Origin of the sequence: uncultured Tenacibaculum sp. (assembly GCF_947504135.1) — a bacterium.
Lineage (GTDB): Bacteria > Bacteroidota > Bacteroidia > Flavobacteriales > Flavobacteriaceae > Polaribacter.
This window is the reverse complement of record NZ_CANNGG010000003.1, coordinates 403,132-460,802: the sequence shown is the minus strand read 5'-3', so window position 1 is coordinate 460,802 and position 57,671 is coordinate 403,132. Positions and strand designations below refer to the sequence as shown.

General features: G+C 32.6%; 48 protein-coding genes. 20 read left to right on the top strand and 28 right to left on the bottom strand.

The features are described from left to right. Nucleotides 1-16: 16 nt before the first annotated feature. Entirely contained in the window at nucleotides 17-640 is a 624-nt protein-coding gene (gene aat, locus Q0663_RS08490) for a leucyl/phenylalanyl-tRNA--protein transferase (protein ID WP_299009383.1), read from the top strand. A 169-nt stretch (nucleotides 641-809) separates the two neighbouring features. Here the strand turns inward: aat and Q0663_RS08485 are convergent, their stop codons facing one another. The 9 genes from Q0663_RS08485 to Q0663_RS08445 form a co-directional block, all read right to left on the bottom strand. Then, nucleotides 810-1,418 (bottom strand): hypothetical protein, encoded by a 609-nt coding sequence (locus Q0663_RS08485; protein ID WP_299009380.1) that lies wholly within the window; start codon nucleotides 1,416-1,418, stop codon nucleotides 810-812. Between the two features lie 247 nt (nucleotides 1,419-1,665). Then, a complete protein-coding gene (locus Q0663_RS08480; RefSeq protein ID WP_299009376.1) occupies nucleotides 1,666-2,718 on the bottom strand; it encodes a hypothetical protein in 1,053 nt (350 codons plus the stop codon). Nucleotides 2,719-2,955: 237 nt separating this feature from the next. Next, nucleotides 2,956-3,387 (bottom strand): YgcG family protein, encoded by a 432-nt coding sequence (locus Q0663_RS08475; protein WP_299009372.1) that lies wholly within the window; start codon nucleotides 3,385-3,387, stop codon nucleotides 2,956-2,958. Between the two features lie 269 nt (nucleotides 3,388-3,656). Continuing rightward, nucleotides 3,657-4,055 (bottom strand): hypothetical protein, encoded by a 399-nt coding sequence (locus Q0663_RS08470; protein ID WP_299009369.1) that lies wholly within the window; start codon nucleotides 4,053-4,055, stop codon nucleotides 3,657-3,659. After that, nucleotides 4,052-4,468: a contact-dependent growth inhibition system immunity protein gene (locus tag Q0663_RS08465; protein WP_299009366.1), complete on the bottom strand. Its 417-nt coding sequence runs from the start codon at nucleotides 4,466-4,468 to the stop codon at nucleotides 4,052-4,054. The genes Q0663_RS08470 and Q0663_RS08465 overlap by 4 nt, the downstream gene beginning before the upstream one ends. A gap of 495 nt (nucleotides 4,469-4,963) precedes the next feature. Further along, complete coding sequence (locus tag Q0663_RS08460) at nucleotides 4,964-5,482, bottom strand: DUF4833 domain-containing protein (RefSeq protein ID WP_299009363.1); 519 nt, start codon at nucleotides 5,480-5,482, stop codon at nucleotides 4,964-4,966. Nucleotides 5,483-5,513: 31 nt separating this feature from the next. After that, nucleotides 5,514-5,786, bottom strand: coding sequence for an SMR family transporter (locus tag Q0663_RS08455; protein ID WP_299009360.1), 273 nt, complete (start codon nucleotides 5,784-5,786; stop codon nucleotides 5,514-5,516). Between the two features lie 163 nt (nucleotides 5,787-5,949). After that, nucleotides 5,950-7,872: a CocE/NonD family hydrolase gene (locus Q0663_RS08450; RefSeq protein WP_299009357.1), complete on the bottom strand. Its 1,923-nt coding sequence runs from the start codon at nucleotides 7,870-7,872 to the stop codon at nucleotides 5,950-5,952. Nucleotides 7,873-7,944: 72 nt separating this feature from the next. Beyond that, a complete protein-coding gene (locus Q0663_RS08445; protein WP_299009352.1) occupies nucleotides 7,945-10,443 on the bottom strand; it encodes a zinc-dependent metalloprotease in 2,499 nt (832 codons plus the stop codon). A 172-nt stretch (nucleotides 10,444-10,615) separates the two neighbouring features. Here Q0663_RS08445 and Q0663_RS08440 point away from each other — a divergent pair, with 172 nt between their 5' ends. Further along, complete coding sequence (locus Q0663_RS08440) at nucleotides 10,616-12,568, top strand: YgiQ family radical SAM protein (RefSeq protein WP_299009349.1); 1,953 nt, start codon at nucleotides 10,616-10,618, stop codon at nucleotides 12,566-12,568. Between the two features lie 35 nt (nucleotides 12,569-12,603). On the opposite strand, the gene Q0663_RS08435 is transcribed toward Q0663_RS08440, so the two are convergent. The 6 genes from Q0663_RS08435 to Q0663_RS08410 form a co-directional block, all read right to left on the bottom strand. Further along, the gene (locus tag Q0663_RS08435; protein ID WP_047788492.1) at nucleotides 12,604-12,858 is read right to left on the bottom strand and encodes a hypothetical protein; all 255 of its coding nucleotides are present in this window, start codon (nucleotides 12,856-12,858) and stop codon (nucleotides 12,604-12,606) included. A gap of 139 nt (nucleotides 12,859-12,997) precedes the next feature. Beyond that, the gene (locus Q0663_RS08430) at nucleotides 12,998-14,470 is read right to left on the bottom strand and encodes a nicotinate phosphoribosyltransferase (RefSeq protein WP_299009343.1); all 1,473 of its coding nucleotides are present in this window, start codon (nucleotides 14,468-14,470) and stop codon (nucleotides 12,998-13,000) included. A 6-nt stretch (nucleotides 14,471-14,476) separates the two neighbouring features. Further along, the gene (gene prs, locus Q0663_RS08425; RefSeq protein ID WP_299009340.1) at nucleotides 14,477-15,307 is read right to left on the bottom strand and encodes a ribose-phosphate diphosphokinase; all 831 of its coding nucleotides are present in this window, start codon (nucleotides 15,305-15,307) and stop codon (nucleotides 14,477-14,479) included. Nucleotides 15,308-15,371: 64 nt separating this feature from the next. Next, entirely contained in the window at nucleotides 15,372-16,061 is a 690-nt protein-coding gene (locus Q0663_RS08420; RefSeq protein WP_299009337.1) for an NUDIX domain-containing protein, read from the bottom strand. 116 nt (nucleotides 16,062-16,177) lie between these two features. Next, complete coding sequence (locus Q0663_RS08415) at nucleotides 16,178-16,717, bottom strand: sigma-70 family RNA polymerase sigma factor (protein WP_299009334.1); 540 nt, start codon at nucleotides 16,715-16,717, stop codon at nucleotides 16,178-16,180. 252 nt (nucleotides 16,718-16,969) lie between these two features. Then, nucleotides 16,970-17,308: a DUF3703 domain-containing protein gene (locus tag Q0663_RS08410; RefSeq protein ID WP_299009331.1), complete on the bottom strand. Its 339-nt coding sequence runs from the start codon at nucleotides 17,306-17,308 to the stop codon at nucleotides 16,970-16,972. A gap of 102 nt (nucleotides 17,309-17,410) precedes the next feature. Between Q0663_RS08410 and Q0663_RS08405 the strand changes: the two genes are divergently transcribed. Continuing rightward, the gene (locus tag Q0663_RS08405) at nucleotides 17,411-17,875 is read left to right on the top strand and encodes a hypothetical protein (RefSeq protein ID WP_299009327.1); all 465 of its coding nucleotides are present in this window, start codon (nucleotides 17,411-17,413) and stop codon (nucleotides 17,873-17,875) included. Between the two features lie 71 nt (nucleotides 17,876-17,946). Here Q0663_RS08405 and Q0663_RS08400 read toward each other — a convergent pair whose 3' ends face one another. The 6 genes from Q0663_RS08400 to Q0663_RS08375 are packed head-to-tail and all read right to left on the bottom strand — an operon-like array spanning nucleotide 17,947 to nucleotide 27,051. Further along, nucleotides 17,947-19,560, bottom strand: a complete 1,614-nt coding sequence (locus Q0663_RS08400; protein ID WP_299009324.1) for an amidohydrolase family protein — start codon at nucleotides 19,558-19,560, stop codon at nucleotides 17,947-17,949. Further along, nucleotides 19,560-19,919, bottom strand: a complete 360-nt coding sequence (locus Q0663_RS08395; RefSeq protein WP_167713248.1) for a MauE/DoxX family redox-associated membrane protein — start codon at nucleotides 19,917-19,919, stop codon at nucleotides 19,560-19,562. Before Q0663_RS08395 ends, Q0663_RS08400 begins: the two co-directional genes overlap by 1 nt. 3 nt (nucleotides 19,920-19,922) lie before the next feature. Further along, entirely contained in the window at nucleotides 19,923-21,362 is a 1,440-nt protein-coding gene (locus Q0663_RS08390; RefSeq protein ID WP_299009315.1) for a M20/M25/M40 family metallo-hydrolase, read from the bottom strand. A gap of 49 nt (nucleotides 21,363-21,411) precedes the next feature. Continuing rightward, nucleotides 21,412-22,206, bottom strand: a complete 795-nt coding sequence (locus tag Q0663_RS08385) for a hypothetical protein (RefSeq protein WP_299009313.1) — start codon at nucleotides 22,204-22,206, stop codon at nucleotides 21,412-21,414. A 3-nt stretch (nucleotides 22,207-22,209) separates the two neighbouring features. Beyond that, nucleotides 22,210-23,991, bottom strand: coding sequence for a hypothetical protein (locus tag Q0663_RS08380; protein WP_299009310.1), 1,782 nt, complete (start codon nucleotides 23,989-23,991; stop codon nucleotides 22,210-22,212). Between the two features lie 39 nt (nucleotides 23,992-24,030). Continuing rightward, nucleotides 24,031-27,051 carry a tetratricopeptide repeat protein gene (locus Q0663_RS08375; RefSeq protein ID WP_299009306.1) on the bottom strand — a complete coding sequence of 1,007 codons (3,021 nt, stop codon included), beginning with the start codon at nucleotides 27,049-27,051 and terminating at the stop codon, nucleotides 24,031-24,033. A gap of 125 nt (nucleotides 27,052-27,176) precedes the next feature. On the opposite strand from Q0663_RS08375, the gene Q0663_RS08370 reads away from it, so the two are divergent. Continuing rightward, entirely contained in the window at nucleotides 27,177-27,860 is a 684-nt protein-coding gene (locus tag Q0663_RS08370) for a cell division ATP-binding protein FtsE (protein ID WP_299009303.1), read from the top strand. Between the two features lie 204 nt (nucleotides 27,861-28,064). Here Q0663_RS08370 and mdh read toward each other — a convergent pair whose 3' ends face one another. The 3 genes from mdh to gyrB all read right to left on the bottom strand — a co-directional run bounded on the left by mdh (nucleotide 28,065) and on the right by gyrB (nucleotide 32,203). Beyond that, entirely contained in the window at nucleotides 28,065-28,991 is a 927-nt protein-coding gene (mdh, locus tag Q0663_RS08365; protein ID WP_299009300.1) for a malate dehydrogenase, read from the bottom strand. A 143-nt stretch (nucleotides 28,992-29,134) separates the two neighbouring features. Beyond that, nucleotides 29,135-30,175 carry a DUF6588 family protein gene (locus Q0663_RS08360; protein WP_299009296.1) on the bottom strand — a complete coding sequence of 347 codons (1,041 nt, stop codon included), beginning with the start codon at nucleotides 30,173-30,175 and terminating at the stop codon, nucleotides 29,135-29,137. 90 nt (nucleotides 30,176-30,265) lie between these two features. Then, nucleotides 30,266-32,203, bottom strand: coding sequence for a DNA topoisomerase (ATP-hydrolyzing) subunit B (gene gyrB, locus Q0663_RS08355; RefSeq protein WP_299009291.1), 1,938 nt, complete (start codon nucleotides 32,201-32,203; stop codon nucleotides 30,266-30,268). Nucleotides 32,204-32,685: 482 nt separating this feature from the next. Between gyrB and epsC the strand changes: the two genes are divergently transcribed. Both epsC and cysK read left to right on the top strand, forming a co-directional pair. Beyond that, nucleotides 32,686-33,516, top strand: coding sequence for a serine O-acetyltransferase EpsC (gene epsC / locus Q0663_RS08350; RefSeq protein ID WP_299009289.1), 831 nt, complete (start codon nucleotides 32,686-32,688; stop codon nucleotides 33,514-33,516). A 2-nt stretch (nucleotides 33,517-33,518) separates the two neighbouring features. Next, nucleotides 33,519-34,442 (top strand): cysteine synthase A, encoded by a 924-nt coding sequence (cysK, locus tag Q0663_RS08345; RefSeq protein ID WP_299009286.1) that lies wholly within the window; start codon nucleotides 33,519-33,521, stop codon nucleotides 34,440-34,442. A 69-nt stretch (nucleotides 34,443-34,511) separates the two neighbouring features. Here the strand turns inward: cysK and asnB are convergent, their stop codons facing one another. Further along, nucleotides 34,512-36,173 (bottom strand): asparagine synthase B, encoded by a 1,662-nt coding sequence (gene asnB / locus Q0663_RS08340; RefSeq protein WP_299009283.1) that lies wholly within the window; start codon nucleotides 36,171-36,173, stop codon nucleotides 34,512-34,514. A gap of 351 nt (nucleotides 36,174-36,524) precedes the next feature. Here asnB and Q0663_RS08335 point away from each other — a divergent pair, with 351 nt between their 5' ends. The 11 genes from Q0663_RS08335 (at nucleotide 36,525) to trpA (ending at nucleotide 46,796) form a co-directional block, all read left to right on the top strand. Further along, on the top strand, nucleotides 36,525-37,403 hold the full coding sequence (locus Q0663_RS08335; RefSeq protein WP_299009280.1) for a DUF559 domain-containing protein: 879 nt from the start codon (nucleotides 36,525-36,527) through the stop codon (nucleotides 37,401-37,403). 222 nt (nucleotides 37,404-37,625) lie between these two features. Further along, nucleotides 37,626-38,591, top strand: a complete 966-nt coding sequence (locus Q0663_RS08330) for a hypothetical protein (protein ID WP_299009275.1) — start codon at nucleotides 37,626-37,628, stop codon at nucleotides 38,589-38,591. Further along, nucleotides 38,582-39,049, top strand: coding sequence for a hypothetical protein (locus Q0663_RS08325; RefSeq protein ID WP_299009272.1), 468 nt, complete (start codon nucleotides 38,582-38,584; stop codon nucleotides 39,047-39,049). The genes Q0663_RS08330 and Q0663_RS08325 overlap by 10 nt, the downstream gene beginning before the upstream one ends. A gap of 1 nt (nucleotide 39,050) precedes the next feature. After that, complete coding sequence (locus Q0663_RS08320; RefSeq protein WP_299009269.1) at nucleotides 39,051-40,100, top strand: hypothetical protein; 1,050 nt, start codon at nucleotides 39,051-39,053, stop codon at nucleotides 40,098-40,100. Nucleotides 40,101-40,286: 186 nt separating this feature from the next. After that, nucleotides 40,287-41,678 carry an anthranilate synthase component I family protein gene (locus Q0663_RS08315; RefSeq protein WP_299009266.1) on the top strand — a complete coding sequence of 464 codons (1,392 nt, stop codon included), beginning with the start codon at nucleotides 40,287-40,289 and terminating at the stop codon, nucleotides 41,676-41,678. A gap of 1 nt (nucleotide 41,679) precedes the next feature. Then, entirely contained in the window at nucleotides 41,680-42,273 is a 594-nt protein-coding gene (locus Q0663_RS08310) for an aminodeoxychorismate/anthranilate synthase component II (RefSeq protein WP_299009263.1), read from the top strand. A gap of 10 nt (nucleotides 42,274-42,283) precedes the next feature. Continuing rightward, complete coding sequence (gene trpD / locus Q0663_RS08305) at nucleotides 42,284-43,270, top strand: anthranilate phosphoribosyltransferase (RefSeq protein ID WP_299009260.1); 987 nt, start codon at nucleotides 42,284-42,286, stop codon at nucleotides 43,268-43,270. Nucleotides 43,271-43,392: 122 nt separating this feature from the next. Then, complete coding sequence (trpC, locus tag Q0663_RS08300) at nucleotides 43,393-44,181, top strand: indole-3-glycerol phosphate synthase TrpC (protein WP_299009257.1); 789 nt, start codon at nucleotides 43,393-43,395, stop codon at nucleotides 44,179-44,181. Nucleotides 44,182-44,203: 22 nt separating this feature from the next. Beyond that, nucleotides 44,204-44,812: a phosphoribosylanthranilate isomerase gene (locus Q0663_RS08295; RefSeq protein ID WP_299009254.1), complete on the top strand. Its 609-nt coding sequence runs from the start codon at nucleotides 44,204-44,206 to the stop codon at nucleotides 44,810-44,812. Nucleotides 44,813-44,822: 10 nt separating this feature from the next. After that, nucleotides 44,823-46,001, top strand: a complete 1,179-nt coding sequence (gene trpB / locus Q0663_RS08290; RefSeq protein ID WP_299009251.1) for a tryptophan synthase subunit beta — start codon at nucleotides 44,823-44,825, stop codon at nucleotides 45,999-46,001. Between the two features lie 30 nt (nucleotides 46,002-46,031). Beyond that, nucleotides 46,032-46,796: a tryptophan synthase subunit alpha gene (gene trpA / locus Q0663_RS08285; RefSeq protein WP_299009248.1), complete on the top strand. Its 765-nt coding sequence runs from the start codon at nucleotides 46,032-46,034 to the stop codon at nucleotides 46,794-46,796. On the opposite strand, the gene Q0663_RS08280 is transcribed toward trpA, so the two are convergent. Then, nucleotides 46,786-47,400 (bottom strand): TonB-dependent receptor plug domain-containing protein, encoded by a 615-nt coding sequence (locus tag Q0663_RS08280; protein WP_299009245.1) that lies wholly within the window; start codon nucleotides 47,398-47,400, stop codon nucleotides 46,786-46,788. The two genes, trpA and Q0663_RS08280, sit on opposite strands and share 11 nt — an antisense overlap. Before the next feature lie 108 nt (nucleotides 47,401-47,508). Between Q0663_RS08280 and Q0663_RS08275 the strand changes: the two genes are divergently transcribed. From Q0663_RS08275 to Q0663_RS08265, 3 genes are all read left to right on the top strand, one after another. Further along, the gene (locus Q0663_RS08275; protein ID WP_299009242.1) at nucleotides 47,509-50,667 is read left to right on the top strand and encodes a S41 family peptidase; all 3,159 of its coding nucleotides are present in this window, start codon (nucleotides 47,509-47,511) and stop codon (nucleotides 50,665-50,667) included. 68 nt (nucleotides 50,668-50,735) lie between these two features. After that, nucleotides 50,736-52,838, top strand: coding sequence for a DNA helicase RecQ (gene recQ, locus Q0663_RS08270; RefSeq protein WP_299009239.1), 2,103 nt, complete (start codon nucleotides 50,736-50,738; stop codon nucleotides 52,836-52,838). Nucleotides 52,839-52,853: 15 nt separating this feature from the next. Beyond that, complete coding sequence (locus Q0663_RS08265; RefSeq protein ID WP_299009236.1) at nucleotides 52,854-53,573, top strand: hypothetical protein; 720 nt, start codon at nucleotides 52,854-52,856, stop codon at nucleotides 53,571-53,573. 54 nt (nucleotides 53,574-53,627) lie between these two features. On the opposite strand, the gene Q0663_RS08260 is transcribed toward Q0663_RS08265, so the two are convergent. After that, entirely contained in the window at nucleotides 53,628-57,068 is a 3,441-nt protein-coding gene (locus Q0663_RS08260; RefSeq protein WP_299009233.1) for a methylmalonyl-CoA mutase family protein, read from the bottom strand. 70 nt (nucleotides 57,069-57,138) lie between these two features. Next, nucleotides 57,139-57,462 carry a hypothetical protein gene (locus Q0663_RS08255; RefSeq protein WP_299009231.1) on the bottom strand — a complete coding sequence of 108 codons (324 nt, stop codon included), beginning with the start codon at nucleotides 57,460-57,462 and terminating at the stop codon, nucleotides 57,139-57,141. Nucleotides 57,463-57,671: the final 209 nt, after the last annotated feature.

The window sequence follows — 57,671 nt, the reverse complement described above, 5'->3', positions numbered from 1 at the left end:
ATCTAATTATCTAAAAATGATTTGGCTTTCTGAAAAAATAGAGTTTCCACCGTATGAATTGGCCACAGAAGATGGTTTACTGGCTTTGGGCGGTGATTTATCGGTTGAGCGATTGGTGTATGCTTACCAACATGGAATTTTTCCGTGGTTTAATGAAGGTGAACCAATTATTTGGTATTCTCCTTGGGAGCGTATGGTATTATTTCCTGAAGAGGTAAAGATTTCCAAATCGATGAAGCAAGTGTTGAAAAAGGGTCGTTTTACGATAACAGAAAACAAAGCTTTTGATGAGGTGATTTTTAATTGCCGACACATCAATCGTTTTGATCAATTAGGTACTTGGATTACCGATGAAATGGAAGATGCATATATAAACTTACACAACAAAGGCTATGCAAAATCTATTGAAGTATGGATAGATGACAAACTAGTTGCAGGTTTGTACGGAGTAGATTTAGGAAATGGGGTGTTTTGTGGCGAAAGCATGTTTAGCAAAGTAAGTAATATGAGTAAAGTAGCGTTTATCCATTTAGCTCAAAAAGGAGGTTACAAACTCATCGATTGCCAAGTATATAACGACCATCTAGCAAGTTTAGGCGCGAGAGAAATTCCTAGAGAGGAGTTTTTGAAGTGGTTGTAACGGTCGAGTATATGAAAAGTAGCGCTGAAAAAGGGCGCAAACCATTCGGTTGTACTCAAGCCGAATTTTTAAATTTTTCTATTTATCTTTCTTTTCTCAAATAGCCAAATTTAAAAATTTGGCGACCTCGAAAAAATTGCTTGAACCTTTGTAATTGCAACTGCTCGCGCTATTTTTTATATACATTGTTAGCAATAGTACTTTTTAACGATTTGTTTAAACTCTCAATATATTCTTTCCGCTTAAGTAATTGACTCACATTAGCCTCAAATGTTTTAGTCTTGTTCAATTTCGGAAATGATAATTTTTTTTTAGCTATTGAATTTGAAATCAAAATATTGCAATAGTTACAAATTAGAATTATTTTCTGCAAAATGTCAGTTTCAACAATTTCAAAGCCAATTTTTTCCGCTGTTTTTTTATTTATTATGTAGCTTGTCCCTCGAATTTTCATTTTCTTATCATTCTTATATTCTTCCATTAGGTGCAAAAGTCCATCTAAATACTTTTGTATTATAAAGTTGGTTCTTTGTTTCCCATTCATTTTTTTGTCAATTACAAAATAGTAATCAAATAAAGTTCCACCGTGAATTTTGATTAGTCCATCTTTAGGTTTTTCGGTTATAAATAAAGAAGAATAATAAATCATTTTTCCACTTTTTTTCAAGGAAGGCATATCGAAAAAAGGTGCAATTACGGATAAGGTTATTGCAAATGTCAAAATACCAATTATGTATATTCCTGAGTAAATTGATATAATAACTGATGATAAAATCATTATAAGAGAGCAAATTGCTAACACAATTAAGATTCTATTTTGCTCTTTTTTATTCTTATTATAAAATCTATGGTTCAATTTTCCGAAAAAGTGTTTTTTGTATTATTGCTAACGTGTTTGTGTATGGTTTGTTGCGTGAAAATCCGCTAGGATTTTCAGATTAAGAAACGAAGATAGTAAAATTGCGAGGAATTTCCGATAGGAAATTCAGAAGCAATGAACTATACACGTTGTTAGGCAACGTTTTTTAATTCGATTCGTTCAATTCAGTGTTAATGAGTACTAATTCGTATTCGTTTTCTTTGACTTTTATTAAATCATATAAATTTGTTATTAAATATCCGTTTCCATTATTTTCAGACCTTAAAAAGTAACCAGTTGTAAATTGATTATCTTCATCTATTGATAAGCCAAAACCTTTTCTAATAGAAAGACTGTCAGGAATGACATAGTTACTTTTCTTAATATTCACTTGATTTAGTTTGACGTTATCGATGTCAAATGAATATAATTTACCGTCTGAATGTCCGTAAGTGTGCGATGAATGAACAAAAATAAATGGTTCATTTTTCAATTCGATTAATTTCACATCATCTATGTAGAAGTCTGCAATTGGGACAGTTGCTAAATCAATTTTTGAATTGTTTTTCGTAGCATAGATATTTATTCCTCCGGTTATTGAAGTTCTACAATCTACACAATCATAAAAAAGTTCAAAATCTTTAATTCTTCCGAAAGGGTTTTTTATTCTCGAAATTACATTATTTTCTATTTTATATGAAACTTTATCTAATAGCTTAAAATCAAAATTTGATGTATAGTGATAAATGGAAATGATTGAATCTGTATTAAAGGAATTTGAATCTGGGTCTTCTTCTCTATATAAACTTGTCGATAAGAAAGTTGTTTGGTTTACAAATTCAGTTGATACTGATTGAGAAAAAGAATCTCCACCTTTCATTGAGAGAGTTATGTCAAAAACCGTATCTTTTCGTTTAACTCGCAGTATCTTTTCTAGTTGGTCTCCATACTGGTGTTTGTAATAAATTGTAAATGATATTGAGTCAATTTTCTTTTTTAAGAATTTTTGATTTGTCAGAAAGTAGTATTCGCTTAAATCTATTTTGGTTGTATCAAGATTTAGTACAGAAACTTCTTTTTCAGTAAATCTTTTAGAAAGGTCAAATGTATAAACTAAACTATCTGTAAAGTTTGTTGGACTTTCTTCTTTATTAATTATTAAGTCAAAAATAGTTTTAGTTGATTGTTGTTTAGGTTTTTCAGTTTTAATTTCAGGCAACGACTCGATTTCATTTTTCGGTTGGTTTTTACAGCCGAAAATAAATATTAAAAAAAGAAGTTTTATCGTTGTTCTCAATGTTCGTTTAAAATGTTGCCTAACGGTCTAGTATAACCGTCAGTTACGGGATTAAAGTTAATGATTTTCGGTTAAGAACTGGCGTTAGCAATTCCGAGTGGATTCGGACGTAGTCGAATCCGCCGTAATTGCGGTTATACATTGTTGTACACAGTACTTTTATTTCCATTTTTCTATTAATTCAACCACTCCGTTTTTAATTCCGTCATAGAAATTACCTTTTTTAAATTCGGGAATTATAGTTTGGTCAATTACATTTTTGCAGATTTCGTCAGTCAAAATCAATTCAGTTCCCAATCCAGTTGCAATTGTGATTTGTCGACAAGGATTACACACAACGATTGTCAGTCCATTGTTTTTTTCGTCGTTTCCAATTCCCCATTCGTTTCCTAAATCAGTTGCGTATTTTTGGATATTCTGATATGGTTTTATACTGTCAATTGTTACCACAACAATTTGTCTTGTAGTTTCAATATCATAGTCATAAAGAACTTTTGATAAATCAGTTCGCTGTGATTCAGTAAATATTCTTCCGTAATCGTTAATTATTCCAATTGGTTTTGGAAAAGTACTTTTTACAGTTTCCGACAATTGAACTTCAGTTGTGGATTTTTTGATTTCGGTTTCCTGCGCTGAACCTTTGCAAGAAAGCAAATTCAAGGTCAGAAATAGGATTAATATTTTAGTTCCAATTTTCATTTCAGGTATTGTGTACAACGGTTTTGTATAAGATTAGTTGCGTGGTTTAAGCACTAAATTTAGCAAATAAATCACAGATAGAAAGTCCGCGAGGACTTTCGTAAGTAGGCTAGAAGCAAGCAATTAATTTTATACGTTGTTGGCAACTGGCTTTTTTTCTATTAACAGTTTCCACAAATTTCGTTGAGTTCAGAGTTTAGCAATTCAGCTCCACATTTTTCACAATTCCGTTTTTCGTCAGTCCAATATCCTGTTCGAGCAAATAACTCGATTGATTTCGTCCAGTTTTTATATTCAGCACTGTCAAAATCCACATCTCCATTCGAGTCAGTTGGTGGTTCTGGTTGATTCCCATTCAAATATCCGTTTATCCAATATTTTGAAAATTCCGACATCTTTTCAATTTCAGATAATGAAACGAAAAAACTTTTTCCTTTTTTAGGACACCAAGCGTAAATTCGTCCACGAAAAGTATGAGGATTTCCAATCAGATAATGTTTTCCCTCGCAACCTTTGTGATTAAACCACAAATTTTCATCAAATTCTATTTCGCTCGTCATTTTTTAATGTGTTGCCAATTGGTTTTTATTTTTTCATTTATTCGGTCAAATTTTTTCTCTCCGAGTTCATTCTTTATTAATTCCGAATTCCGTTCCACAATATTATTAAAAGTCAGAAATTCAGTTTGGTTTTCATTCCAAAATTCAGTTGGTAAACTGGAAACAGCAACAAGTAAATCGCCTTCGTAAAAATCACATTCAGTCAAAATATTCAGTTCGAGTTTTTCGAGTGCTATTCCGATTAGATACTCAACTCCGATTTGTTGAGAAATCAGAAGTCTTATTTGTTCGTTAGTCAATTCAGCAATGCTGATTTTCCGATATCGATAACATTTCTCAACCAAATCAGTAGGAAATTCGGAAGGATTTTTCCAAATATTTTTTTCTAATTGTTCGATTGATTTATTTTCCATTCTCGGTTTTTTCAGCTTGTTGCCAACTTGTTTATATAAGTACTTTTAGTGTTTTTATACTAACGATATGGAGGTATAATAGTACTTTTTTCCAAATATAAACAAATAAAAAGAGTACTAACAGTTTAATTTAATAGGGTTAGTTAAATAAGCGTCCTTAAAACAGACGCTTATTTGTTATTATAGGTTTTAAACCCAACTAACAGGACCAGTAAGTGGAGTTTGAGCAGGTTTGGCTATTCCGTAAACAACTACGACACCAGAGCCACCACCTCAAGTAGAATAAGCAGGGGCAGGTTTTGCTTCCATCACCGTTTGAGGTAGGTTCCAGTTATACATCAGTCAACATTTGTATACTACCCGAATGGATGGTGTGAATTACCTCTCCTTTAGTAGCGTTAAAAAGTTCTAATAGGAGGGATTATCACCTAGTATTTTAAATTAAACTCAAAGATCAATTTTTGTGTCTAGATTTATATAAGATTGTTTTATCGTTTAAAAGTCTTCAACTTTAATTTCAATTTTTTTATTGGTATTGTAGTCTTTTCCGTAAAGAATAACCGATTTTATTTCAGTACTTAAACCAGTTCCATTAATATTTAAGAGCATTCTGTCTAGGTATATTTTTGTTGTATTATGGTATACAAAAATTTTGTAACGATTGTTTTTTTTCTCTAAATTAAAAACAAGTTTTGAAGAAGCAGCTAGCCTAAATTTAAAAGAATTATCATCTGCATTAAGCAATACCATACCATAAGCAAGCCTTTTTTGTGTTGGAGTTAGAGGCTTAACTTCAGCATTTTTGGTATATAGTATTCTGTATTCTTTGATAGGCTTTTTGGTGTTTAACTGAGAGTTTTTAAGATTAACATCGTATACATATGTGTTAAAATTATTGCTGTGTTGTATGTAAAAAAGGCTATTAGAGTTTTTAGGGGGAACAGGGTAATTCTCTTGTCCGTATGTTATAAAATGAAAGTTTAAAAAAAGAAGGAAAAAATATTTTTTAGGCACAGTTAGTTTTTTTTGAGAATAAAATAATAATTTAATTGGCTAGTTTTAGTCCTACTATTCCAAATACAATTAATGATGCAGAAATAAGACGCCAAATGTTGGCTGAGTCTCCTAAAAATATAATACCAACAAGTAAAGTGCCTACAGCGCCTATACCTGTCCAAACAGCATAAGCTGTTCCCATAGGAATTGTTTTTTGAGCTAACCATAAAAAATATCCACTGGTAGCCATACAAATAATAGCCATACAAATACCTAAGAATTTATATTGAACGTTTTGAGAAAGCTTTAAGCCTAAGGCCATCCTATTTCAAAAATACCAGCTATAATTAAATAAATCCAGTTCATAAAATACATTATTATTTAAAGATAAAGGTACGTATTGTTATTTAGAGTTATATATTCTAAAATAAAAAAACTCACAATACTTAAGTGTTGTGAGTTTTTAAATAGAAAAAAGTTTGTTGTTATTTTAACACAGTAAATTCTATACTAGAATCGGTAAATACCGAATGCGTTTGTGTTTTAAAGTCTTCTTCGTCTGCCTTGTAAATATTGTCTACATAGGTTTGCGGATTCAAATCGATTAAAGGAAACCAAGTACTTTGTACTTGTATTTGCACTTTGTGTCCTTTTTTAAACGTATGGAAAACATCTTGTAGTTTAATGTTTACGGCTGTTTTCTTATTTGGTGTAAAAGGTTCTGGATTTGAAAAACTATTTCTAAAACGTCCACGCATTACTTCGCTACGTACCATTAAGTGGTAGTTGCTTAGTTTTAAATGTGATTGCATTTCTTTGTTGTCGTTTTTTAAATCAGCAGGATGCACATCAACAACCTTCACAATCCAATCGGCTGCTGAACCTGTGGTAGCTACCTGTAGTTTTGCTAAAATATCACCAGCAAGGGTAAAATCTTCTGTTAATTCCTCTGTTTCAAATACCAATACATCAGGTCTACGCGCAGCAAAACGCTGATCGTCTGTCATATATTTACGAGGGGTAAATACCGTTTTTATGTCTTCTGAATAAGGTACAGGACGTTTAATATCACTAATAAAACTAATTTTATTGTTTCCTTTTTGCTCTGCTGTTAACTCTTGGTCATCAGATAAGAAGAAGGTTTGTTTTTGAGCATTTTCAGGAGGCCATACATCGTATGATTTCCAAGTTTTTTTACCTGTGTCAAAAACATAAGCTTCTGGTAATCCAGAGTTTTTAGTGCCATCACCTTTTAAGAAGTGGTTAAAGAATTTTGTTTCTACTTCTTTTTGAAATTTCAAAGAAATAGAGTCTCCAAAGTAGTAATTTCCTACTTTGTTAGCTACTTTATTTCTAGACCATCCGCCGTGATCCCAAGGCCCAAAAACAACAGTATTGTAGTTATTTGGTTGATTTTTTTCAATCCCTTTGTAAGTTTCTAACGGTCCATATAGATCTTCAGCATCAAACCAACCACCTACAATCATTGTTGCTACGGTAGAGGGTACTTTATCTAAATGTTGGATAATTCCTTTGCTTTGCCATACCGAGTCGTAATTAGGGTGTTCTACAATTTCCTTCCAAAAGAAATCATCAATACGCTCCTTATTGTCGGTAACTTTGGTGTCTAGCTTATCGTACTGAAAATATTCGTTTAAGTTTTTTAATGGTCCTTTATCTAAGAAAAACTGATATTGGTCTTGAGTTTTCATATCAGGGAATGAGTACCAAGCAGAATCAGTTGGTTGATCTTTGTAAGTTCCGAATAAAGAAATAGCTTTGAAATAACTTAATAAAAAAGCTCCGTTATGATGAAAATCGTCAAAAAAGAAATCTCCAATACACGCTTGTGGTGAAGCAGCTTTTAAAGCAGGGTGTGCATCAATAGTTGAAACAGTAGCGTAGTGACCAGGGTATGAAATTCCCCATGTACCTACATTACCGTTATTGTTAGCTACATTGTTCACTAGCCAATCGATAGTGTCATAGGTATCGGTAGTTTCATCGGTTTGTTTTTCTGTTTTATTAGGAATGTAAGCACGCATGTTGTCATACACGCCTTCACTCATCCAACGTCCGCGAACATCTTGGTAAACAATAATGTTTCCTTCTTTCATTAAAATTGGGTTTGGACCAATTTTTTTTCTGAATTCATCTTCTCCATAAGGTTGACAGCTATACGGAGTACGTTGTAGTAAAATAGGGTAGGTTTTACTGGTGTCTTTTGGAGAGTAAATGGTAGCGTGTAGCTTAACACCATCCCTCATCGTAATTTTTACTTCTTTTTTGTTGTAATTATCTTTAACGTAAGTGTTTTCTTTCTTTTCAGCTTTCTTTACTGTTGTTTTTTTAGTACAACTAGCAAATGAAATTGCAACTATAAAGAATAGAATTAAGTTTTTTTTCATTTGGTTTTGTTGATGTATAATAAAAGTATAAAAATAACAGCAATCTAGTAGATTGCTGTTATGTAAGAAAAATTAGTTGTTTGGGTTTAGAATAGTGTCTATTCTATCTGCTGCATCTTGTAAATGATAACGAGTTATCGTGTTACGAGCAGAAGGAATACTTCGTTTAATATCTCTTTGTAAACGTTTTAATTCTCCTCTTACTACAGGTTTAATATCTGATTGATTGATAGTAACCGCTGTTTGTTTAAAATAGCCTCTATCACTTCTTGGTGCTTTTTGGTCTTTTGCTTTGTTTAGTAAAAAGTCCAATCTGTCTAAATGTGCACGTTGTAAGTTTCTACGATACGGATCAATGGTTTTGTTAGCGTATACTTCGCTCCAAATACCTTTACGTAAATCACCCATCATTTCAATAAGAGAATATGCTTTAATTCCGTTTAAAGTTTCATTCTCAATCATACGAGTTAACCTTCCAGTTTTTAAAACTCTGTTTAAAGTTTGTACTTGTAGGCTTCTGATACGTTCAATAATTCCTGAATGTTGTGTTTTACTGATGATGTTTTCATCAATTAACCAAGTAGGAGTTTTAAACAATTCGTTATTTACAAATTTTAACGCTCTTTTTTGATGCTCTTTAGGTACATGTACATAAACAGCCCCATCTTGATCGGCAGTTTTAAAATACTCATATACACCACCAATATTAGAACTTACGTGTCCCATATATCTATTAAATTGCCCAACTACTTGTCCGTACATAGTTTTTAACTCTTCGTAAGTTTCACCATCTTCAGTAGTCCACTCTTCTAAACGAGGTAAAATACGTTGTAAGTTTTTAATACCATAAGCACTTGCTTTCATGGCATCGTCACCTAAATCTTCTGTTTGTGAGCTAGGGTCAATAATATTACGAACTTGTTGGTGTCCGAATCTATACACAGGATTTCCTGCTTTTTCTTTAATCCACTGATTTAAGATTGTTTTTTCATCTTTAGCAGATTTATCTAAGATTGGTCTGTATCCCCAGTTGATAGCATATTTATCGTAAGGTCCAATATTAGGCATTAATGCAACACCTTTATCTTCTGGTTGTGCTATATAGTTAAAACGAGCATAATCCATGATAGAAGGAGCTGTTCCGTTCTTTTTAGTAAATTCAGCAGAACGTAAAGAATCTACAGGATACGCAACAGAACTTCCCATGTTGTGAGGCAATCCTAAAGTATGTCCAACTTCATGAGAAGAAACAAAACGGATTAAGCGCCCCATAACTTCATCTTTAAATTGATTTCCTCTTGCATCTGGATTGATTGCAGCTGTTTGTACAAAAAACCAGTTGTGTAATAAAGTCATTACATTATGATACCAGTTAATGTCAGACTCTAAAATTTCTCCTGATCGAGGGTCACTAACGTGAGGTCCATTTGCATTTGGGATTGGAGATGCTAAATAACGAACTACAGAGTAACGTACATCTTCAGGGCTCCAATCAGGATCTTCTTCTTTAGTAGGAGCATCTTTAGCGATGATGGCGTTTTTAAATCCAGCTGCTTCAAAAGCAATTTGCCAATCTTCAATACCTTGTTTGATGTACTTACGCCATTTTTTTGGAGTAGCCCTGTCAATGTAGTATACAATTTGCTTTTTAGGATCTACTAATTCACCTCTTTTAAACTTTTCTAAATCTTCGTCATTTACTTCTAAACGCCATCTGTCTAAATAGGTAACTGATTTACTTTTTTGAACATCTAAACCGTAATCTGTTTGAGAACTCGTAAACCATCCTACACGCTCATCAAAATAACGTCTTTTCATAGGTGTTTTAGGAAGTAAAATCATAGAGTTACTCAATTCCATAGTTACAGAACCTACACTTGAATTTGATGGAGGATTTCCAGCAATGTAAGTTTTTACATTTCTAACTTCTATGTTTTGAGGATAACTGCTAATTCTGTCAATATAAGATCTTGTTTTATCCATTTTAGAAATCTTATAACGCTTTCTGCTTCTTTGAGGGAAAGTGATGGCTTTCACATCACCTTCAAAAAGAGGGCTAGCATCAATTACAGTAGCTGTAGAGTCTTTGCTAAATGCTTTGATTGGAAAAGCATATAAAATAGGCTCAAAATTAGAGTTTACAACGGCTTCGTGTACCGGTAAAATGGTGTCTGCTACAACATTGTGAGAAACTACTTTTAGTAAAATTTGCTTCTTGTTTTTTACCCAGCGTAGCACTTGTGTATTTTGTTTTCCACCACCAAAGCCAATACCGCTAGTTGTTTTAGCAATTCTAGTCACCATAAGCATTTCACGGTTCAGAAGAGAGTCTGGAATCTCAAATAAATAGTTAGCATCTTTTGAGTGCACCTTAAACAAACCTTCGTCTGTTTTGTGTTTTTTGGTAACAACTTTTTCGTAAGGTTGTATACCGCCCTTTTTAGGTTTGTCTTTATTAGTGGTAGTCTCTTTTTTTGCGTTTTTTTTCTTCTTTCGTTGTGCTTCTGCATTCAAAGAAACTCCTAAAGCAAGAAATACCACTAAAATAGTTGAAAGTATTTTTTTAGTCATTGTAAAAATTAATTGAATAAATAAGTGCGGAATTTAGCAAAACTACTACCAGAATTATCTTAATTAATTGTTAAAGAGATGTTTTAATGTATAGTTTTTTCTTTATTTATGGCTAGTTTTCAGTTTTTTACTGTATTGTAGTGTAAATAAAACCCCGTACCTTTGCAGCGGCATGAGAATTAGACGACTTTCAGATTGGTTACCGACTACGAAAAAGGAGGTGAAGTTAAGAGGATGGGATGAATTAGACGTAATCCTATTCAGTGGAGATGCATATGTAGATCATCCATCATTTGGTCCTGCAGTAATTGGACGTATTTTAGAGAGTTATGGCTTGCGTGTGGCAATTGTTCCGCAACCAAGTGTACACGATAATTTACAAGATTTTGAAAAGCTAGGAACTCCAAGGTTATTCTTTGCAGTAACTGGTGGTTGTATGGATCCGATGGTAAGTAATTACACGGCTAGTAAACGTCGCCGTGATAAAGATGCTTACACTCCTAATGGAGATAAAGGGTTCAGACCTGATTATGCGACTTCAGTATATTCAAAAATTTTAAAAGAAAAGTTCCCAGATGTTCCTGTATTAATTGGAGGAATTGAGGCTTCGTTACGTCGTGTTACGCATTACGATTATTGGTCTGATAAATTATTACCAACGATTTTAGAAACTTCTAAAGCAGATATGTTGGTATACGGAATGGGAGAGCAGCCACTAAGAGAAATTGTTGAGTTGTTGCAAAAAGGTGTACCATTTTCGAGCTTAAAAACAATTAAGCAGACAGCCGTTTTATTAGATGGTAATGAAAAAACTCCGAAAAATAAGAACTGGGATGATGTAGAAATTAGTTCGCATGAAACTTGTTTGAAGGATAAGAAAGCCTATGCTTCTAACTTTAAAGTGATAGAGCAGGAGTCAAACAAATTATATGCACGTCGTATTTTTCAAAAGGTTGGGAATAAAAAGTTGATGATTAATCCGCCGTTTCCAACAATGACAGAGGAAGAAATTGATGCTTCGTTTGATTTGCCTTTTACACGATTACCGCATCCAAAGTATAACAAACGTGGACCGATACCTGCGTTTGAAATGATTAAGTTTTCCATAAATATTCACCGTGGATGTTTTGGAGGGTGTAGTTTTTGTACTATTTCAGCACATCAAGGAAAGTTTATTGCAAGTAGGAGTCAGGAATCTGTTTTAAAAGAAGTAGATCAAGTCGCCCAAATGGATGATTTTAAAGGGTATTTATCTGATATTGGTGGGCCTTCTGCGAATATGTATAAAATGAAAGGTAAAGTACAATCGATTTGCGACAAATGTGTTGCTCCGTCGTGTATTTCACCTGTAATTTGTAGTAATTTAGATACTTCGCATAAACCGTTAACAAAATTGTACCAAGCTGTTGATGCACATCCGAAGGTGAAGAAATCATTTATTGGAAGTGGTATTAGACACGATATGTTAGTACCTGAATTCAATAAAAATGCAGATCCTAAAGAGTTAGATGCATATACAGAAGAGGTGATGACAAAACACGTTTCTGGGCGATTAAAAGTAGCACCAGAACACACTTCTGATCCTGTACTAAAGTTAATGCGTAAACCGTCGTTTAAATATTTCCACTTATTTAAAGAACGTTTTGATCGTATCAACATCAAAAAGAAATTAAAACTTCAATTAATTCCTTATTTTATATCAAGTCACCCAGCTTGTGAGGCAGAAGATATGGCAAACTTAGCTGCGGAGACTAAAGATATGGGCTTTCAGCTAGAACAGGTACAAGGATTTACACCAACACCTATGACGGTTGCTACGGTAATTTATTACAGTGGATACCATCCGTATACTTTAAAAGAGGTGAAAACTCCGAAAACCAAAAAGGAGAAGGAAGATCAGCACAAGTTTTTCTTTTGGTATAAAAAGGAAAATAAGCAATGGATTAAAGATACGTTAAACAAAGTTGGACGTACTGATTTATTGAAAAAGTTACTTCCTGAAGACACTTCGTGGCGTAAAAATAAAGCAGGGAAAGCTAAAAATACATTTGATGATACTGTGACGTATAAACCATCAAAGCCTTCTAGAAGAAAGAATAAAGGTTTTAAAAAGAAGAGACGATAAAAAATAAAAAATCCGCTGTTAGGCGGATTTTTTATTTATGCTTCGTTTTCTAAACGGTTTCGTTTCATTTCAAAAGCTTCGGTAGCTTGTTTTATAATATTTAAGGTGTCAGAAGCTCTTACCATTACTTTTTCGAGTTCTTTGTCTAAGTCTTTTGACTGGATATCGAATAGTTGAACTTCAACCACACCAATTTTTTCAATTAAACTTTTTTGCGTGTTTTTAATGTCTTCCATTTTAACTAAAACGGAATTCATTGTATCGAGTCTTTTCTGTTCTTGATCTGTCATAAGTTTCTTTTTTAGTTGCAATTAAGATATGAAAAAATCAAGAGTTAAACAAATTAAGTGGTTTGTAAGGTGTTGGTGTTTAATGTTTTTGGTGAGTTGTTGAATAAAAAAGCAGGAATTTTATTCCTGCTTTTTTATATTATTCTGTAAGCTCTAACACACTGTTTTTTGTACGAAGTCTTATTTCACTTAGTTTCTCATCAACTAACAATTTTCCGTCTTTAAAAATTTCTCTCAACTCACCTTTTTGTTCTTCTTCCCAGCTTACTTGATCGTGTAATGTATACTCTCCATCTTCTAGCGTTATTTTTAATAGACCTTTAGCAGATTTTTTTGTTCCATCATCGGTAATTGGATCTTTAAAAATTTCTCTTCCTTCTCCATCTACTTCTCCGTAAGTAGCTTTCATGGCAAATCCAAAAATATCTCTGGTGTTGTATTGATAAGTGAAAGAACCAATTCCTAGCACTACATTAGTAGAAGCAAACCCTTTTTGTTTTAAGCGTTCACAAATTTGTGTTGCTCTTTCAAGGGTAATGCTATCGCCATAAATAGCTCCGATATGACTATCTAGTTCTTTATATCCTTTTGTATTGGTTGTTCCTCCAAAAACTTCCCAAAGTAGTTGTATGACTCCTTTTTGTTCTTCTACTGTTTTACCATTTGGATTTCCGCAAATAATATCCACAGGATCACCGCTGTCAGGTCTAATTACTACTTTCCCATCTCTAGCCAATACTTCTTCTTTTAGATTCGGTAAATATTCGGTAAGTACTTTCCATAAATCCCACGTATCAGAAACAATAGAAACGATACCGTTTGGATATACCTCAGTAATTAATCTTTTAAAAGTATCTTCTTCACCGCTATTGGTTCCCATACACATTACAGAGTGTTCAGTTGCTGCAACAGAACCACCAATCAATTCATTATCAGAATCTGCGTTGTAATATTTTTCTAAAAAGTCTACTGCAGGAATGGTATCTGTCCCTGTAAAACTCAATAAGTGACCAGCAGCACTCATTTCAGCAGCTTCTAAACCAGCCATTCCTCTCATAGAAAAATCGTGCCCTTGCCAATCTACCATATCAGGAACAGATGAGGTTTCTTGTGCGTATTTGTCTAATATTTTTCTGTACTGTTTTGCGATGGTTGCAGAATTACATGGTAACCAAACTGTGGTAGATAATAAGGTTTCAAAGTAATTGGTTAACCAAAAGAACTCTGGCAATGTATTATACATGGTAAACATTGGTACTCTGATAGGAACCTCGACACCTTCAGGTAATGCTTTAAAAGTCATAGGAATGTACCCTAAATCGTGTAACGCAGCAATATGCTCAATACCTACTGAGTTTTCACCTAAATAGTTATTGATTCTTCTGCTGTATTGTTTGCAAATTTCTTCTTTTGGTTTGTTAAAGAAGTTGGTTTGAAATTCTTCAATTATATATTTTTTGATGAAGTATTGCAGTCCGAAAAAAACTACCTTTTCAACTCCTTGAATTCTACTTTTTCTTGGTGTCCAGTTTGAATATACTAACGTTGTATTGTTAGGGTATTGTCTTCTGTGGTCTACTTTATAACCGTCTGTATATAATAATGGATTCATAACTTTTTATAAATTTAATTTTATTTGTGTGCAACTTTTATGTTCAATAGTTTTAAAACTATCTGTGGTGAAAATTTTAGTGAAGTGTTTTTCAAGTTCATCAAAACCTTTACTAAATATTCCGTGACTTATCGCTAGGTATAAGTTTCCTGCGTTTTTAGCTTTTAGCTCTTTTGCTAATCCTAAAAAAGTACCTCCTCCATCACAAATATCATCCACAATTAAACAATCTTTTCCTTGTAGGTCATCAGCATATACTTTGAAACCTGTTAGTTGACCAGTCTTTACATTTCGGCTTTTAGAACATTCAACTACTTCATAATTTTTAAGGTGAGCAGCAACTTTATGAATCTTTTTTAAAGCACCACCATCAGGTGAAATTAGTAGTAAATCGTCTGGTAGTTGCTGTGCTATTTGTTCTATGAATATGTGGTTGTCGATTACTTTACAGTTATTCAATAGGGCAGGAGTTACTTCAGAATGTGGATCGAAAACAGTTACCGACTCAAAGTTTTGTGTATTTATAATATCTGCATATACTTTTACCGATAAAGGTTCGCCTGATACCATCAATCTGTCTTGACGAGCAGCAGGGAAATAGGGAAGTACAACGCGTAACTTTTTAATTCCCATGTTTTTTAATGCATTAGTAGCCAATAAAAGCATGCCTATATCATTAAAAGACTGAATACGATGTGTAATGGTAACTTCTGACACACTTTCAAGTTCAGAAATGATTTTAATATGTGGTTCCCCTCCTGAAAAAGTAAAGAAATTATAGTCTATATTGTTTTCTGTTCCGTAAGGAGTAAAATTTTTGTCTAAGTTTAAAATCATATTGCGTAATTTTTACACAAATATAATGCGGTTTTTTAAAATAAAAAATCTTTTAGTGTTTTTTTTACGCAAACTTAATTTCGAAGTGGAATCCTTTTTTTTCTAGTTCTTTATACTTCTTAGCATTAAACTTAAAAAGTTTTGCAGGTCTACCACTAGAAGGCTGGTGTATTTTGTCGGTTTCGGTAAGTATTCCAAAGCTCATAATTTTTTTTCTGAAATTACGTCTATCAATTTTTTGATTAAGGATTGTTTGATATAAATTTTCTAAATCAGAAAAAGGAAACTCTTTTTTTAGTAATTCAAAACCAATAGGTTGGTAATTTATTTTGTTTTGAAGTCTTTGTAAAGCTGTGGTTAAAATACGAGTGTGATCAAATGCTAGTTTGGGGAGTTCATGAATAGGAAACCATTGTACTTCAGCAGCGTCTGTATTCGCACTGATTTTAAAATGATTGGGACTTACCAAACCAAAATAGGTAACAGAAATAACTCTGTTTCTTGGGTCTCTTTTGGGAGTTCCGAATGTATATAGTTGTTCAAGATAATCGATAGTAACTCCTGTTTCTTCTAATAATTCTCTTTCAACTGCATGTTCTAGTGATTCGTTTTCTAAAACCAATCCACCAGGCAATGCCCAAGCTCCCTTAAAAGGTTCGATGCCTCTTTTTATTAATAAGACAGAAAGTTCTTTTTGTTGGTAGCCAAAAACAACAGCATCTACAGCAACTTTTATATTTTGTGATATCTTCATTTAGTGTTGAATTTACACAAAGTTACGAAAGTTTTAAAAAATTATAGATTCATATTTTAAACAAGGTACTTTTTAATTGTTTTTTTATGTAGCTTGTGCAATTTGAATAATAAAACCTACTTACAAACTTTACAATCTTCTTTGTCCTGAATTTCGCCTACTAGTTTTCCTTCTTCGTTAAGTGAAAATCCACAACAATCCATAAAACCTTGAGCAATTAATTTACGAGCACGTTGAATTTGAGATTTTGTTGTAGGTAAATTTTGCTGTAAAGTGTCAGCAACTTCTTGCTGTTTTAAGCCCTTTATGTCTGATAAAAATAGCGGGTCTCTATACTTTTTAGGCAAGCTTTGTAAGATTCCGCGTAAGCAATCTTTTTCTGTATGTTCGTGTTCTTTTGTATCTGTTTGAACTTCAAAATTTTTTAATTCAACTGTTTGATTAGTGTTCTTGAAGTAATCCATCATTGTATTGCGAGCAATCGTAAAAATCCAAGATTTTAGTTTGGTAATATCCTTTAAGGTGTGAAGTTTCGTGTGAACTTTTATAAATGTTTCTTGTAAGATATCATCAGTCACAGTAGGCTCTTTCACTTTGCTTAAAATAAAGTGTTTTACATCATCTGCGTATTTTTTCCAAACCTGTTGTGTTGTCATAGTATAAATTTACGAAAAATGTCACGCTGAATAAAATGAACGTTTTACTTTCACTATATTCAGAATGACAAAATATTAAAAAGCTAATTTAATTAACAGTTACAATTGTTGCATGTGCAGTTTTCACAAGTACAATTTGAGCAGTCACCTGTTTTGCATCCTTCGCAAGTGCAGGTACATTGATTGTTATTTTTCATGATATATATTTTAGGTTCGTATAGTAGACTGAAAACAGCGCAAAAAGATGCATGATTACGAAAAATATTTTTGAAGCTCCTTTCTAACAGGAATGGGTTTAATTGCTGAAATATTTGAACCTCCTGTGTTTCCTACTGGAACCCAAATTAAGGTAAATAAAATTGAAGCAATAATTCGAAAGAACTGACCAATAATTTCTTTAATACTGTTTGTTTTTATTCCGTAAATCAACATCCAATAATGAGATAAAGTATGCCTATATACATGTTTTTGTCCCAATATATGAGCATTTTCTAAATGATAAAATGACACTTGAAAGCGATTGCTTTTAAGTGCCTTTTTAGCTAAGATTAATTGATTATAAAATTCTTGCTTTCGTTGTAGTCTTGTCATGATATATTGATTTTATATATCAGACTATATCAAGTAAAAAAAGATGTTTTTTTGTAAAAAACTTTAAATTAGTGTTTTAACTAATTTTAAAATTTATTTATTATGAAAAAAAGAAAGATTATTTTAGGATTATTAATTATGGTATTAGGTCTAGTATCTTGTAATGATAACGAATCTCTTGATACTTTGACGGATACAAAAATGAGACCAGATGAGTTTTTTTCTAAAGTAGCTGCTATGGATATACAAACATCAAATGATGAAAATGTCATATACATAGATGTTGAGTATGATAAAAAGAATAATACGATTAAGTACCTTGGTTCTGTTGAAGCTGAAGCGGATTTTTTTATTTTAGATAGTGAAGAAGAGATACAAAGAAGAGTAGAAGAGAGTGCATACGAAGTAACTTGTAAAGGAGGTACAAGTGAATTTACCAAAGGCTGTGATGGAAAAATTTCTTGTGGTAGATTAATTTATAAATGTTTGCAGTCTGGAGGCTGTGCTACTATTTGTCAAAATAAAATAGTGTATGTCCCGCAAAATAGAACATTTTATATAGAATAAATTTCTGTATTAAATAAAAGCGCCTTAGAGAATATTTTCTAAGGCGCTTTTGTTTAGTAAAATCTTTGTTTTTAATTCACTTTTTCTCCATTTACATAGGTTGCTATCACTTTTGTATTCGGAATTTCTTTTCCGTCAATAGTCATTATATCCTTATCAAGAATGATAAAATCAGCGACTTTACCTATTTCGATGCTTCCCTTTTCGTTTTCCTCAAAATTAGCATAGGCATTCCAAATAGTCATTCCTTTTAAGGCATTTTCTCTTGATAATGCATTTTCCATTTGGTAGCCATTTTCAGGATACCCTTTTAAATCTTTTCTGATAGTAGCTGCGTAAAAAGTATATAACGGACTTACATGCTCAATAGGGAAATCGGTTCCTAAAGCAACTTTTCCGTATTCTTTTAATAAGTCATTATAAGCATAAGCACCTTTAACTCTATCTGATCCTACTCGGTCTTCTGCCCAATACATATCAGAAGTGGCATGTGTTGGTTGTATAGATGGAAGTACATTTTTGAATAGATTAAAATCTTTCACATCTACAATTTGAGCGTGTTCAATACGCCAACGTCTGTCAGTTTTATTTTTTAATACTTCGTTGTATGTTTTTAACATCACATAATTGGCAGAGTCACCAATTGCATGTGTGTTCATTTGATAGTCGGAAGCAGCGATTTTCTTAGCTACTTTTTGTAAGTTCTCATACGAGTTAACCAAAGCTCCAAAATGCCCTTTTTTGTCAGAATATTCATCTTTAAGGGCAGCTCCTCGTGATCCTAAAGCACCATCGGCATAGACTTTTACAGAACGAACATTTAGTCTGTCAGTTTTTATAACTCCTTTGTTGAGGAAGTAATTAAGGTTTTTTTGATTGTTAGAAATCATTGCATATACACGCATCTTTAAATCACCCGATTGTTGTAAGCTGTCAATTAATTCAATAACTTCTTTATCTAAACCAGCATCGTCAACGGTAGTTAATCCTAAATCAAAACAGATTTTTTCAGCATCTTTTAAAGCTTGAATCTGTTCTTTTTTAGATGGTTTTGGATTGTTAACAAAGCTCATAGCGTTATCAATAAGCACTCCTGTTAGTTTACCGTCTTTTTTTATAAACTCTCCACCATCTACTTTAGAATCGGTAGTAATACCAGCTAAATTAATAGCAGCTTGATTTACTAACATTGCATGACCATCAATTCTACGAATAGCAACTGGAGTATTAGGGAAAATACTGTCTAATTTTTCTTTGGTAGGAAATTCTTTTACTTCCCAATCATTTTGATCCCAACCACGGCCTGTGATGTAGGTTGTATTCTTTTCTTTTTGAAAATCAATTAATCTTTGTAGTACTTCATCATAACTCTCAGTTCCAACTAAGTCTACTTTCTGTTGTTGTAAACCTAATCCGTAAAAATGACAATGTGCATCGATAAACCCGGGGTAAACAGGTTTGTTTTTAGCATCGATAAGATTAGTTGCTGTGTATTTTTTTTGTATTTGTTTATTGTTTCCTATGGCTATAAATTTTCCATCTTTAATAGCGAAACTTTCAGCGGTGTCAAAATTAGAGTTTACCGTATATGTATAGGAATTAATAACAATAGTATCTACTTTTTCTTTTTGTTTGCAAGAAAGTAGGAAACTAAAAACGAGTAGAGGGAGTAGTGTTTTTTTCATTAGTGTGTGTAAATTAAATAGGCGATATATAATAGTAAAAACTGAAGAGGCACTCTTATGATGGCTATTTTCCTAGATCCAATTGCAGGTTTTTCTCTAAAAACATCCCAAATGTGAATAGGTAAGAAAATTAACATTAATAAAAACATTGCTAAGGCTGCTTGTTTGGTAGTTTGATTAATTAGTAATCCAATACCAATAAGCAGTTCTAATAAACCAGCTATGTAGTTTACAACTAATTTGGGAAGGAAATTAGGAATAAAGCGATTGAAAATCTTAGGTTTCACAATGTGCATAATACCCGCAAAGGCGAAAAATATTCCGAAAATAATTTTTAATACTACGATAAAAGTATCCATGAATTAAGGTTTTAAAGCTTCTTCGTTATATAAATATTTATCCATTAAATATACAATACTAGCCATAGAAGCACTTCCTAACTCAAGTTCACGTTTATTTACTTTATCAAATGTATCAGTAGCCGCATGATGATAATCAAAATAGCGTTGTGAATCTGGTCGGTAGCCTACTAAGGTAACATGGTCGTCTTTTAAAGGTCCGATGTCAGCACCGCCACCTCCAGCAGTAATATCATGTAATCCGTAAGGTGCTAAAAGCTTTTTCCAGCTTTGAACTAATTGCAAGTTTCTTTCATTAGCATCGATAGAGAAACCTCTTGGGGTATGCCCACCGGCATCAGATTCTAAAGCTCCAATATGTAATTCGTTATTTTCTTTTGCTAAACGAGCATATTCAGTAGCGCCACGTAAACCATTTTCCTCATTCATAAAAAATACAATACGGATTGTGTTTTTAGGTTTAATATTGTTCTTTTTAAACAAATAAGCAACTTCTAACGATTGTACAATTCCGGTTCCGTCATCATGTGCGCCTTCCCCTAAATCCCAAGAATCTAAATGTCCTCCAACAACCATAATTTTATCAGGATATTCACTTCCTTTAATTTCTCCTACGACATTGTGTGAAGGGGCATCAGGTAAGTTTTCGCAACTTTGTTTAAAATAAAACTGTAAGTTAGGGTTTTCTTTTAAATGCTTGCTTAAGTTTTCAGCAGCACGAGAACTAATAGCAGCTGCAGGAATGTATTCTTCTTTTGGAATATCACCGTAGCCCATAGAACCTGTGTGTGGATAATCATCAATTCCGTTGGTCATAGAACGAACAATGACTGCTTTTGCTCCAAATTTTCCAACTATAGCAGCTCCTCCATAGCGTTGTCCTACACACCCTCCATAAGCTTGAAAGGTATTGATGAGAGTGTTGTCAAAAGCACCATTGAAAAATACAATTTTACCATTGGCTTTATCACCTAAGTTTTTAGCTTCTTCAATATTTTTAACTTCTATAACTTGTGCAGTAATTCCGTTAGTTGGTGTTGCAATAGAACCTCCTAAAGCACAAATAGGAACATTAATTTTTTCCCCGTTAAATTCATAATTAGCTACTTCTTTTTCTCCACGAACCCAATGAGGCACCATAATGGGTTGTAGCCAAACAGAATCTAAACCAACTTCTTTCATGAGTTTTTCTCCCCAAATAACTGATTTAGCTGCACCTTCTGAACCAGATAAACGGCTTCCAATATTTTGTGTTAAATCACGTAGCCATTCATATGATTTACCTTGGGTAAGTGCAGTGTTGAATAGTTTTTTTACTTGTGTTGAATCTTGTTTGTAGTTTGCTTCTGTGTAGGTGTTTGAAGCTGTTTTAGGTTGTTTTTGTTCTGTTTTACAAGCAAGGCAGAAGATACTTGCTGTAAGTAGAAAGGTTAGTTTTTTCATGTTTTAGTGTAAATTAGGGAGATAAATCTACACAAAAAAGAATAAAAACTTAGTTAATTTGAAGATGAATGTGATCGTCGTGTCTCACCGCTTTACATCCTTGAAATCTAATTTTAGAACTTTTTAGATGTAAACGTGTTTTAAGGTGTGGTTCAATAAACACTTTTTGAGTTTGCTGTAGGTTGGTAATTATTTCTAAGAAATCTTTGTTTACCTTATTAGAAAAGGAGAGGTTTTTATTGTTAGTTCCCAGTGTTAGGTATTTAGGATAATCGTACTGCCAGTATCCTTTTTCTTTACAAATAGCTGTAGTATTTGTTTCGTTTTGTGTAGGGGTTTCAAAAACACCATAACCGCTATTGGAAGGCTTATTGTTTGTTATTTTTCCAAAAGAATCTTTATAAATAAAAGAAATATTAACTTTTTTTCCATCATTATGACTTAAATGAGGGAAAAGCGGGAAGCCGTCAAAAAAAGGGAAGTTAGCATCTAAATAAATTACTTTAGTATTTGGGTGTTTTTTATTGAGTTGATATCCAATTTCTTTAAGCGCATTGTTTAATTCTGGTTTTACATAGTTTCTATTACACAAAAGAGTTAGTACATTATGATAACTAACCAATTGATTGTTTTCAATTTTAACCCTTTCAAATACCTTTGAAGAAACCCAAGGAACTATTGTGAAAATAGTGACTAAATAAATTGAAGAAAACAAAAGAAAACTACCTAAAACTGGGAGTCTTTTTAGTTTAGCAATGACTATAACCAAAAGATAAACAAGACCACCAATTTGCGTAAGGATGGTTAGTACTATAAAAAGTATTAAATGTACTAAAAGCTTCACTTTTTAAAACAGTGTATCAAACTTCCAGGTTAATCCTCCCATTGCTTGAAAACCTTGTACGTTAAAATTATTAAATCGTTGATAACTGTTGTTTAGTACGTTGTTAAGGTTTAAAAACACAGAAAATGAATCGTCAAAATGATACCCTCCGTTAAAGTTTACATCAAAATAGCTTTTTAAATCTGTTGATGTAAAAGTATCGGCAGGTAAAGCGTCATACACACGACCTTTTCTGTTTCCTACAAAGTATAGGTTTGCGCCTGCATACCATTTATCGGTCTTATAAGTTCCGAAAATCTCTCCTTTTATTTTAGGAGCGTTCCAAGCTTCTGTTTCGTTGGTTAACGTGAATTTATTAAACTGTGCATTAGCTCCAATAGTAAGGTTTTTGATACCATCAAAAGCGATTTCACCAAAGAAAGATAACAGTTTAATATCGTCATAAACTACTTTAAAAGAGTTTCCATATTCATATCCGTAGAAAGTAAATCCGTTAGTTCCAGCAATGTTGTCGCCATCAGACTTTGATTGGTTCAAAGCAAAAAACGGATTATTTTCAATATCAGCATAACTTACTTTTGTGTTATAGCTAAATTGATGATTTAGCTTTCCTCTAATTCCTCCAAAAGCATCAAATTTTTTGTTTGTTTGACGCATATCAAGGGTAGGAGATACGTAAGGGTTATCATCTGTGTAAGATTGGAACATGTTCGTGGTTAAATCACCTGATGCGCCAACAAATACATTTGCAAAATCTTTTACGATAGGATATGAGATTTCGACATCAGGATAAATGAAAAAGTTAGATTCACTATTTTCCGTATCCATTGAAAAATAACTTTTAGCACCTAGTTTAATAGCTAAATCTTGTAGGTTAAACTTGTATGTTGGGTGTACTCCTAAAGTAATAAAACTATAATCGATAGCGGTAACAGCATTGTAAGCATAAGCGTAACTTCCTCCTAAATAACTAGCAGTAGTATTTACGTATAAGTCATTTAGTTGACGATGAAAATTATCTAAAGGAAAACGAAACTGAGCATTTCCATCTATCAAAAATTCAGAGCTTTCAAAAGAATCAGAAAAATAAGAAATAGCTCCGTTAGCTTCATCTAAATAAGAGTCATCTGGCTTTATTTGCCCGAAGATTTTAAAGTGATTATAGCTTTGTGATTCTTCAATAGTACTTAAGGCAAACTCGGTAAACGTAATATTGGTTGGTAAACCATACCAGTTATATTTGTCTTTTTCAGCATCTAAACCTGCAGACCATTGAAAATAACGTTCTTGTTGTGTGTAATTTAAGTTTAAATCAATGTTGAAAAAAGTACTACTTAGCTCAGTGTCTGCAACTGGATCAGAGGATAGTAAAAATTTCACATGAGCTCCTAATTCACTGTTGTAACTTTGGCTACGTCTCATATAGGCTTCTAAGAAAGGAGACAGTACGTTTCCAAAACCAACAGACACGTAGTTATCGTATAACTTTTCTCTTTTTCCAAGATCTACCTTTTTCATAGTACCACTTTTAGGAATAAAAGTAGAGGCTACAGGAACTGAAAATATTTGATATTCTAACGCTTTTTTCTGAGTTTCTTTAGTGTGTTCAATTACTGGTTTTTGCTTTATTTTAAAGGCATCAGTAATTTTAGGAACATACGAAGTTACTACGTTTACAACTTCTGTTTTTATAATAGTGTCTTTTGCTTTGTTTGTGGCGTTTTTTTCTTGTGCATTTGCATAGGCTATCACAAATAAAGCAAGTAAACTTAGGTGCTTTTTCATCGATCTAATCATTTAACTTTCGTTTGTTATTAACAAATTTTAGTTTTGGGTAGTTACTGATTCGTTTGTTTTGGCTTCTTTGTTTTTAATGGTACGAAGTTCATTTTTAGCCTCTTCAATTACATCTTTATACTGAGTAAAGTTTTTAATAATATTCTCTAAGATGTAAGTTGCTTGGTACGCATCTTTTAAAGCATAATAGTTCTTCGCCATGATTATATAGCTTTTTACTCCCCAATATTTGTAAGAAGAATAATTAGCAATTAAGTCTTGAACAGCTTTGGTAGAAGCTTCGTATTCTTTGTTCTCATGTAAAAAGAAGGCATTGTAATATAAACACTCAGCTTTTAGCTCACCTGTAGCTTTTTTACTAGCTTCATTAAAGTATTCTTCGGCAGTTAAAAAGTCATTCTTTTTAAAAGAAGAGCGTGCTAAAATTATTTTTGCGTCTTCAGCAATATTAGTGTCAACCTTACCTGTAGTTAATACTTTTTCAGCATAGACGATTGCGTTAGCATAATCATTTTTGTTGTAATACCCTTTCATTAAATTACTTTGGGCAAAAATGATGTTTTGCGGATAGTTTGCGTCTTTCTCTAATTGTTGAAGTACTAAAATACCATTATTCCAATCTTGTTTTTCTAAATAGATATTAGCAAGTTTTGTTAATGATTCCTCTGTAAATTCATTCTTGTTTTGTTTTGAAACATGAGAGTAATGAGGAATTGCTTTATCAAACTGCTTAGTGTTGTTATAAGCTTGCGCTAAATAAAAGTGAGCTTTTAATACATTTATTCCGTTAGGGAATGATTGTAAATACTTGTTGAATCCTTCAATAGCTTTTGGATTGTTGTTTTCTAAGAATTTGTTCTCAGCAGATTGGTAAGTAGCATTATCTAATTCGGCGTTGGTAACATTAGCAAAAGGTATGTTTTTAACCCAAGCAGCATATTCATCAACTTTTCCTAAATCGATATATACATTTTTGATGTTCGTAACCGCTTGTCTTGCTTCGTTAGAGGTTGGATGTTTTGCAACTACTTCCTTATATTTTTCAATAGCTTTTCTATTGTTATTACTACCGTAGTATAACAGACCTTGACGTAATAATACATTAGGAACGTAATTACTTGTAGGGTAATTCGCTAATAAACGCTCATAGGTTTTTTGAGCTTTTGAGGTATTGTTTGTAGTAGTATATGTAGTAGCTAATTGGAATAAAGCATCATCTTTAAGCTGAGATTCGCTATACTCATTAATCAGTGTTTCTAGATATTGAATTTTAACATCGTTTTTACCTAAGAAACCATTACTCATTGCTGTTTGATATTGTGCATAATCGGCACCAACACCACCTTCTTGAATTACTTTGTTGTACGCTTTTATAGCATTTGAATAACTTTTTGAAGCATAATATGCATCTCCTAAACGGTTAGAAGCATCATCATTCAAATCGTTATCATCTATATTTTGATCTAGGAATTGCTGAAAGTATTTCGCTGCATTCGGATAACTTTTTAACTTGAAGTTTGTGTATCCAATTTGGTAGTTAAGCATTTTAGCTTCTTCTATGTCTTTATTGGTAACAGAAAGGAAGCTGTCTAAAGCTTTTTGATAGTTACCCAAAGAGTATTCAGTTTCAGCTAACCAATAAGCCCCTTTGTTACTTACAGTTGGGTTTTCTGACTGTGTAGCACTAGTAAAATACGATTTAGCCTCGGCAATTTTATTTTCATTAAATAACTGAATACCTCTGTATAACGACACTTCATTAATAATACTTTTACTTTCAGGAGTTTCAGAAGTGCTTAAAAAGTCTAAAGCACCTTGATAGTCTTGTTGATGTAAGTATGAAGTAACTAATAAATTACTAATTTCAGCTGTATTGGGTGACGTAGGATATTTAGTTAAAAATCCTTTTAAAACATCAGGAACACTTTCGTACGGGTTACCTTCTTCGTAACTCAATTTAGCATAGTTTAACGAAGCACTTTCTGTTATTTTAGCATCAAAATCCATTTCACTAGCATTTTTAAATGCATTTAAAGCCTCTAGTTTTTTATCTAACTCTAAATAACATTCCGCTAAATGATAGTAAGCATTTTGCGCTACTTTGTTGTTTCCTCCAATAATTTTGTTAAAGTTGCTAATAGCAGTTTCGTAATCTTTTTGTTGATAATAAGCATATCCTAAGTAATAATAGTCTGTATTCGTCCAACGACCATTTTTACCTTTGTATTTTGTTAAGTACGGAATTGCTTTGTCATATTTTTTAAGGTTGAAATAACTTTCACCTACTATTTTAGAAATTTCAGAAACCTCTTTTTGATCTTTTGTAGTTTTTAATAATTGTTCTCCAATTTGAATTGATTTATCAAACCTTCCAGCTTTAAAACTGATGTCTAATATATAGTAATTCGCTTTTGCTTGGTAAGTAGCATCGTTGGCTAATTGACTTAAATTGTCTTCTGCTTCTCCAAAGTTTTCTTGCTTGTAAGCAATAAAACCATAGTAATAACGAGCATCATTACCATAAATAGGATTTCCTAATAGCGTTTGAAAACGAGACTTAGCATCCTTTAAATAATTAGAAACTAAAAGTGCATATCCCATTTTATAGTTCAACTCGTTTTTTTCTTCTGGACTTAGTAATTTTTCATTTACTTTTTGATACCATTTTAAAGAATGCGCAGCCTTTCTGTTAGCAAAATAATAATTACCAACATTTAAAAATGCCTTTTCTTTTTTATTGTTGTAAGGATAGTTTTCAACAAATTTAATAACTCTATTGTCGGCATCATCTTGCTGTAGCTTTATGGCACACATAGCATCATAATAGTCAGCATCAGCCTTTAAGTTATGATGTTCTTCTGAATTATGTGAAATCTTTCGGAAAATTTCTTGAGATGCAGCGTATGCTTTATTATTATACAAACGCATTGCTTTATGAAAATCGGCATTTGAATGACTATTTATAGCCGATTCTTGTGCCGTTATTATCGTTGTAAAGGTTAAAAAAAGAAATAAGTAGCAGCTTTTTTTGAAACAATTAACTCTCATATTTTTTAGTTATCTAGAAACTATAACGTTAGTTTTTTATTTTTGTTGGGAGACATTTTATCAAAAGTAAGAAATGTTACAGAATTACGTTATAAAATTTTAGATTTGTAAAAAAACTACATTCCATGGAAAATCCTGTTTTACACCTTGAAAACGCAGATATTTATCAACAAGACAATTTAGTGTTGTCAAAAGTAAATTTTACCCTGAATAAAGGTGATTTTTATTATTTAATAGGAAAAACAGGAAGCGGTAAAAGTAGTTTGTTAAAAACCTTGTACGGTGATTTACGTTTGCAACGTGGTTTGGGTAGTATAGTTGATTTCGACTTAAAGCAAATAAAGGAGAAGGATATTCCTTTTTTACGAAGAAAACTTGGAATTGTTTTTCAGGATTTTAAATTATTAAACGATAGAAATGTTTACGAGAATTTAGAATTTGTGTTAAAAGCTACTGGTTGGAAAGATAAAAATGAAATGAAAGATAAAATTCATGAAGTTTTAGATAAGGTGGGGATGAAGGAAAAATACTATAAAAAAACTTTTGAATTGTCAGGAGGGGAGCAGCAACGTGTAGCAATTGCTAGAGCATTGTTAAATGATCCTGAATTAATTTTAGCAGACGAACCTACGGGAAACTTAGACCCGAAAACTTCACTAGAGGTGATGGAGTTATTGAATGAAATTCACCAAAGCGGAAAGACAATTTTAATGGCAACTCACGATTATCAATTAATTGTAAAGTTTAAACAAAAAGTAATTAAATGTGAAGGAGGAGAATTGTTTGAAGTAGTTCAGCAAGCGGTATAGTATAAAAAAACAACCCCACTTCAAGGATGAAGTGGGAAAATTGCTATGAAAAACTATGAAAAGAAACACTACTAATGCTTCTCTACTATAAAGACGTTTAGATTCTGAAAATCTTACATTAGCATAATAACTTTAACATTTTTTTATAAAAAAATCCTGAACAAAAACTGCTCAGGACTTTTAAAATTAGGTGCCTTTAACTTCTTAGAAAGTTAATGCAGCGTTGTTGTTTTTAACCGCTTCTGCTGAAGAAGTTAAAGCTTCTTTTTCTTCAGTGCTTAAGTTAATTTCAACGATTTTTTCAATTCCGTTTTTACCTAATACAGCTGGTACACCAATACATAAACCAGATAAACCGTATTCACCTTCTAATAAAGCTGAACAAGGGAAAATCTTTTTTGTATCACAAGCAATTGCTTGTACCATTCCAGATACAGCAGCACCAGGAGCATACCAAGCAGAAGTACCTAATAAACCTGTTAAAGTAGCACCACCAACTTTAGTATCTTGTTTTACTTGTTCTAATCTTTCTTCTGATAAGAATTCAGATACAGGAACAGAGTTACGAGTAGCTAAACGAGTTAACGGTACCATTCCTTTGTCAGAGTGACCACCAATAACCATTCCGTCAACATCAGAAATAGGAGCTTCTAAAGCTTCAGCTAAACGATACTTGAAACGAGCTGAATCTAAAGCACCACCCATACCAATGATTCTATTTTTAGGTAATCCAGTTGCTTTGTGTACTAAATACGTCATTGTATCCATTGGGTTAGATACTACGATAATGATTGTATTAGGAGATTGCTCAACTAAACTAGCAGCTACTGATTTTACGATACCAGCATTAATTCCTAACAACTCATCACGAGACATTCCTGGTTTACGAGCAATTCCTGAAGTAATTACACAGATATCAGAACCAGCAGTTTTGCTGTAGTCCCCTGTTGTTCCAGTAATTTTGGTGTCAAAACCATTTAAAGAAGCAGTTTGCATTAAGTCCATCGCTTTACCTTCAGCAAAACCTTCTTTAATATCAACTAAAACAACTTCTGAAGCGAAATTTTTAATAGCAATGTACTCAGCACAACTAGCACCTACAGCACCTGCTCCTACAACCGTTACTTTCATTTTATATATGTTTTTTGTAATTAATTATGTTTATAAGTGCGGAATCCGCACAAGATGCACAAAAATAGCGATTTGGCTATGGATATAAAAGAAAAACCATTGATATTTCAATGGGTTTTTTGTAGCATTTATTTTGATGAAAATTACCTAAAGCTAAAAGCAATACCTGCATTAACAGAGTTGTACTCTTGCAACGTATAACTTCCGAAGATTTTAAAGAAACCTAAACTTAAACGAGCACCTAATGTGGTGTTAAAACTACCAGAGCTAGAGCTTAATGATAGTGGATTTGTTCCTAGGTTTTCTCTTTCTGTGCCTAAAGGTGTAGAATAGTTAGCGTAAAAACTATCTCCTCTCATATCTAAGCTTGTGTTACCTCCGTTATATCCAATACCTCCATAAATGTTGATAACAGGGAAGTTTAAAGAGGCTATAGCTTGAACGGTATATGAATTTAAATTAAATTCAGTAATAGCATTTGTAGCTTCAATGTCTCCATTTACGTCACCAATAGTGTAATCTACATTCATATTTGTGTAGGCAGCTAATAAAGAAACATGTAAAGGAGTTTTGTCCATTGGTCCAAACCAATCAGTAATTTCTTTTTTAACACCAATACCAAATAATCCACCTTTTACATCATCTGAACCTACTTTAGGAGAGTATCTAAGCATTGCTTCAAATTTAAAAGGAAGCCCTAATCCTACTTGAACAGATGGAGCAGGTACGGCGTTGACAGGTAAGTCTTCTTTTACTCCACCAGGCATGGTAAAATTAGCAGTACCTATTTCGTTCCCTTGATCATCACGTAAAGTGTATTCAAATTCAGCTGTAGTAACATTATCACTACTTGAGCCTAGTACAGTAGGAGTATCAAAAGCGTTGTTTATTACTTTTGTGTTTTGTGATAAACCTAACTTAGATATATTAAACATTTCGTCTTTAGAAGGAGCGAAAGAAGCATTAGCTCCAATGGTAATGTCAAAACCAAATTTCTTATGAACTTTAGCGGTGTGATACCAACCATTGTTCATGCTATAAATAAAACCTTTCATAGCAGGGTCTAAATAAGCGTTTGTTAATTTGCTAGCATCTTCTTTTGCTAATAAAATAGTTTCTAACTCCTGAGCTTTAACACTAAAGCTTACCATTAAAGTTAAAAGTGGTAAAAGAATTTTTTTCATAATTATGAGGGTGTTGTTTAATTGGTAAAAATATAAAATAAAAAAAAGCTCAATAATATTATTGAGCTTTTTTAAAGTTAAGAAAATATTTTATGCATCAATATTCGCGTATTTTGCATTCTTTTCTATGAAATCCCTACGTGGAGGAACTTCATCACCCATTAGCATAGAGAATATTCTATCGGCTTCAGTTAAGTTATCAATGGTAACTTGTCGTAATGTTCTAAACTCAGGGTTCATTGTGGTGTCCCATAATTGTTCTGCGTTCATCTCCCCAAGACCCTTATAACGTTGAATATTAACAGAACCACCCATTTTCTGAGCAATTAAATCACGTTGATTGTCATCCCATGCATACTCACGTTTTTGTCCTTTTTTAACTAAATATAAAGGAGGGGTAGCAATATAAATATATCCTTGTTCAACCATTTCACGCATGTAACGGAAGAAAAATGTTAGAATTAAAGTAGCAATGTGAGATCCATCTACATCGGCATCACACATAATAACTACTTTATGATAACGTAATTTTGATAAGTTTAACTCACGCGGGTCGTCTTCTGTACCGATAGAAACACCAAGTGCTGTAAACATATTTTTGATTTCTTCATTTTCAAAAACCTTGTGTTGCATTGCTTTTTCTACATTTAAGATTTTACCTCTTAAAGGAAGAATTGCTTGGAAGTTACGATCACGTCCTTGTTTTGCAGTACCACCTGCTGAGTCTCCCTCAACAAGGAAGATTTCACATTGAGCAGGATCAGTTTCAGAGCAGTCAGATAATTTACCAGGTAAACCACCAATACTCATTACTGTTTTACGCTGTACCATTTCACGAGCTTTACGTGCTGCGTGACGTGCTTGTGCAGCTAAAATAACCTTTTGAACAATAGTTTTAGCGTCATTTGGGTTTTCCTCTAGGTAATCCGTTAACATTTCAGATACAGCTTGTGATACAGCAGCACTTACTTCACGGTTACCTAATTTTGTCTTTGTTTGACCTTCAAACTGAGGTTCTGCTACTTTAACAGATACAATTGCTGTAAGTCCTTCACGGAAATCATCACCAGCAATTTCGAATTTTACATTTTTAAGTAAACCAGATTCATCGGCGTACTTTTTCAAGGTGTGCGTTAAACCACGACGGAAACCTGATAGGTGAGTACCACCTTCGTGCGTGTTAATGTTATTTACGTATGAGTGTAAATTTTCAGCATAAGAATCATTATACACCATAGCAACTTCTACAGGAATGCCATTTTTTTCGCCTTCCATAGAAATAACATCTTGAATAATTTGAGTTCTTGTTCCGTCTAAGAACTTCACAAATTCAGATAAACCTTCTTCTGAATGAAATACCTCAGAAATGTCGTTTCCTTCATCGTCTTGGTTACGTTTATCTGTTAATGTAATAGTGATACCTTTGTTTAGGTATGCTAATTCACGCATACGAGTAGCTAAGGTATCGTAGTTGTATTCTGTTGTTTGTTGAAAGATAGACTTATCTGGTAAAAAGGTAACAATAGTTCCAGTAAAATCTGTATCTCCGATAGTTTTTACAGGGTACAAAGTTTTACCTCTTTCATATTCTTGTTGCCAAATTTTACCTTCTTTATGTACAGTTGCAGTTAAATGATCGGAAAGTGCGTTAACACAAGAAACTCCAACACCATGTAGTCCTCCAGATACTTTATATGAATCTTTATCAAACTTACCTCCAGCACCAATCTTGGTCATTACTACTTGTAAAGCAGAAACGCCTTCTTTTTTATGGATACCTACAGGAATACCACGACCGTTATCTCTAACGGTGATAGAATTATCTTCATTAATGTCTACCGAAATAGTATCACAATGACCTGCTAAAGCCTCATCAATAGAGTTGTCTACAACCTCATATACTAAATGGTGTAAACCACGTACTCCAACATCACCAATATACATAGACGGACGCATACGTACGTGCTCCATTCCCTCTAGCGCCTGAATACTATCGGCCGAATAATTATGTTTTTTTTCTTCGCTCATTTTATAAGTGAATTTATAATTTCATATCAAAAAAAATAATCGCTGGCTAAGAGCGATTGCTAATCTTACAAATTTACACTTTTAAAGCTTTGAAATAAAGTTTTTAAGCCATTTATATTGAAAATTATCAACAATTTTTAAAAACAAAAAAGCGTCTTAAATCGCTTAAAAATAACTTTAAAATAAAAATCAGTATAAAAATGCTAGTTGGTAAAATTGCAACTTAACAAAAAAGGCTTAAAACGTAAATTTTGAAAGATGTTAAGACTATATCTTTATATAGTTTTAGGTTTTTTCTTCCAAAAAATAACTTTACATTTGTTAAGTATGTTAGTGAAAAAATTAAATAAAGTATGTACTTGTCAGTGTTGTTTCTTAAAAAAGAAGCAGATGTTGGCAATGTAGTGTATTTTTATTTTATAATAATATGAATCAACCACTTCTGTTTTCGAATAGAAGTGGTTTTTTGTTTTTTGATAAATATGAAAAAAAATAATTTTAAAGCACAATTTTTAACATCAATAAGTGAGTGTAAATGTTTTGTAGGTAAAGCAAAAGCAGAAAAATTTATTCAGAGTTTATATGATGTATTGTTTCAAATAGGTGAGAAGCAAATAACATCCGAAGAAGATTTTAATGCGTATTTCAGGGAGCTAGAAAGTAATTTTACAGATGTTTTAGATGATGTCTTAACAGATAAAGAGGAATTGTTAAGTATTAAAGAAAAACTTTTTGATGCTATTCCATCTATTTATGATATTTTAATTGAAGATGCTGAATTTATATTGCAAAACGATCCGGCAGCAAAATCCATAAGAGAAATTCAAATAGCCTATCCCGGATTTTTCGCTACTGCTGTGTATCGATTTTCACATGTATTATATAAATTAAATGTGCCTATTCTTCCTCGAGTTTTATCGGAATATGCGCATAGTAAAACTGGAATTGATATTCACCCAGGCGCTTCAATCGGAAAACAATTTATGATAGATCATGGTACAGGAGTGGTAATTGGTGAAACTACGATAATTGGCAATCAAGTAAAAATTTACCAAGGAGTAACGTTGGGAGCTATCTCGGTTTCAAGAGAAATTAAAGATACTAAAAGGCATCCTACTATAAAAGACAACGTAGTTATATACTCTGGGGCGACCATTTTAGGAGGAGATACTGTTATTGGAGCAAATAGCGTCATTGGTGGTAATGTTTGGTTAACCTCAAGTATTGAGGCTGAAACCAAAGTATTTCACAAAAGTCAAGTTATTGTTAAAGGAGAAAAGATTAAGAAAGAACCTATAAATTTTGTTATTTAGTTATGAAACATACTACTATTTTAAGCACAATCGGAAATACCCCCGAGGTTAAAATTAATAACTTATTTTCAAACGATTTTGAAGTTTGGATGAAGTTAGAAAGAGCTAACCCGGGAGGTAGCATTAAAGATCGTATAGCATTGTCAATGATTGAAGATGCAGAAGCAAAAGGACTGCTTAACCAAAACACTGTAATTATTGAGCCAACATCAGGTAATACAGGCGTTGGTTTAGCAATGGTAGCAGCGGTAAAAGGCTACAAGATTTTGTTAGTAATGCCAGAATCTATGAGTATAGAACGTAGACGAATTATGGCAGCATACGGAGCAGAATTCTATTTAACTCCTAAAGAATTAGGAATGAAAGGGGCAATTGAAAAAGCACAAGAATTAGTCGATAATCATAAAGATGCGTGGATGCCTCAGCAGTTTAAAAATATGGCAAACCCTGAAATTCACAAAAAGACAACAGCGCAAGAAATTTTAAAAGCGTTTCCTGATGGAATTGATTATTTAATTACAGGTGTTGGTACTGGTGGACATATTTCAGGGGTTTCAGAAATTTTAAAACAACATTTCCCGAAGTTGAAAACCTACGCAGTAGAACCAGCAATGTCACCTGTGTTAAGTGGAGGTGAACCAGGAGGGCATCCGTTACAAGGAATCGGAGCAGGTTTTATTCCGGATACGTACGATGGAAAAGTAGTAGACGGAGCGATTACGGTTGAAAAAGAAGATGCTTTTAAATTTGCCAAAGCTTTAGCAAAGAAAGAAGGTATTTTAACCGGAATCTCAACTGGAGCCTCTTTAGCAGCTATTGATAAGTTTAAAAAAGAAATTCCGAAAGGAGCCAAAGTATTGACGTTTAATTACGATACAGGAGAACGTTATTGGTCAGTTGACGGATTATTTTCTGAAGAAGGATAAATAAAAAAATCCCGAGCCATTGGCTCGGGATTTTTTACACAACTAAAAATTTAAAAATTACGAACAGGCTTAATAAGCATCTTCGTGAACTGTTTTTATAGCTCTACCACTTGGTTCGTTTTGGTTTTGAAAGCTTTTGTCCCATGCTAATGCTGTAGGAGTGCTACAGGCAATAGAAGGTACAGATGGAACCGTTAAAGCAGCAGCTTCGCTAGGGAAATGCTCCTCGAAAATTGAACGGTAGTAATATTCTTCTTTCGCTCTAGGTGTTTGTGTAGGGAAACGGTGTGCAGCGTTTTCCATCATTTCATCGGTAACGGCGGTTTCAACTACTTGTTTTAAGGTATCAATCCAGTTATAGCCAACTCCGTCAGAGAATTGTTCTTTTTGTCTCCAAGCTACTTCTTTTGGTAAATAACTTTCAAAGGCTTTACGTAATACCCATTTTTCCATACGTTCTCCGTTGATCATTTTGTCTTCTGGGTTAATACGCATTGCAACATCCATAAATTCTTTATCTAAGAATGGAACACGTCCTTCAATTCCCCAAGCCATTAAACTTTTGTTTGCACGCAAACAATCGTACTGATATAACTTATCTAATTTTCGTACTGTTTCTTTATGGAACTCTTCAGCATTTGGCGCTTTATGGAAGTATAAATAACCTCCAAAAAGTTCGTCAGCGCCTTCACCAGATAAGACCATTTTTATTCCCATCGATTTAATTACACGAGCCATTAAATACATAGGTGTAGAGGCACGAATTGTTGTAATATCGTAGGTTTCTAAGTTATAGATTACATCTTTTATAGCATCCAACCCTTCTTGAATGGTAAAGGTAATTTCATGATGAATAGTGCCTATATGTTCTGATACCTTTTTTGCTGCAGCTAAATCAGGAGATCCATCTAACCCTACAGAAAATGAATGTAATTGCGGATACCATGCAGCATCTTTATCATCAGACTCTATACGTTTTGCTGCGTATTTTTTAGCAATTGCTGAAGTGATAGAAGAATCCAATCCACCCGATAATAATACTCCGTAAGGTACATCACTCATTAACTGACGGTGTACTGCGGCTTCTAAAGCATCGCGTAACTCATCTATAGAAGTTTGGTTGTCTTTAACGGCTTCATACTCCATCCAATCACGAGTGTACCATTTTTGCAAACCATCTTCACGAGTGTAATAATGTCCAGGAGGAAATACTTCAATTTTGTTACAAACTCCCTCTAAGGCTTTTAATTCAGAAGCAACATAAAAAGTTCCGTGTTTATCCCATCCCATGTATAAAGGGATAATTCCCATATGGTCACGAGCTACTAAATACTCGTCGGTCATAGAGTCATATACTGCAAAACCGAAAATTCCGTTTAGGTCATCTAAAAACTCAACACCTTTTTCTTTGTATAAAGCTAAGATAACTTCACAATCAGATTGTGTTAAGAATTCATGTTGTTGTTTCAGTTGTTTTCTAATCTCTTTGTGGTTGTATATTTCACCATTGGCAGCTAGCACGAATCTACGGTCGTAACTAAATAGAGGTTGCTGTCCTGATGTAGGATCAACAATAGCTAATCGTTCATGAGCCATTATTGCTTTTTTATCATTATAAATACCACTCCAGTCTGGACCTCTATGACGAACTTTTTTAGCCATTTCTAAAATTTGAGGTCTTAATATATCTGAAGGTTGTTTTAAATCAAACGCACATACAATTCCACACATAATTTCTGTTTTTAATTAATTATTGCAATGCAAATAAACTAATAATGTTTTTTATGTAAATAAAAATAGTAAAAATGATTATAAAATATAGTTTTTTTATCCATTTTTTATTTAAAATGAAATGTTATGTTTGAAGAATACAGTTAAAACTTATAATTTTTTAGGTTTAAGAGAAAAATATTACTTTAGGCAAAAAGTTGAACGAAAAAGTATCGTAGTTAAAAATTGTTAAAGCATAGCATATCACAAAACTTTTTTAACTAAAGTGTATGGCAAAATTTAGTTTATGAAACCTGTTTTTTCGTTGATATTACTATGAGTTAATTTAAAATCTATAAATATTAAATATAAATGAGAGAACAAGAGTATAAGGATTGGTTGCTTTTAAGAGGGTTAAGCGAAAAAAGTATAGGAAATAAAATTTCATATTTAAAGAGAATAGAAAGTTATTATGGAAGTTTAGAAGAGTGTTTTAAGAAAGATGAATGTGCAAGTATTTTAACGGAGTTAACATACTCTGTTCAAGATGAAATAGAAAATAATTTGCCAAAACATAAACTAGAAATAGCTAAAGAAGCCAATATTAGAACAGCTACAGCAAGCTATAAGACTTCCTTGAACAGTTACATTTCTTTTTTAAGAGAGTTTTTAACTGAAAATGATAATTTTGTTATTGCTGATAGCAGATTACTTAAAGTTAAAGAAAATCTTAAAACTGTTGGGAAGGCTACATTTGTAAAGTATTACTCTTCTTTTAAGGAAGAAAATAGAGATAACATAATTACAAAATTTTCAGAAAACAAAGAAAAGTGGAAGAAAGCCTCTAAAGCTACAAAAGCAAGTGCAGGGATAAGGATTTTTAATGAAAATAATCATAAATTAGCTTTAAATATGATTATTTCGAGTTGTGGGGTTGATGAAGAAGTTGTTTTACAGGCTAATAAAATATTTAACGAAGAATTTGAGAATGAAGAGATGTTAAATTATCGTTTTATTAAGGCAGAGTTCAGTTTTGGAGAAGATATAATTAGAAAACTATTTTCTAATTATAGAATAGAAAGTCAATATCCTGTTTTAAATTACAAAATAGATTGGTACATACCAGAATTAAAATTAGCAATAGAGTTTGATGAAAAGCATCATAAAAAAAATGAAAAATTAGATTATAAAAGACAAAAGGAGATAGAGAAAAAATTAGGTTGTAAGTTCTTAAGATATGATTATACTTAATCGAAAATAAGTGATCAAAAAATCATTTTTTTCTGAGAATCGCGTATTTGGAAAATAAAAATAAAAATTTTCAAATACGCGATTTTCGGTTTTTTAAACTGGTGTGTTTTTTTTATGTTAAAAAATGTTAAATTAAGTTAAAATTAAGTTGTTGGTAGAGAAAATGGTTAATTCTTGACTTTTTTCTGGATGTATAGTATTTGTAATTTAAAAACAAATATTATGAACAAGTATCCTATTTTTTATGTTATGCATGCGCAGTTTTATGAAAATTCTGATGAAAAAAACAAAAAAGTAAAAAAAATTACAGAGGTTTTTGAAAATGAAAAATCTAAAATACTGAGAGACAAATCGTTAGTTTTTTCACGAAAAATTGCTAGCATGATTTTGGCTAAAAATGATGCAGAATTGCCAGAGTATTATCTTAATTATTTTTTTAAGAAAAAAGACATACATGAAACCTCTATTGAAGATGTATTGTTTTTTGAAACTCGTTCAAGAGTAAATTTATCTTTGACATTGTCATTTGGTATAAAAAATGAATCAACAACAATCTCCAAAAAGAAAATCAGTGAGCCATCGTTACCAAGTGTTTTTCCAATTTTGGCAATTGGAAAGTCATTAGGTCTTGTAGAGAATTCGTTAAAGTTAGGGTTGGTTCTTGAGAAGATGTATTACGAATACTATAATCAAGAAGCCCCCAAAACACATACCTTTGGAAGAGCTGGTTTTCTTCCTAAAAAGTTTATAGAGGATACTTTGGTGCGTTATATTCACGATTTTGAAAATAACTTATCGTTAAAACTTATAAAAAAGTCTTTGTACGGTTTTCATTTTAATATCTTTCCAACACTTCAGTTTTATCAAGTTTCTAGTGTAAAATCAGAAAACATACACTGTAAAAATACTTTCTTTGAAAACTTATCTCTCAGAGAAGAAAACAAGTATAGAGAAAAAGTTAAAACTTATACCAAACAGCTAAAAATAATATCAAAATTATTAGGTGTAGATTTATTAAACTTAAGTGAAGAAAAGTTACAAAAATATCTTTATGATGAATCTTTGAAGCAACTACCTCTTTTTTTAGTAAAAGAACAGTTTAAAGTGCTTGATGAAATTAAAAGTGAAATTAAGTATAGGAATTCATCAAATCAAAAAATAAACAATTTAATAAAAGAATGGCTTTAGTTTATATAGTAAGTGGATGTTTATATAGAAATTCAAACTTTAAAGAAGAAGAGTTAATAAATATTTACAAAGAGTTTAGGAATAAAAATGTAGTACAGGCTAGAAACGATGCTTTTAGTTATTTTAAAAGTGTTATAGAAGTTTTACTTGAAAGTAAAGGAGTGAAATATGAAAATGAGTTTCAAGCTGAAGAATGTTTACAAGAGTTTTACACGTCCAAGATTGTAGAGAAGCACCCTAAGTTGTCTTTTGTTTCTTATAATAACGATGATGATAAATTATTAAGTGTATCATTTACCAATGATGATACTCCTTTTATAACAAAAAGTGGTTTAAAAATTTATAAAGAAGAATACATTATAAAAACAATTGGATATCAATCTGAATTAGTGACTAAACGGATAAAAGATAATTTAATAATTGAAAAACAAATGATAAATAAAATAAATTATGAATAGAATGAGTGAATTTTTATTAAAAGAAGAATTTGAATTATGGCTTATTTTAAACGCAAAAATAAGCCCCTCTTCCGCAAAATCTTATTTAAGTTATGTTTTGGGTATAAACAATATAATTAATTTTGAAAAGAATGGTACGACTAAGTCAGTGTTTTGTCTTTTTAAAGAAAATTATGAAAAAGGTGATGTAGACGAAATAAAAAACATAGAAGAAATAATTGTACAGAATTTGTCTATTAAAAAAGCAGATCTAGTGTTTTATCGCTCTTTAAAAACATTACAAAACTATAAGAGTGGACTTTTTCGATATACTGAGTTTTTAGTTGATAAGCTAAGTTATAATAATGGTAGTAATTTTAATAATAATGAGTTAGAAAAAAGTGAGTTTTTAAATATAACAAATAAACAAGGAGAACTGATTTCAAATGAGTATAAAGATCAATTATATTTAAAAAGCGAATTGTTTAAAGTTTTTGAATCACGTATTAAAACTCAAGATAGAACATATGAAGATATTTTTTTTCCTATTCGATTTATTACACGTGTTTTTAGGGCTAATGAAAAACATGATGTTTTCAAAAAATGGGTGACAAAATTAATTAATTCAATAATTATTCATACAGAAAATGGAGAGGTAGGTTTTTCTCAAATAAAAAAGATGAGTATTATAAATAAAAGGGTTTATATTAATCATGGAGGAAAAGAATATTTAACATATACTAAACTTGATGATGATAGAACTTTGGAGTTGTTTGATGTAGATAGTTTAAAGCAAATATCAATAGATGATATTAAGCCTCTGTATAAAGTTATGAATGAAAATAAAAATAATTTACAAATTATTGTCAAAATAACAGAAAAGCTAAAAACCTATATGTCGGAAGAGGTAAGTTATAAAAAATTAACAGAGGTAAGTAGGCTGAAGGAATTAGATTCTTTTGTCAAATCTATCGATACTAACGAGCTTTTAAAGGAGCTAGAGTTAATATCTTCAGAAACTAATTTACAGTTAATGGATAGGTCTTATAATACTAGTAAAGGAAAAAATTAACTTTTAAAAAATTTGTCAATTCAAAATCACTTTATACATTTGCATCATAATGATGAATCAACAATTAAATAACTGGTGGTGGAAAACTCATAACTTACGTTAGTGAGACCATCTTGTTATATCTATAATACAACGAAAAGGCTTATCTCATGATAAGCCTTTTTTGTTTTTATACATCAAACTAAAATGAAAAAAATAAAATTTAAAACAATAGCAAAAAAACAATTGGCAGATATGGTTACGCCAGTAAGTTTGTACTTAAGAACAAGAGATAAGTATGCAAATAGTTTGCTGTTAGAAAGTTCAGATTATCATAGTAAAGAAAATAGTTATTCGTTTTTATGTATAGAACCGTTGGTGACCATCAAAGCAGAAAACGATGAGTTGTTATTGTCTTATCAAAAAGAAGAGTTAGAAAGAGAATCTATTCAAAGAAATTTTTACGAGAAATTTGATACATATAGCAATGTTATTTCGGTAGACTGTTCGGAGGAAATAAAATCATTTAATGGACTGTATGGTTATACTACTTTTGATGCAGTTCAGTATTTTGAAACAATTCAGTTAAAATCAGATAAAGCACCTTCTGAAATTCCAGTATTACAATATAGCTTTTTCCGATTTATCGTAGCAATCAATCATTTTAAAAATGAAATGATTTTGATAGAAAATATACCAGAAGGAGAAGAGCCTCGATTATCAGAAATTGAAAACTTAGTAAACTCTCAATCTTTTGCTAAATATGACTTCGCTTTTGAAGGAGAAGAAACATCTAATATTACAGATGAAGAGTTTAAAAAAAGTGTAACAAAAGCAAAAGAACACTGTAAAAGAGGAGATGTTTTTCAGTTGGTTTTATCACGTCAATTTCAACAAAAATTTAAAGGAGATGAATTTAATGTGTACAGAGCATTACGCTCTATAAATCCTTCTCCATATTTATTTTATTTTGACTACGGAAGCTTTAAATTGATGGGGTCTTCACCCGAAGCACAAATTAAAATAACAGATGGACAAGCAATTATAAACCCAATTGCAGGAACCTTTAGAAGAACAGGTGATGATGAGAAAGATAGAAAGCTAGCAAAAGAGTTGGCAAATGACCCGAAAGAAAATGCAGAACATGTAATGTTGGTTGATTTAGCAAGAAATGATTTAAGTAAACATGCAACCAATGTAACAGTTGAAACCTACAAAGAGGTTCAATATTTTAGTCATGTAATTCATTTGGTATCAACAGTGACAGGTAAAATTACAGGGAACCCGATAGAAATTGTTGGAGATACATTTCCTGCAGGAACATTAAGTGGAGCACCAAAATACAAAGCTATGGAATTGATAGATACATACGAAAATCAAACTCGTGGGTTTTATGGTGGATGTGTTGGTTTTATTGGTTTAAACGGAAATGTAAATCAAGCCATAGCAATTCGTTCTTTTGTAAGTAAAAATAATACGTTGTATTATCAGGCAGGAGCGGGAATTGTAATCAATTCAAAAGAAGAAAACGAATTACAAGAAGTAAATAACAAATTAGCAGCATTAAAAAAAGCATTAGTGTTAGCAGAAAACATATAAGATGGATATACTGATTTTAGATAACTACGACTCATTTACCTACAATCTGGTACATTATGTAGAAGATATCACAGGAAAGTTACCTGATGTATATCGTAACGACGAAATTTCTGTAGAAGAAATTAAAAACTACGATGCTATTATCCTGTCACCAGGACCAGGAATTCCTGATGAAGCAGGTATTTTAAAGGAAACTATAAAAACCTATGCAGGTAAAATTCCAATTTTTGGAGTGTGTTTGGGTTTGCAAGCCATTACTGAAGTTTTTGGAGGGGAATTAGAAAACTTAAACGATGTGTTTCATGGAGTTGCTACTGAAATGAAAGTAACCAAGAGTGATACAGTCACTTTTAAAGATATTCCAGAAACATTTGAAGCAGCTCGTTACCATTCGTGGATTGCTTCTCATATTAATTTTCCAGAGGAATTAGAAGTAACAGTAATTGATGAAGATGGTAGCATTATGGCACTACGTCATAAAGAATTTCCCATTGAAGCGGTACAGTTTCATCCAGAAAGTATTTTAACTCCAGACGGAAAAAAAATGATTCAGAATTTTATTGCTTTTGCCGAAAGCCAAAAGCTTAAAGCTTAAAGCTATTGATATGAAAAAAATACTAAACACCTTATTTGAACAAAAACGATTGACCAAGGAACAATCGAAAGAAGTTTTGATAAATATTGCACAAGAAAAATACAATGCTTCACAAATAGCTGCATTCATTACCGTGTTTTTAATGCGACCAGTTTCGGTTGATGAATTATCAGGGTTTAGAGAAGCTTTATTAGAATTAGCGATAAAGGTAGATTTATCAGACTTTAATACGATTGATTTATGCGGAACAGGGGGAGATGGAAAAAATACGTTCAACATTTCAACATTAACCTCATTTATTGTGGCGGGAACAGGACATAAAGTTGCAAAACATGGAAACTATGGTGTGTCTTCAGCGTCAGGTTCTTCTAATATGTTAGAGTTTTTAGGATATAATTTTACAAATGATGAGACTACGTTAAAGCGTCAGTTAGATGAAGCTAATATTTGTTTTTTACACGCACCGTTATTTCATCCGGCGATGAAAGTTGTAGCACCTATTCGAAGAGAATTAGGAGTAAAAACATTTTTTAACATGTTGGGGCCATTGGTAAATCCAAGTCGTCCACAAAATCAATTGGTGGGCGTATTTAATTTAGAGGTTGCCAGAGTGTACAATTATATGTTGCAACAATCTGAAGTAAATTATGGTGTGGTACATGCATTAGATGGGTACGACGAAATATCGTTAACAGGAGATTTTAAATTATTTACAAAAGAGGCTGAGCAACAAGTTTCTCCATCTGATTTAGGACAAAAACAAATTGCTCCATCGGCTATTTTTGGAGGCAATACCGTTAAAGAGGCTGCAGATATATTTGTAGATATTATTAATGGAAAAGGAACAGAAGCTCAAAATAATGTGGTATTAACCAACGCGGCATTTGCCTTAAAAACTTTTAATAAAAATAAGCGTTTTGAAACCGCATTTGAAGAAGCAAAAGATTCGTTATTAGGGTTAAAAGCAAAACAATCGTTAGAAAAATTAGTAAATTAAAATAAAAAAACGTCATTCCGAACGGACACTGAGCGTAGTCGAAGTGGTAGTGAAGGAATCTTTCTGTAAAGAAAATAATTTAGATTACTTCATTTTGTTCGCAATAACAAAAAGAATATAAGATGACTATTTTAGATAAAATAATAGCCTTTAAAAAACAGGAAGTAGCAAAAATAAAAGCTGAAGTAGCTGTTAAAAAATTGGTAGAAAGCCCGAATTTTAAAAGACAACCAATTTCTTTGAAAAAATCATTATTGGAGCCTTATTCAACAGGAATTATAGCAGAGTTTAAACGTCAATCGCCTTCTAAAGGAATTATCAATGACAAGGCAACGATTACTGAAGTAACGAATGGATATTTAGATGCTAATGTAGCAGCACAATCAATCTTAACCGATACTTCTTTTTTTGGAGGTACCATGGCAGATTTGATGGAAGCACGAGTAATTAATCAACAAAAACCCATTTTAAGAAAAGATTTTATTGTTGATGGATTTCAAATAGTAGAAGCTAAAGCAATTGGTGCCGATGTGGTATTGTTAATAGCTACTTGTTTGACAGCTGAACAATTGAAGAATTACGGTCAATTAGCAACTGATTTAGGACTGGAGGTTTTGTATGAAGTTCATACTCAGGAAGATTTAGATAAAATTGGAGATTTGGATAATAAAATTATAGGAATCAATAACAGAAACTTAAAAACGTTTGAAGTTGATTTAGAACACTCAATAAATCTAGCAAGTCAAATTCCAGATACAGTTGTAAAAGTTTCAGAAAGTGGAATTTCAGATCCAAGAATTATAACAGGGTTAAAAGAACATGGTTTTCATGGTTTTTTAATAGGGGAAAACTTTATGAAAACAGAAAACCCAGGTCAAGCATGTCAAGAATTTATCGATCAAATCAGATAATATGAAACTAAAAGTTTGTGGAATGAAGTTTATAGAAAATATTCAGCAAGTAGCTGAATTACAACCTGATTATTTAGGGTTTATTTTCTATGAAAAATCATCAAGAAATTTTGAAGGCATCATTCCGAAACTACCTAAAGGAATCAAAAAAGTAGGTGTTTTTGTAAATGAGTATTTGGAGATTGTAGTTTCTTTAGTTGAAGAATATCAGCTGGATTCGGTTCAGTTGCATGGAGATGAACCTGTTGAATATATTCAAAAATTAAAGGGGTATTTACCAAAACTAGAAATTATTAAGGTGTTTGGAATTAAAGGAGAATTCAATTTTGACCTTTTAAAACCGTACGAAGAAGTAGTTGATTACTTTTTGTTTGATACCAAGGGGAAAGAGCGAGGAGGAAACGGAGTAACTTTTAACTGGCAGGTTTTGAGAGATTACAATTCAACAAAACCTTTCTTTTTAAGCGGAGGAATAGGTTTAGAAGAGGTAGGAGAATTACAATCCTTTCTTAAAAGAAAAGAATCACAATACTGCTTTGCCATTGATGTGAATAGCAAGTTTGAAACCAAGCCAGGAGTAAAATCAGTAGAAAAAATAAAAAAGTTTAAAAAGCTAACGGCTAACAGCTAAAACAAATTATATGAAATTTCAACCAGATAATAACGGGTATTACGGACAATTTGGAGGAGCATTTATACCAGAATTGTTATACCCAAACGTAAAAGAATTAGAAGATAATTATATAAAAATTATAGAATCTGAAGAGTTTCAAGAGGAATATAAAGATTTATTAAAACACTATGTTGGTCGTCCAAGTCCTCTGTATTTAGCAAAAAGGTTATCAGAAAAGTATGGAGCAACTATTTATTTAAAAAGAGAAGATTTAAATCATACAGGCGCGCATAAAGTAAACAATACCATTGGTCAAATTCTAATCGCAAAACATTTAGGAAAAACTAAAATTTTAGCAGAAACAGGTGCAGGGCAACATGGAGTGGCTACAGCTACAGTATGTGCCTTAATGGGGTTAGAATGCGTTGTTTTTATGGGAGAAACTGATATTCAACGACAAGCGCCGAATGTTGCCCGTATGAAAATGTTGGGAGCAAAAGTAGTACCAGCAACCAGTGGAAGCAAAACCCTGAAAGATGCTACGAATGAAGCTATCCGCTATTGGATTCAGTATCCAGATACGTATTACTTAATAGGCTCTGTGGTAGGTCCACATCCGTATCCAGATATGGTAGCGCGATTACAAGCAGTGATTTCAGAAGAAATGAAAGTACAGCTAAAAGAACAAACAGGGAAAGAAAATCCTGATACTATTATAGCTTGTGTAGGTGGAGGAAGTAATGCAGCAGGTGCTTTTTATCATTATTTAGAAGATAAAGAAGTGGAACTAATCGCAGTTGAAGCAGCAGGATTAGGAGTGAGTTCCGGAGAAAGTGCAGCAACGTCACAATTAGGGGAAGTAGGAGTTATTCATGGGAGTAAAACCATCTTAATGCAAGATGAATACGGACAAATTGTAGAACCATATTCTATTTCTGCAGGATTAGATTATCCAGGAGTGGGACCGTTACATGCTTATTTACATGAAACAAAACGAGCAACATTTATGAATGCTACGGATAAAGAAGCTCTAGATGCTGCTTATGAATTGACAAAAATAGAAGGAATTATTCCAGCATTAGAGAGTGCGCATGCATTAGCAGTATTACCAAAAATGGATTTACAAAAAGATCAAGTGATTGTGGTGAATTTATCAGGTAGAGGTGATAAAGATTTAGAAACGTATATAAAACATTTAAGCCAATAGCCTCTGGCTAATGGCTAAAAGCTATTAGAAATGAACTCAATTCAACATATATTCAATAAAAAGGAAAACAATTTATTATCAATTTTTTTTACCGCAGGTTTTCCAAAATTAGAAGATACTACAAAAGTTATTGCTAAGTTAAGTAATAGTGGAGTAGATTTTATAGAAGTAGGTTTGCCATATTCTGACCCACTTGCAGATGGACCAACTATTCAGCATAGTAGTGGTGTAGCGTTGAGAAACGGTATGAATCTCGACGTGGTTTTTGAACAGTTGTCTTCTATAAAAGAAACGAATAAAACGCCATTAGTAGTGATGGGATACTTGAATCAGATTATTAAATATGGAGAAGATAAATTCTGTCAAAAAGTAAAGGACTGTGGCATTGATACGGTAATTATTCCAGATTTACCAATGGTTGAATACGAAAATCACTATCAGCAGTTATTTGAAAAATACGGAATTACAAACGTGTTTTTAATTACACCACATACTTCTGAAGAGCGTATTCGTAAGGTTGATAGCTTAACCAAAGCATTTATTTATGTAGTCGCTTCAGCTTCTATCACAGGTGTAAAAGGAGAAGTTTCCGAAGAACAAATAGCCTATTTTAAAAGAATTCAAGCCATGAATTTACAAAGTAAACTTATTGTTGGTTTTGGTATTTCAGATAATAAAACTTTTACTACAGCTTGCGAGTACATGAATGGAGCGATTATAGGATCTGCATTTATAAATAGCTTGCAAAAAGGAAAAGAAATAAAAACTTTTATAAACTCAGTTGTTAATAAGTAGTAACTTTAATTACACCATTAGCACCTCTAAGTCCGTAATAAGCAGCGTCTGAACCTTTTAAAACAGTTATTTTTTTTATGCTTTCTGGGGTTATGTTTTCAAAAGTTGGTAACCCAACAGGAGCATTGTTTACTACATATAACGGTTCTGATGAACTGTTTAAACTGTTGACGCCTCGAATAATTATTTGATTATTACTTGAGATTGTAACTCCAGGAATTTGCTTAGCTCTAATGTAATCGTAGATGTTTCTATATTGAAAATTACCAAAAGGCTTTTGCTCTTCCGAAGATGCAATTGTTTTAGAATTAGGTAATTTAATTCTATTGTATTTTTTTCCATGATAACTAATAGTGTTAATACCGTGCTTAATAGAAAAAGCTGTGATATTTTTTGGTTTAATCTTGGTGCTTATTTTGAAAATACCTTTTGAATCCGTTTTTATAGGTTGTTCAATATTATCAAAAAGTATAGTAGCATTTTGGATAGGGATGTTCTTTTGATCTTTAACTATTATATAGATCTCTTGTGTTTTTTGTGAGAAAATATTACCAGTAAAAATTATTAGGGTAAAGATTAAAAGAAGATGTTTATTTAGTTTCATATAAGTTTTTTGCTAATTTATTAAAAATAAAAGCAGTGTAGTTAATAAAATCTTAAATTTTTTAAGGTTTCTTTGTAAATAGTTACTTTGCAGGTTTAAACGAATAACATGACAAAAAAAGTATTTTTAGGACTTGCACTTTTAGCAGGGAATTTCTTGTCAGCTCAAACTACATTAATACGTAAACCAGCGATTAGCCCTGACGCTTCTCAAATGGCATTTAGTTATTACGGTGATATTTGGCTGTACAATTTTACTGACCAACAAGCAAAGAGATTAACAATTCATAAGGGATATGAAAGCGATCCTATATGGAATGAAGAAGGAACCGAAATTGCGTTTTCATCCAATAGAAAGGGAAATGATAATGTATTTGTAACTTCTATAAAAGGAGGAGTTCCTAAACAGTTAACATACTATCCAACAGCCAATGTTCCTACAGATTGGACAAAAGAAGGAGATATTGTTTTTACGACTGGTCGCGTGTTAAGAGGTCCGGAGTGGGATAAACAAATGTATGTAGTTAATGAAAAGGGAGAAACACCTCGTCGATTATTAACTGCTTATGGTGAAATGGCTTCGGTAGCTCCTAACGGAAAATTAATCGCTTTTACCAAAGGGGCATGTCGTATTGCTCGTGAAGATTACTCAGGTTCTGCGCAACGTGATATTTGGGTTTATAACACTGAAACAAACGAATACCATCAAATAACAACAAGTAGCAAAAATGATCACTCTCCTGTTTGGGATACAGTGGGGAATTTATACTACATCGGAGCAAAAAGTGGACGTTATAATATTTATAAACAAGCAATTTCTGCAAATGGAACTGCCAATGGTACAGCTACTCAATTAACAAATCAAACAAAAGACGGTGTACAAACATTCTCAGTAAGTAATAATGGAACTATTGTTTATACTAGTGGGGCAGATACTTTCAAGTTAGAAAATGGAAAAACTCAAAAAATTAACTTAGATATTGTTTCAGATAATCGTTTTGAAGAAGAAGAAACTAAAACAGTTTCAGGAAACATTGGTAATTATGCAGTTTCACCTAATGGAAAAAACGTAGCATTAGAAATTAATGGAGAAATCTTTATAAAGGAGAATAATAAAGAAAAGAAGCGCTCAAACAATGTGAGCAAGCATCCGTATAGAGATATTAATCCACAGTGGTTAGACGATAAAACAGTTGTTTTTTCTTCAGATAGAGACGGAGTTTATCAATTGTACAGTGCAGTTTCTACAGATACTTTGGTGGGGTTGCACCGTAGTTTAAAAACAAAAGTTTCTAAACTAACAAATAGCAAAGAAGATATTGAATATTCTTTAGTTTCTCCTGATGGAAAGAAGATAGCTTATCAGGTGGGAAGAGGAATTTTAATGATTGCTGATATTAAAAAAGGAAAAGTAGCAAATGTTAAAGAATACTCTAATTCTTGGGCAGCTGCTGAAGGAGTTTCATGGAGTCCAGATAGTAAATACATAGCCTATTCTCAAGAAGACTTAAATTTTGATAGCGAAATTTTTATTCAATCTGTAGAGAATCCTTCTACAAAAATGAATGTATCGATGCATCCTAGAAGTGACCGAAATCCAGTTTGGAGTGCTGACGGAAAAAAGTTAGCATTTTTATCAAATAGAAGCGGAATCAATTACGATGTTTGGATGGTTTGGTTGGAAAAATCTGATTGGGAAAAGTCAAAACTAGATCGTGAAGAAGGAGCGTATTATCCAGAGAAAAAAGAAGAAGCTTCAAAAGACAAAAAGCATAAAAAAGCAAAGAAAAAAGTAGAAGTAAAAATTGATGAAGACAAAATTTATAATCGTTTAGTTCAAGTTACTTCTTTACAAGATAATGAGTATAGCCCTGTGTTTAGTTCAGATAGTGAGTTTATTTATTTCTCAGCTACAGATCCTGCGACACAAAAGAGAAGCACTTATAAGGTAAAATGGGATGGTAGCAAGCCAAAATTAGTAAAAGGAGTTGCTAATGCACGAAACTTTACTGAAAACAAAGGGAAAATTTATTTTACTTCAAGAGGAAAATTAGCTGAATTAAATACAAAATCAGATAAAGTAACGAAGTTACCACATAGTGCTACCTATACAACTAATAGAGAGGAAGTATATCAACAAGTTTTTGAAGAAGGAATTCGTGCATTAACAGCTGGTTTTTACGATCCAGAATTTCACGGATACAATTGGAATGCTTTAGTAAAGAAGTACAAGCCTTGGGTATTGTCAGCAACCACTCACGAAGATTATACCTATATGTTTAATTTGTTGTTAGGACAGTTAAATGCGAGTCATATGGGCTATCGAGGAAGTGCTCCTAGAAATGGAAGTGATAAAGTAGGGGTGTTAGGATTAGAAGTTGAAAATACCAAAAAAGGGGTAAAAATATTATACGTATTACCAAATTCAGTAGCTGATAAGTCTAACAGTAAATTAAAAGTAGGTGATGTTATTACTGCTGTTAATGGTCAGAAGATTGAAAAGAATACAAACTTCTATAACTTATTAAAAAACACACAATCAAAAGAGATATTGTTAAGCTTAGCTAGAGGAAAAGAAGTTGTATTGCGTCCAGAAAGATCTCTTAGAAATTTACAATATGAAGAATGGGTAAATTCAAGAAAGAAGTTAGTAGATGAATATTCTAACGGTCAGTTAGGGTATATTCATATTCAAGGAATGAACATGCCAAGTTTTGAGCGTTTTGAACGTGAACTAAAAGCAAGCGGTTATGGTAAAAAAGGAATTGTAATCGATGTGCGTTACAATGGTGGTGGATGGACTACTGATAGATTAATGGCGGTGTTAAATGTAGATCAACATGCATACACAATTCCAAGAGGAGCAGCAAAGAGTTTAAAAAATCATCAAAAATTTGCAGATAACTATCCGTTTAATGAACGTGCTATTTTATCGGTAAACACAAAACCAGTGGTAGCATTATGTAATGAAAATAGTTATTCAAATGCTGAAATTTTCTCACATGCCTTCAAGAGCTTAGGGTTAGGGAAGTTAGTTGGTCAACCAACTTTTGGAGCGGTTGTATCTACAGGAAGTAAGCGATTAGCTAACGGAATGATTCGTATGCCTTTTAGAGCATGGTTTGTAAAGAAAACAGGAGAGAACATGGAGAACGAAGCACCGGCAGTACCAGATTACTTAGTGAAAAATGCACCAGGATGGAAGGATAGAGGAGAAGATGCTCAATTAAAAAAAGCAGTGGAGGTGCTGTTACAAGATATTAAGTAGTAAGAACTAAAAATAAGATCAAGCGTAGAGTTTAAACTCTGCGCTTTTTTTATTCCTATTTTTGCCAAATGATGCAGATTACAGAACAAGAATTGTTAGAAAAATTAAAGGTAAATTTTGGGTATGATAGTTTTCGTTTAGAGCAACAAGCTATTATTGAAAATATAGTAGCAAAAAAAGATACCTTGGTTATTATGCCAACAGGTGGAGGAAAATCTATTTGTTATCAATTACCAGCCTTGTTTTTTGAAGGCGTTACGTTGGTGATTTCTCCATTAATTGCTTTGATGAAAGATCAAGTAGATAGCTTAAAAGCAAACGGAATTCCTGCAACTTTTTTCAATAGTAGTCAATCAACAGAACAACAACAAGATGTATTTGAAGCTATAGCATCAAAAAGTATAAAACTACTATATGTAGCTCCTGAAAGTTTATCATTACTTCAAAATGTATTAAACCAATCTTATATAAGTTGTATTGCTGTTGATGAGGCGCACTGTATTTCTGCTTGGGGGCACGATTTTCGTCCTTCATATAAACAATTAGCGTTTCTTAAAAAATCGTTACCAGATGTTCCTATTGTAGCGCTAACGGCTACGGCTGACAAAGCAACGCAACAAGATATTTTAGAGCAATTAGCAGTGCCCAACGCTACACAATTTATAAGTTCTTTTAACAGAGAAAATATTGCTTTAGAAGTGCGTCCTGCAAATGATAGAGTACAACAAATTATTAAGTTTATTCAAAGAAGGCCCAATGAAGCAGGAATTATTTATTGTTTGAGTAGAAAAGCAACGGAACAATTAGCAAAAAAGTTACAAGAAAATAACATTGATGCTAAAGCATATCATGCGGGATTATCTTTTGAAGAAAGAGCTAAAACTCAAGAGGCCTTCATTAAAGATGATTGTGAAGTAATTTGCGCGACTATTGCTTTTGGAATGGGAATTGACAAATCGAACGTTCGTTGGGTAATACACTACAATATGCCTAAAAACATTGAAGGCTATTATCAAGAGATTGGGCGTTCTGGTCGTGATGGATTACCAGCAAAGGCTTTATTATTTCATAGTTATGCCGATGTTATTCAGTTGCGTCAGTTTATTGAAAATACAGGGAATAAAGAAGTTCAAGAGGCAAAATTAGAACGTATGAAGCAATTTGCTGAAGCCACCGTTTGCCGAAGAAAAATATTACTCAGTTATTTTGGAGAATTAATAGAGGAGAACTGCGGAAATTGCGATGTGTGTAAGAATCCACCACAGTTTTTTGATGGAACTGTTATTGCTCAAAAAGGACTCTCAGCTATTTATCGATTACAAGGAAAAGAAGCCATGGGAACGGTGATTGATGTGTTAAGAGGAGCCAAAAACGCTGCAGTTTTAGATAAGAATTATGATAAACTGAAAACCTATGGGGTAGGTAATGACGTTTCTTGGAGAGATTGGCAACATTATTTAATTCAGTTAACGAATCAAGGGTATTGCCAAATCGCCTTTCATTTAAACAACAGTTTACAACTTACTGATTTTTCAAATAAAGTCCTTTTTGAAGGTGAAAAAGTACAATTAACCACTCCTGTAGCGTTTACAAAAGAAGTAAAAATAGCTATAAAAGAGAAGAAGAAAAAAGCAGTTAAGGATACGTTATTTGAACGTTTGCGAAAATTACGTTATCGTATTGCTCAAGAAGAAGATATAGCAGCATATTTAGTTTTTAATGATGCAACTCTTAGAGAAATAGAAAATGAAAGGCCACAATCTGACGAAGAATTTCTAGCAATAAGTGGAGTGGGACAGCGAAAGTTAGAAGTGTATGGCGCTGAGTTTATGGAAGAAATCAAAACTTTTTTAAACGAAAAGAAGAAAACTAAAAAAGATACCACTTTAGAAACGTTTAAGTTATATAAAGAAGGATTTACGGTTGAAGAAATAGCAGAGAATCGTGGATTAAAACCAACCACTATTTTTTCTCATTTATCTAAGTTATACCTAGAGGGAAAAGATGTGAGTTTAGATGAATTTATAGAAGCAGATACCTTAGCGTTAGTAGCAAACGCAAAAAAAGTTTTGAAAAATGAAACCGCTTTAAAACCGTATTTTGAGTTCTTGAGAGAACAAGTTCCCTATGAAAAAATACGAGTAGGATTAACTATTTTACAAAGGAAATGATAAGTTTTATTACATATGAGTAAAGAAAACTTTCCTACAGAGTGTAAGTCAGATGAAGTTTCAAGACTGCAAGAGAGAATTAAAAACTTTGAGACTAAAATTGCTTCCGTTGAAACTAAGTTGTTCCCTTTTGAGCAATTATTACGCAATGAGATTTCTGATTTATTAATAGAAGAAAGGGAGTTGGTTATGTTGTTTAAGCAACAAAAGAAAGCCAAGAAAGAGAAAAGGTTAGCGCAAAAAAGAAAAGGTAAAAATTATAAGGAAGTTACTCAAGTTGTTCCTGTTTCAAAAGAACGGGTAACACAAGAAAAAGAGCATCAAAAAGAGAAGAAGAAATTGTATAAAGAAGCGATGTTGTATGTACACCCTGATAAATTTTCGATGCAAGAAAACGAACAACAAAAAGCGACAGAAACTACCACAAAACTTATTGAAATATACCAGAACGGAAGTTTAGAAGAGTTAGAAGCTTTTCACGCGCATATTTTTGGAGGTAATACCACAATGAATTTTAGTAAAGATATTTCGCTCATTCAAAAAACAACCAATAGTACTTCTTATTTAGTAAAAGAAGTTGAGCGATTAGAAAAAGTATTGAATGATTTATTAGAGAGTTATACCTATAAAGTTTTAACAACCTATGAAAACCCTATGTCATTTGCTGACGAATTGAAAGCCTATTACGATGATAGAATTTTTAAACTTCGTAAACGAACTAGAACAAAAAAGTAAACCTCTTAGAAGTTTCTAAGAGGTTTATTATACTTATCTGCAAACATTGTTTGCTTACATGTTTCGTCTGTACTGACCACCAACTTCAAATAAAGCAGAGGTAATTTGACCTAACGAACAAACTTTAGTAGCTTCCATTAGCTTTTCAAAAATATTTTCATTTTGAATGGCAGCTTGTTGCACTTTAGTTAATTCTTCCGTAACCTTTTCTTTGTTGGCTTTATTTAAGCTTTCTTTGGTCTTGATTTGGAATTGTTTTTCATCTTCCGTAGCTCTAATTACTTCCGCTGGTTGTACCGTTGGAGAACCTTTAGAACTTAAGAACGTATTTACACCAATAATTGGGAATTCACCAGTGTGCTTTAAGGTTTCATAGTATAAGCTCTCTTCTTGAATTTTAGAACGTTGATACATCGTTTCCATCGCACCTAATACACCACCACGTTCGGTAATTCTGTCGAATTCAGCTAATACAGCTTCCTCTACTAAGTCGGTTAATTCTTCAATAATAAATGAACCTTGAATTGGGTTTTCGTTTTTAGCCAATCCTAATTCTTTATTGATGATTAACTGAATTGCCATTGCACGACGTACAGATTCTTCTGTAGGCGTAGTAATTGCTTCATCATACGCATTCGTGTGTAACGAGTTACAGTTATCATAAATCGCATATAAAGCCTGTAGCGTTGTACGAATATCATTAAAATCAATTTCTTGAGCGTGTAATGAACGTCCAGAAGTTTGAATATGATATTTTAACATTTGTGCTCTAGGGTTCGCTCCGTATTTGTGTTTTAGTGCTTTTGCCCAAATTTTACGTGCTACACGACCAATCACCGCATATTCAGGATCAATACCATTAGAGAAGAAGAACGATAAGTTTGGTCCAAACTTATTGATATCCATTCCTCTTGATAAGTAATACTCTACATAGGTAAATCCATTCGCTAGTGTTAAGGCTAACTGTGTAATTGGATTTGCACCAGCTTCTGCAATATGATATCCAGAGATTGAAACTGAATAGAAATTACGAACATTTTTCTCAATAAAATATTCTTGAACATCTCCCATTAAACGTAATGCAAATTCCGTAGAGAAAATACACGTGTTTTGTGCTTGATCTTCTTTTAAGATATCTGCTTGAACTGTACCACGTACTTGTGCTAAGGTATTCGCTTTAATTTCGGCATATACATCGGCAGGTAAGATTTGATCACCGGTAACCCCTAAAAGTAATAATCCTAATCCGTCATTACCTTCTGGTAAATCACCATTATATTTAGGTCTGTCAATACCTTTATCGTCGTATAATTCTTTAAGTTTAGCTTCAACCTTTTTCTCTAGTTTATGTTCTTTGATGTACTTTTCACAATTCTGATCGATGGCTGCATTCATAAAGAATCCTAATAACATAGGAGCAGGACCATTAATGGTCATAGAAACAGAAGTCATAGCATGACTTAAATCGAAACCAGAATATAATTTTTTAGCATCGTCTAAACAACAAATAGAAACCCCAGCATTACCAATTTTACCATAAATATCTGGTCTGTGTCCTGGATCGTTACCATATAATGTAACCGAGTCAAATGCAGTAGATAAACGCTTAGCAGGCATACCTAAACTTACATAGTGGAAACGACGGTTGGTACGCTCAGGTCCACCTTCACCAGCAAACATACGCGTTGGATCTTCTCCGGTACGTTTAAAAGGATATAATCCTGATGCATATGGAAATTCACCAGGAACATTCTCTTGTAAATTCCAACGTAATAAATCACCCCAAGCTTGGTATTTAGGTAAAGCAACTTTCGGAATTTGTGTGTGTGAAAGTGATTCTGTATGCGTTTCTATTTTAATTTCCTTATCACGTACTTTGAATGAGTAAATAGGATCTTTGTATTTTTTTACTTTCTCTTGCCAGTTTAAAATGATTTCCCAGTTATGTGGGTCAAGATTTAGTTTTACTTTATCAAATTGAGCAAATAATAACTTTACAAATGGTTGTTCTTCCTCCTGAACTTGTTTCTGAATAGCATCTTGGTCAATTCCGTTTTTAGTAAGGAAAGGTTCCGTCACTTCGTTCGGAATGACAGATAAGATGGTTTGATAGATTCCGTATAATTTCTGAGCTACTTTTTCTTGCTCATCAACTTTTTTGTCGTAAGCGCGGTTGTTTTCTGAAATTTCAGATAAATAACGTGTTCTACTAGGTGGAATTACAAATATCTTTTCAGACATTTCTTTCGTAATTTCAAAAGTAGATTGTAAATCAGCTCCCGCCTTTTCAACCAATTTATCCATAATCGCCTTGTATAGCGAGTTCATTCCTGGATCGTTGAATTGAGATGCAATTGTTCCAAAAACAGGCATGTCATCCATATGAACATCCCATAAATTGTTGTTACGCATGTATTGCTTTTTTACATCGCGTAAAGCATCTAAAGCACCTCTTTTATCAAACTTATTGATAGCTACTAAATCAGCAAAATCAAGCATGTCGATTTTTTCTAACTGTGTTGCAGCACCAAATTCAGGAGTCATTACATACAAAGAAGTATCAGAATGTTCGATAATCTCTGTATCTGATTGTCCAATACCAGAAGTCTCTAAAATGATTAAATCAAACTCCGCAGCTTTTAAAACTTCTACCGCTTCGTTTACGTATTTAGATAACGCTAAGTTTGACTGACGTGTAGCTAATGAACGCATGTATACACGTTCATTGTTAATAGCATTCATACGAATACGGTCACCTAATAAAGCTCCTCCTGTTTTTCTTTTTGAAGGATCAACAGAAATTAATCCAATCGTTTTGTTTGGAAAATCAATTAAGAAACGACGGACTAATTCGTCAACTAAACTCGATTTACCAGCACCACCCGTACCCGTGATACCTAATACTGGAGTTTTGGAGTTTTTATTTTTTTTATGAATGGTTTCTAAAGCTTCTTTAGCAACTTCGGGGAAGTTCTCCGCAGCAGAAATTACACGAGCAATACTGCCAACTTCTTTATCGGCTAGTTTGTCTACTTCTCCATTTAACGCATCTCCAATGGCAAAGTCTGATTGTTGAACTAAATCATTAATCATTCCTTGTAATCCCAATTCACGACCATCATCAGGAGAGTAAATACGAGTAATTCCATAGTCCATCAATTCCTTGATTTCCTCTGGTAGAATTACTCCGCCACCACCTCCGAATATTTTAATATGTCCAGCTCCTTTTTCTTGCAATAAATCATACATGTATTTAAAGTACTCGTTGTGTCCACCTTGGTACGAAGTCATAGCAATTGCATTTGCGTCTTCTTGAATAGCACAGTTTACTACTTCTTCAACGCTTCTATCATGTCCTAAGTGAATTACTTCAACCCCAGTAGATTGAATAATTCGGCGCATAATATTAATGGCAGCGTCGTGTCCATCAAATAAAGAAGCCGCAGTTACAATTCGTACTTTGTGTTTAGGTTTATAGGGAGTTATTTGTTCCATTCGTAAATTGTCTTAATTTTCGGGTACGCAATTTACGGAATTATTAAAAAATAGCAGGATGTTTTGAAAACTATAAATAATCAAGAAAAGCCCATCTTTTTCGAGTAGATATATAATCTAAATTATGTTCATTTTGATAGGCCTCTCGCTCAAAACTTAGGTTTTTGTATGCTAAAGATGTTTTTCGATACATCAATAATCGAATAAACCACTCTAAAAAATAAAGAATATAAAAAAATACAATTAAGAGTTCTCGCTGTTGTTTTAAGTGAATTTTCTCATGATTTATCAAAACAGGATTACCTTTTAAATCTTCTCTTTTCAAAAAGATAAAAGGATACAATGTCATTCCAGCAAAACCTTTCGGAATAATATGTTTTGATATAAAAATCATAAATCTGTTTATGCAATAACTAGTCAAAGGTACAATTTATTGTTAGGATACAAGAGTAAATAAAATGAGGACTGAAAATTTATACCTTTTAAAATCAAATTTTTTAAGGGTATAAACTTATATTTGTGCAAACTTCAAAGAAGATGGATATTTTAACATTAAAATATAAGAAGAGGATTGAAGCTCAGTATCACAGAGCAGATATCCGT

Coding starts and splice junctions, on each gene's coding strand:
- aat (WP_299009383.1), top strand. CDS start 17: ATGATTTGGCTTTCTGAAAAAATAGAGTTTCCACCGTATGAATTGGCC.
- Q0663_RS08485 (WP_299009380.1), bottom strand. CDS start 1,418: ATGATTTTATCATCAGTTATTATATCAATTTACTCAGGAATATACATA.
- Q0663_RS08470 (WP_299009369.1), bottom strand. CDS start 4,055: ATGACGAGCGAAATAGAATTTGATGAAAATTTGTGGTTTAATCACAAA.
- Q0663_RS08465 (WP_299009366.1), bottom strand. CDS start 4,468: ATGGAAAATAAATCAATCGAACAATTAGAAAAAAATATTTGGAAAAAT.
- Q0663_RS08455 (WP_299009360.1), bottom strand. CDS start 5,786: ATGGCCTTAGGCTTAAAGCTTTCTCAAAACGTTCAATATAAATTCTTA.
- Q0663_RS08450 (WP_299009357.1), bottom strand. CDS start 7,872: ATGAAAAAAAACTTAATTCTATTCTTTATAGTTGCAATTTCATTTGCT.
- Q0663_RS08445 (WP_299009352.1), bottom strand. CDS start 10,443: ATGACTAAAAAAATACTTTCAACTATTTTAGTGGTATTTCTTGCTTTA.
- Q0663_RS08440 (WP_299009349.1), top strand. CDS start 10,616: ATGAGAATTAGACGACTTTCAGATTGGTTACCGACTACGAAAAAGGAG.
- Q0663_RS08435 (WP_047788492.1), bottom strand. CDS start 12,858: ATGACAGATCAAGAACAGAAAAGACTCGATACAATGAATTCCGTTTTA.
- Q0663_RS08430 (WP_299009343.1), bottom strand. CDS start 14,470: ATGAATCCATTATTATATACAGACGGTTATAAAGTAGACCACAGAAGA.
- prs (WP_299009340.1), bottom strand. CDS start 15,307: ATGATTTTAAACTTAGACAAAAATTTTACTCCTTACGGAACAGAAAAC.
- Q0663_RS08420 (WP_299009337.1), bottom strand. CDS start 16,061: ATGAAGATATCACAAAATATAAAAGTTGCTGTAGATGCTGTTGTTTTT.
- Q0663_RS08415 (WP_299009334.1), bottom strand. CDS start 16,717: ATGACAACACAACAGGTTTGGAAAAAATACGCAGATGATGTAAAACAC.
- Q0663_RS08410 (WP_299009331.1), bottom strand. CDS start 17,308: ATGACAAGACTACAACGAAAGCAAGAATTTTATAATCAATTAATCTTA.
- Q0663_RS08405 (WP_299009327.1), top strand. CDS start 17,411: ATGAAAAAAAGAAAGATTATTTTAGGATTATTAATTATGGTATTAGGT.
- Q0663_RS08400 (WP_299009324.1), bottom strand. CDS start 19,560: ATGAAAAAAACACTACTCCCTCTACTCGTTTTTAGTTTCCTACTTTCT.
- Q0663_RS08395 (WP_167713248.1), bottom strand. CDS start 19,919: ATGGATACTTTTATCGTAGTATTAAAAATTATTTTCGGAATATTTTTC.
- Q0663_RS08390 (WP_299009315.1), bottom strand. CDS start 21,362: ATGAAAAAACTAACCTTTCTACTTACAGCAAGTATCTTCTGCCTTGCT.
- Q0663_RS08380 (WP_299009310.1), bottom strand. CDS start 23,991: ATGAAAAAGCACCTAAGTTTACTTGCTTTATTTGTGATAGCCTATGCA.
- Q0663_RS08375 (WP_299009306.1), bottom strand. CDS start 27,051: ATGAGAGTTAATTGTTTCAAAAAAAGCTGCTACTTATTTCTTTTTTTA.
- Q0663_RS08370 (WP_299009303.1), top strand. CDS start 27,177: ATGGAAAATCCTGTTTTACACCTTGAAAACGCAGATATTTATCAACAA.
- mdh (WP_299009300.1), bottom strand. CDS start 28,991: ATGAAAGTAACGGTTGTAGGAGCAGGTGCTGTAGGTGCTAGTTGTGCT.
- Q0663_RS08360 (WP_299009296.1), bottom strand. CDS start 30,175: ATGAAAAAAATTCTTTTACCACTTTTAACTTTAATGGTAAGCTTTAGT.
- gyrB (WP_299009291.1), bottom strand. CDS start 32,203: ATGAGCGAAGAAAAAAAACATAATTATTCGGCCGATAGTATTCAGGCG.
- epsC (WP_299009289.1), top strand. CDS start 32,686: ATGAAAAAAAATAATTTTAAAGCACAATTTTTAACATCAATAAGTGAG.
- cysK (WP_299009286.1), top strand. CDS start 33,519: ATGAAACATACTACTATTTTAAGCACAATCGGAAATACCCCCGAGGTT.
- asnB (WP_299009283.1), bottom strand. CDS start 36,173: ATGTGTGGAATTGTATGTGCGTTTGATTTAAAACAACCTTCAGATATA.
- Q0663_RS08335 (WP_299009280.1), top strand. CDS start 36,525: ATGAGAGAACAAGAGTATAAGGATTGGTTGCTTTTAAGAGGGTTAAGC.
- Q0663_RS08330 (WP_299009275.1), top strand. CDS start 37,626: ATGAACAAGTATCCTATTTTTTATGTTATGCATGCGCAGTTTTATGAA.
- Q0663_RS08325 (WP_299009272.1), top strand. CDS start 38,582: ATGGCTTTAGTTTATATAGTAAGTGGATGTTTATATAGAAATTCAAAC.
- Q0663_RS08320 (WP_299009269.1), top strand. CDS start 39,051: ATGAGTGAATTTTTATTAAAAGAAGAATTTGAATTATGGCTTATTTTA.
- Q0663_RS08315 (WP_299009266.1), top strand. CDS start 40,287: ATGAAAAAAATAAAATTTAAAACAATAGCAAAAAAACAATTGGCAGAT.
- Q0663_RS08310 (WP_299009263.1), top strand. CDS start 41,680: ATGGATATACTGATTTTAGATAACTACGACTCATTTACCTACAATCTG.
- trpD (WP_299009260.1), top strand. CDS start 42,284: ATGAAAAAAATACTAAACACCTTATTTGAACAAAAACGATTGACCAAG.
- trpC (WP_299009257.1), top strand. CDS start 43,393: ATGACTATTTTAGATAAAATAATAGCCTTTAAAAAACAGGAAGTAGCA.
- Q0663_RS08295 (WP_299009254.1), top strand. CDS start 44,204: ATGAAGTTTATAGAAAATATTCAGCAAGTAGCTGAATTACAACCTGAT.
- trpB (WP_299009251.1), top strand. CDS start 44,823: ATGAAATTTCAACCAGATAATAACGGGTATTACGGACAATTTGGAGGA.
- trpA (WP_299009248.1), top strand. CDS start 46,032: ATGAACTCAATTCAACATATATTCAATAAAAAGGAAAACAATTTATTA.
- Q0663_RS08280 (WP_299009245.1), bottom strand. CDS start 47,400: ATGAAACTAAATAAACATCTTCTTTTAATCTTTACCCTAATAATTTTT.
- Q0663_RS08275 (WP_299009242.1), top strand. CDS start 47,509: ATGACAAAAAAAGTATTTTTAGGACTTGCACTTTTAGCAGGGAATTTC.
- recQ (WP_299009239.1), top strand. CDS start 50,736: ATGATGCAGATTACAGAACAAGAATTGTTAGAAAAATTAAAGGTAAAT.
- Q0663_RS08265 (WP_299009236.1), top strand. CDS start 52,854: ATGAGTAAAGAAAACTTTCCTACAGAGTGTAAGTCAGATGAAGTTTCA.
- Q0663_RS08260 (WP_299009233.1), bottom strand. CDS start 57,068: ATGGAACAAATAACTCCCTATAAACCTAAACACAAAGTACGAATTGTA.
- Q0663_RS08255 (WP_299009231.1), bottom strand. CDS start 57,462: ATGATTTTTATATCAAAACATATTATTCCGAAAGGTTTTGCTGGAATG.